We start from the raw sequence: 57671 nt of genomic DNA, 5'->3' as shown, positions 1-57671 counted from the left end.
AGGCGGACCTCGGCCGGATCCGTTTCGACGGCGGCGAGTGCGAGGTCCTCGACGTCCAGCGCCCCGTGCCCGAGCTGGTCATGCACCGGGTGAAGGTGCTGCGCGGCGAGCTGCGGGTCGGCGCGGACGTCGCCGCCGAGGTCGACGCCCAGCGCCGGCGTGCGGTGTCCCGCTCGCACACCGCCACCCATCTCGTGCACACCGCGTTCCGCCGGGCGCTGGGCGAGTCGGCCACGCAGGCCGGGTCGCTGAACTCGCCGGGGCGGCTGCGCTTCGACTTCCACGCGGTCGGCGCGATCCCCGACTCGGTCCTCGCCGACGTCGAGGACGAGGTCAACGAGGTCGCGCTGCGCGATCTCGAGGTCCGCTGGTACATCACCTCACAGCAGGAGGCGCGCAGTCTCGGCGCGATGGCGCTGTTCGGCGAGAAGTACGGCGACGAGGTCCGAGTCGTGGACGTCGGAGACTACGCCCGCGAGCTCTGCGGCGGCACGCACGTGTCCAGTTCGGCGCAGCTCGGCGCGATCAAGCTTCTGTCCGAGTCGTCCATCTCGGCCGGAACGCGCCGGGTCGAGGCGCTGGTCGGGATGGACGCCTTCCGCTTCCTGGCCCGCGAGCACCTGCTCGTCTCCCAGCTGTCCGGTGCGCTGAAGGCCCGTCCCGACGAGCTCGCGGACCGGGTCGCGGACATCGTCGCCCGCCTTCGCGACGCGGAGCGGGAGCTGGAGCGGGTGCGGGCGCAGGCGGTACTGGCCGGTGCGGCCGCCCTCGCGGCCGGCGCCGAGGAGGTCGGCGGGGTCGCCCTCGTCGCCGCCCAGGTGCCGGCGGGAACCCCCGCGGACGACGTGCGCCTGCTGGCCCTGGACGTGCGGGGCCGGCTCGCCGGCCGCCCCGCGGTTGTGGCCGTCGTCGAGGAGGCGGGGGCGTCGATCGTCATCGCGACCGACGACGCCGCCCGCGGGCGGGGGCTGCGGGCCGGCGACCTGGTCCGCCAGTCCTGGGCCGCGCTCGGCGGCAAGGGCGGCGGGAAGCCGGACGTTGCGCAGGGCGGCCGGGGTGACGCCTCGATGATCCCGAAGGTGTTCGCCCGGATCCGCGAGCTGGTCGCCGACCAGAGCGCGTGAGCGACACCGGGGCGCCCGGCCCTGACACGCCCGACCCTGACAGCGGCCGTGACGCCGGCCGCGGGGTCCGGATCGGGGTGGATGTCGGCTCGGTGCGGGTCGGGGTCGCGGCCAGCGATCCGGACGGGCTGCTGGCCGTTCCGGTCACCACGCTGCGCCGGTCCGGGTCCGGTCGTCGTCACACGGACGTCGACGAGCTTGCCGACATCGTCCGGGAGAGGCACGCTGTCGAGGTTGTCGTCGGTCTGCCGCGCCACCTTTCCGGCCGGGAGGGTGATGCGGTCCGCCACGCGCGGGAGTACGCCGAGGTCCTTTCCTCGCGTGTCGCGCCCGTACCGGTCCGTCTCGTCGATGAGCGGCTCACCACGGTCGTCGCTCATCGCAGAATGGCTGAGCGCGGACTGCGGTCGCGGGCCCGCCGTGATCTTGTGGATCAGGAGGCAGCAGTGCAGATCCTCCAGCACCACCTGGACATCCGTCGGGCACGAGGGGGAACCGGCGGCGCCGCCCGGGGCGGTACTCCGCGGCCTCTGGATCCGGCGTGAGCCGGAACGGGGGCGGATTCGACGACCTTTTCGGCTACGACGACGACCGCGACGACCGCCGGGTGGGCGGGCGCGCCGAGCGCCGCCGGGCCGCGGCGTCATCCGGTCCCGGCCGGCGTAGCCAGGACCGCGCCGGCTACGACGATCCCGGCTACGACGAGGCCGCTTACGGCGAGGTCGGGTATGGCGCGAGCAGTCACGCCTCCGACGATCCCGACTCGGACGACTATGGCCCGGCTCCGGCCGGCTACGACGGGGATTCCGCCTACGCCGACGACGGCGGGTACGGCGGCGGCGGGTACGGGGACGACGACGGCGCGGGCCGCCGGGGAGGCCGCGGGCATCCGGAGGCGTCCGGTGGGCGCCGGCCGACGCGGGCGCTGCCGAAGCTGATCGGTGTCCTTGTGGTGGTCGCAGCGCTGCTCGGCGCGGGCATCTTCGGTATCGGCAAGGTCATCGGCCGCGTCGGCGGGGAGCCCGCCGCCGACTACACGGGCATCGGTGAGGGCATCGTCGTCGTCCAGATCCCCGCCGGCGCCACGTCCTCCGACATCGGCTCCGCGCTGGCGAACGCGGATGTCATCGCCAGCGGCCGGGCGTTCGTGAACGTCGCGACCCGGGACAGCCGGGCGCTGTCGATCCAGCCCGGGACCTACCGGCTGCGTTCGAAGATGAGCGCGGCGTCGGCGCTGGACGCTTTGCTCGACGGCGCGTCCTCCGCGCTGTTCCGGTACACCATCAACCCCGGGGACACGGTCCGCAAGGTGCTGCTGGCGTTGTCCGAGCGGACCGGCACTCCGTTGGCGGAGCTCGAGGCGCTGGCCCGGGACCCGAGCTCGCTGGGCCTGCCCGACTACGCCGGAGGCAACCTCGAGGGCTACCTGTTCCCGTCGACGTACGACGTGGCGCCGGACACCGACCCGGTCGACATCCTGAAGGAGGCCGTGGCCCGCTTCAGCGCCTACGCCGACGAGCACGACATCGCGGGCCGCGCCCGGGCACTGGGCCAGGAGCCGGGTGCCATCGTGATCGTGGCCTCCATCATCGAGAAGGAGGTCGCGAACGAGAGCGAGGGGCCCAAGGTGGCCCGGGTCATCTACAACCGGCTCGCGGACGACAGCGGCGCCTTCCGTCGCCTCGACATGGACTCGACCACCCGCTACGCCATGGACGAGTACGAGGGCCCGCTCACGCAGGACCAGTTGCGCAACAACGACCCGTACAACACCCGCGCCGTCCCGGGCCTGCCGCCCGGCGCGATCGCGAGCCCGAGCACGTGGGCGCTGGAGTCGGCGTTGAACCCGGCGGCCGGGCCCTGGTTCTACTTCGTCTCCATGCCGCAGACCCGGGAGACCGTCTTCGCCGCGAACCAGGCGGAGTTCGACGAGGCGATGGCGGAGTACCGCCGCCAGGGAGGATCGGAGTAGGGCGTGGCGATCAGCTCAGGTGACCAGACGGAGCCTGCCGGGCCGGGTGGGGTCGTCCGGCGTGCGGCGGTGCTGGGCGCACCGGTGGGGCACTCCCTCTCACCGGTGCTGCACATGTCCGCCTACGCGCGCCTGGGGTTGGACGACTGGAGCTACACCGCGATCGAGTGTGACGAGGCCGGGCTGCCGGCCATGCTGAACCGGCTGCGGACCGAGCCCGGCTGGGCCGGCGTCTCGCTGACCATGCCGCTCAAGACGGCCGTCGTCGACCTGCTCGACGAGACCGATCCGACGGCGGCGCTGCTCGGCGCCGCGAACACGGTGGTGGTCCGGCCGGGTGGTCGGCTGGCCGGCTTCAACACCGACGTCGACGGCGTCGGATACGCGCTGCAACGGCTGCTGGGCCGCGCCGTGCCCGTCCAGCCACTGGTGCTCGGGGCGGGCGGGACGGCGCGGGCGGCCGTCGCGGCCCTCGCCCGGGCGGGTGCCGGGCGGGTCGCGATCGTCGCCCGCCGCCCAGGCTCGGTCTCCGAGCTGGTGGGGATCGGCGCCCGGCTCGGCGTCTCGGTCACCGCCCTGCCGTGGGGGATCCTCGCCGGTGGGATGCCCGCCGGTCCCGACCTGGTGATCTCCACCACGCCGGCCGGGGCGACGGATGTCCTGGCCCGGCATCCGTGGCCGGTCACCTGCCCGTTGCTGGAACTGCTCTACCACCCCTGGCCGACGGCCCTGGCCGCCGGCGCCTACCGGTCCGGCGCCCGGGTGGTCGGTGGCCTGGAGGTCCTGGTCGGGCAGGCGGTCGGGCAGGTCCACCACTTCACCGGGCGCGCGGTGGACGAGGGCGCGCTGCTCGCCGCGGGGCTGGCGGCACTGTCGTCGCGCCGTAACGGCCGCGTGGAGCTCGTGAGCGACCCAGCCGCGGCGGGGCCGGCGGCGGATCCCGTGGCGACGGGACCCGGCGGATGAGCGCCGGCGGATGAGCCTGGTGACGGCCGCGGTGACTGCCCTGGCCGTCGGCTGTGCGGCGCTGCCGGTCGTGGCGCTGCCCGGGGTCGTCGGTTCCTTCGAACCGGTGGACGACCGGCCGCCCCGGCGGGCGGTGCCCTCAGGTCCCGCCCTGACCGCGATCACCCTGGGCCTGCTCGCGGCCGTGGCCGCGGTGATCTACCCGCATACCGGCCGGCTGCCCGCCTACCTGTACCTGACCGTCGTCGGCGTGCTGCTCGCGGTCGTCGACCTGCGGGTGCACCGGTTGCCCGACCGGATCGTGCTGCCCTCCTACGCCGTGCTGGCCGTCCTGCTCGTGTTGCCCACGGTGGGGGAGGACGCACCGGGCCGCTGGTCGCGGGCGGTGGTCGCCGGAGCGTTGGCCTGGCTGTTGTACGGGGGGCTGCGGCTCCTCCCGGGCGCAGGTCTCGGACGGGGGGACGTGAAGCTCGCCGGGCTGCTCGGCATGGCGGTGGGCTGGCTGGGATGGCCGGCCGTCGCGGTCTGGTTCGTCGCGACGACCACGCTCTCCGGGCTGGTGGCGATGGCACTGCTGCTCCTGCGCCGGGTGTCCCGGCGTGATCCGATCGCCTACGGCCCGTTTCTGCTCACCGGTGCTCTGATCGCGGTGCTGTGCACGGGATGAGCAAGGGATGAGCGAGGGATCACCGGGATGGCCACGCCCGCCGCTGGCCTGCTGTGGGTGGGCCTGGGTCGTTTTGGGCTGACCTGGCCGGTCGATCCGCTTCGGTGCGAGGTCCGGCGGTCGTGCGGGGGCTGCCCGCCGTGAAAGACTGGGCGACATGGTGCGCTGGTTGACGGCGGGGGAGTCGCATGGCCCCGCTCTGGTCGCGACGGTCGAGGGGCTGCCCGCGGGCATCGCGGTGACCCGGGCGGAGATCGGTGCCGAGCTGGCCCGTCGCCGTCTCGGCCATGGCCGTGGCGCGCGGATGAAGTTCGAGCGCGACGAGATCGAGCTGCTCGGTGGAATGCGCCACGGCGTGACCATCGGCGGCCCGGTCAGCATCGTCGTCCGCAACACCGAGTGGCCCAAGTGGGATCGGGTCATGTCACCCGATCCGGTCGACGCCGAGGAGCTGGCGGGGCTCGGCCGCAACGCTCCGCTGACCCGTCCCCGGCCCGGCCACGCCGACCTGGCCGGCATGCAGAAGTACGGCTTCGACGACGCGCGGCCGGTCCTGGAGCGCGCGAGCGCACGGGAGACCGCCGCCCGGGTGGCGCTCGGCACGGTCGCCAAGGCCCTCCTGCGGCAGGCGTACGGCATCGAGATCGTCTCGCATGTCGTCGCGATCGGCGCGGCCGAGGTGCCCCCGGGCACGCCTCCGCCGGTGTCGCTGGCCGCGGTCGACGCCGATCCGGTGCGCTGTGCCGACCCGGCCGCGAGCGCACGCATGATCGCCGAGATCGACGCCGCGCACCGCGACGCGGACACGCTCGGCGGCATCGTCGAGGTGCTCGCCTACGGCTGCCCGCCGGGGCTGGGGAGCTACGTCCACGGCGACCGCCGGCTCGATGCGCGGATCGCGGCCGAGCTCATGGGTATCCAGGCGATCAAGGGCGTCGAGTTCGGCGACGGCTTCCTCACCGCCCGGCGGCGCGGATCGGTCGCGCACGACGAGATCGAGCCCCTCGACGGGCCGGGCATGCGGGTGCGGCGGTCCAGCGACCGCGCCGGCGGGGTCGAGGGCGGCATGACGACCGGTGAGCCGCTGCGCGTCCGCGCCGCGATGAAGCCGATCTCCACCCTGTCGCGGCCGCTCGCGACGATCGACGTCGCCACCGGCGACCCGGCTGTGGCGATCGCCCAGCGGTCCGACGTCTGCGCCGTTCCCGCGGCCGGCGTCGTGGCCGAGGCCATGGTCGCCCTGGTGCTTGCCGGTTCGGCGCTGGAGAAGTTCGGCGGCGATTCGGTCGAGGAGTCCCGGCGCAACTGCGAGGCCTACCTCAAGTCGTTGGCGGTGCGCTGACCATGCGGGCCGGAAACAACGCGCCGCACGCACCGGGCGAGGCGCTGCGCCCGGCGGCCGACTCGTCACGTCCGGCCGAGGCGGGATCTGGCCCGGCCGCTGTGCTGGTCGGCGCGCCCGGCGCGGGCAAGAGCACGGTCGGCATGGCCCTCGCGCAGCGCCTCGGGGTGGCGTTCCGCGACACCGACGCGGACGTCGAGGCGACCCTCGGGATGAGCGTCTCCGACGTCTTCCTCGAACACGGCGAGGAGTACTTCCGCGCGGCTGAGCGCACCGCGGTGCTGGTCGCCCTCGGCGAGCACGAGGGAGTGCTCGCTCTCGGCGGCGGTGCGGTGCTCGACGCCGAGGTGCGCGCGGCCCTGGCCCGGCACTGGGTCGTCTATCTCGATGTCAGCGCGTCCGACGCCGCGCGGCGGGTCGGGCTGGCCCGTGACCGGCCGCTTCTGGTGGAGGGCCCGCGTACGCGGCTCGCCGCCCTGTTGAAGGCCCGCCGCCCGCTCTACGAGGAGGTTGCCGCGATCACGGTCGACGCGGGCGCCCTTGGCGTCGAGGACGTCGTCGCCGAGATCCTGGTCGAACATGCGGGAAGGGTGAGCCGCTGATGTCGGCGACGAAGGTTTCCGACGTGGTCCGGATCCGGGTCGCCCCGGCCGGCGACCGCCCGTACGAGGTTGCGCTGGGTGAGGGCGTGCTCGGCGAGCTGCGGCCCCTGGTGGCGGGGCGGACCCGCGTGGCGGTCATCCATCCGCGGGCGCTGCGCACCACCGCTGCCTCTGTCGTCGCCGAGCTGCGGGGCGACGCCGGCGTCGAGGCCCATGCGATCGAGGTCCCCGACGGCGAGGAGGCCAAGCAGCTGCGGGTCGCGGGCACCTGCTGGGACACGCTCGGCCGGCTCGGCTTCACCCGGGACGACCTGGTCATCGGCCTGGGCGGCGGCACCACCACCGACCTCGCCGGCTACGTCGCCGCCAGCTGGCTGCGAGGCGTCGACGTCATCCAGGTGCCGACAACGCTGCTCGGGATGGTCGATGCCGCCGTCGGTGGCAAGACCGGCATCGACATCGATGCGGGCAAGAACCTGGTCGGTGCGTTCCACCAGCCGCTGGCTGTGCTCTGCGACCTGGCCGTGCTGGGCTCCCTGCCCGCGGTGGAGATCCAGGCCGGTCTCGCCGAGGTCGTGAAGGCCGGGTTCATCGCCGATCCGCGCATCCTTGACCTGCTGGAGGCCGATCCCACCGGGGCGGCGCACCTGCCGGAACTGGTGGAGCGCTCGATCAGGGTCAAGGCGGAGGTCGTCTCCGGTGATCCGCGAGAGGCGGGCCGTCGCGAGATCCTCAACTACGGTCACACGCTGGCCCATGCGATCGAGAAGGTCGAGAAGTTCACCTGGCGGCACGGTGCCGCGGTGTCGGTCGGTCTGGTGTTCGCGGCCGAGCTCTCCCGCCGGGTCGCGGGCCTGGACAACGCCACCGCCGCCCGGCACCGCGACATTCTGCGGGCGATCGGCCTCCCCGTGGAGTACCGCGAGGACCGCTGGCCACAGCTGCTCGACGCCATGCGGGTCGACAAGAAGACGCGCGGGCGGCGCCTGCGTTTCGTCGTCCTGGAGTCGCTGGGGCAGACCCGCGCCTTCGACGGCGCGGAGCCGGACCTGCTGCTCGCCGTGTACGCCGCCGCCGTGGCACCCGGCGGCGGGGTACACACGGCTGGCGCCTGACCCTCCTGCCCTCACCTGCCCGTCACCCGGCGGTGGATGCGGCGGGTCGCTCAGGTGAGGGAGCGGGCCTGCTCGGCGTCGTACTCGGCCACCGATGCGGAGATCATCGCCGTGCTCTGTTCCTCGGCGGGCCCGCTGCCGCGGAAGGCCTCGACCGCCTCCCGCGTCTCCCAGCGTTCGAAGACGTTGATGCGCCCCGGGTCGGTGAGGTCCGGGGAGATGGCGAAGTCGAGGCACCCCGAGGCACCGCGCGCCTGCCGCACGATCTCGGTGCAGCCGGCCAGACAGTGCTCTCGCTGGGCGGGGTCGACGAGGAGCTGCCCGGCTACAATGATCATGATTTCACCCTCCTGGTGGTGAAGGTCGACGACCTGTGAGTGCAGACTCCCCACCGTGCCGGAACTCATCGCTGGCAGGGGCGGCGGTGGGCCCGGGGCACGACCGCCCGGGCTGTCGAGCGGTCGCGGACGGGATCTGTAGACTTTGCCGCGGCCTGAAACGGTGACGAGCGACGGCTGGCGGTCGAGCACGGATCGATCTGCCGGGCGGCGACCGGAACGGAGAGACACGCGCAGTGGCGACAACGAACGACCTGAAGAACGGCATGACGCTCGATATCGACGGGGTGTTGTGGAACGTCGTCGGATTCCAGCACGTCAAGCCGGGCAAGGGCGGGGCGTTCGTCCGGACGACGCTGAAGAACGTGCTGACCGGCAAAGTCGTCGACCGGACCTTCAACGCCGGGATCAAGGTGGACGTCGCGACCGTCGACCGCCGCGAGATGACCTATCTGTACCGGGATGGCGCCGACTTCGTGTTCATGGACAGTGAGTCCTACGACCAGATCCCGGTTCCGCCGGACGTGGTGGGCGGCGTCGCCGACTACATGCTGGAGAACACGATCGCGACCGTGGCGCTGCACGACGACGCGCCGCTCTACGTGGAGCTCCCGGCCAGCGTCGAGCTGACGATCTCCGAGACCGAGCCCGGCGTCCAGGGCGACCGGTCGACCGGCGGGACGAAGCCGGCGACCCTCGAGACGGGTGCCAGCATCCAGGTACCGCTGTTCATCACGACCGGCGAGAAGGTCAAGGTGGACACCCGCGACGGGCGTTATCTCGGTCGGGTGACAAGCTGAGCGCCAGGTCCAAGGCGCGGAAACGCGCTCTTGACATTCTGTATGAGGCGGACATGCGGTCGGTGCGGCCGATGGAGATTCTGGCCGCCCGGCGGGCGCAGTCGGATCCTCCCGTGCCGGACTACGCATCCGACCTGGTCGAGGGTGTGGTCTCGCACCTCGCGGAGATCGACAGCCATATCGCCCGTTTCGCTCAGGGCTGGTCGCTGGACCGGATGCCTCCGGTCGATCGCAACATCCTGCGGATCGCGGTCCTGGAACTGTTCTGGCGTGGTGACGTACCGGATGGCGTCGTGATCGACGAAGCGGTGCGGCTGGCGAAGACCATCTCGACCGACCGTTCACCAGCGTTCGTGAACGGTCTGCTGGCCAGCCTGTTGCAGGAGAAGCCGGCGGTGGGCGGCCCGGCGACCGGGAACGGAAGCGCCCCCGGCCCCGCCGCCGCCGATCCGGCTGACGACGCGGCGGCCGGCAACGATCGGGATTCGGCCGGCGGCGCGGTGCTGCGGGCGGAGACTGCCGAGGGCTGATCGGCGGGGCCCGGACAGGCGGCGTTCTGTAGGCGAGGCCTGCCTGCCTGCCGCGCGGTGTCCCGGTACGTCACCGCGGTGACGTACCGGGGTCCCCCCAGAAGAGCTGTGCTGTGCTGGTACGGCGGTGCTGTGCTGGTGGGGCAGTGGTGCTGCGCACGGAGCTGTCCCGGTGGGCCGGCTGCTCCTGGTGTGTCGGGTGCGGCTGGCCTAGGCGTCCGAGGCGGCGGGCTCGCTGCCCTGCTCGGGCGAGAGCACACCCCAGGACACGAGCTGCTCGGTGAGCTTGCTCGGAGACGTGTCGTAGATCACCGCGAGGGACCGCAGGTCCTCGTAGCGGATCGAGAGCACGCGCCCGTTGTAGTCACCGCGCTGGCTCTGGATCGTGGCCGCGTACCGCGCGAGCGGGCCGCCCTGCTCCTTCGGGACCTGCGCGAGGCGCTCGAGGTCGAGCACGATGCGCGGCGACTGCTCGAGAGGAGCGACGGTCGAGCCTTCGGGAAGGAGCTCGCCGACCGGTACGCCGTAGAACTCGGCCAGCTCGGAGAGCCGCTGGACGGTGACGGCGCGGTCACCCCGCTCGTAGGAGCCCACCACGACGGCCTTCCACCGACCGTGCGACTTCTCCTCGACGCCATGGAGCGAGAGCCCCTGCTGGGTGCGTATCGCGCGCAGCCGAGCACCGAGCGCCTTCGCATAGTCGGACATCGAAGTGCCCACTCCTGTCGTGGTCGATCACTTGGAACCGGGGCTCGTGCCGCCGGCGGTTACCGATAGTAGTGCCCGCCAGGTTGCGACTCGACACCCGGGGGGTCGTGTCGCCTCTTTCTTTGTACCACTTTCTGTAGCCTCCCGGTTGCGCCTGGCATTAGCGCCGTCGGCACTTCCTGGCTGAAGTGCGAACGGGTGCATGCCGTCTAACTACGGTGACGTGTAGTGACGATTAGCGTCCTCGGTGTGCGGAGCATCGTGATTCGAGTCACTCTCAGCGACGGTCCTCCGTGACCGGCAGATGGCGAGGACGAACCCGTCCGTAGGGGGACGACGTCCGCCGGCGCCGCGGCCCTCAGGCCTTCCTGACCCGCTTCGCGGGCCCTGACCTGGCTGGTACCGTCGCGTTGACCGCTCCTTTAAGGACCGTCCCGTGAGGCGGGGAAGGAGGGACACCTCGTGGCTGCGGCCGCGCAAGGCGACCCTGCCCGGAACACGTCCGGGCGACCGACCGGGAAGGCAGCCCGCCCCCGGGGCGGGGCCGGCGCCGACCCGAGTGGCGCACCTGTCGCAACCGGCGCACCCGTCGCAACTGACCGGCCCGGTGACAGCGAGCAGCCGGGCGCCATCCGCACCGTGCTCTCCGCCGCTGACATGAACCGTGTGGTCAGCCGGATGGCCCATCAGGTGCTGGAGAAGACCTCCGGTGGTGACGGAGTGGTGCTGCTCGGCATCCCGACGCGGGGGGTTCCCCTCGCGCACCGGCTTGCCCGCCGGGTCGCCGACGTCGAGGGCGTGAGCCTCCCCGTCGGTTCGCTGGACCCGACGATGTACCGGGACGACCTCCGGCTGCGGGGTGTGCGCCCCCTGGAGGTGACCGAGATCCCCGACTGCGGGGTGGACGGGATGGTCGTCATTCTTGTTGATGACGTTCTCTATTCCGGCCGCACCGTGCGGGCTGCGCTCGACGCACTCTCCGCCTACGGAAGGCCCCGCGCGGTACAGCTTGCCGTCCTCGTCGACCGGGGCCACCGCGAGCTTCCTATCCGCGCCGACTACGTGGGGAAGAACATGCCCACCTCGCGCCGTGAGTCGGTGGCTGTCCGCCTCCGTGAGGTCGACGGCCTGGACGCCGTGTGCATCGTCTCTCCGGACGCGCCGTGACGGCGCCGGCCGGGGCGTATCCGGGTGCCGGGAGGCGGCTGTGAAACGCCATCTGCTCTCGACCGCCGACCTGGAGCTGGCGGACGCGGTGCTGGTGCTCGACACCGCGGACCGGATGGCGCGGATTGCCGATGCCCCGGTCCGCAAGCTGCCGACGCTGCGTGGCCGGACCGTCGTCAATCTGTTCTTCGAGGATTCCACCCGTACTCGCACGTCCTTCGAGGTAGCCGCCAAGAGACTGTCGGCCGATGTGATCAATTTTTCGGCCCGGGGGTCAAGCGTGTCGAAGGGCGAGAGCCTGAAGGACACGGCGCAGACCCTCGAGGCGATGGGCGCCGACGCGGTGGTCTGCCGGCACCCGGCCAGCGGCGCGCCGCACCGCCTCGCCTCCTGGGTACAGGGCAGCGTCGTGAACGCCGGGGACGGCACGCATGAGCACCCCACCCAGGCCCTGCTGGACGCCTTCACGATCCGCCGCCGCCTCGGCCGCCTCGAGGGCCTCGCCGTCACGATCGTCGGGGACGTCCTGCATTCGCGGGTGGCGCGGTCCAACATCTGGCTCCTGACGACCCTGGGCGCGCACGTCACCGTGGTGGCCCCGCCGACCCTCATCCCGCTGGGCATCTCCGGGTGGCCGGTCGAGGTCTCCTACGACCTTGACGCCGTCCTGCCCAAGAGCGACGTCGTCATGATGCTGCGGGTGCAGCGGGAGCGGATGTCCGCGGCCTTCTTCCCCTCCGAGCGGGAGTACAGCCGCCGGTACGGCCTCGACGCCGACCGTGCGGCGCTGATGCCCGACCATGCCCTGGTCATGCACCCGGGTCCGATGGTCCGCGGGATGGAGATCGCGTCCTCTGTGGCCGACTCGCCGCGCTCGACGGTGGTCGAACAGGTGGCCAACGGGATCAGCGTGCGGATGGCGGTCCTCTACCTGCTGCTGGGCGGCAGCGGCACCGAACGGGAGTCCTCATGACATCGGTGATCGTGTTGCGTGACGTCCGCCCGCTGGGCGGTGACCCCCGCGACCTGGTGCTCGCGCAGGGCGTGGTCGCCGCGGTCACACCGCCCGGCGGTGGCGAGCTCACCGGCCTGGTGGCGGACGCCGCCGAGGGCGCGGCCAGCGGCACCCGCCGCGGCCCGCTCGTCATCGACGGCAGGGACCTGATCGCGCTGCCGGGGCTGGTCGACCTGCACACCCATCTGCGGGAACCCGGCCGTGAGGACGCCGAGACCGTCGAGTCGGGCACCCGCGCCGCGGCCCTGGGCGGCTACACCACCGTGTTCGCGATGGCCAACACCGATCCGGTGGCGGACACCGCCGGCGTGGTGGAGCAGGTGTGGCGACTCGGGCAGGACGCCGGCCACTGCGACGTCCGCCCGGTCGGCGCCGTGACCAGGGGGCTCGCCGGCACCCAGCTCGCCGAACTGGGCGCGATGGCCTCCTCCGCCGCGGCTGTGCGGGTCTTCTCCGACGACGGGCACTGCGTGTCGGACGCCCTGCTCATGCGCCGGGCACTGGAGTACGTCAAGGCCTTCGACGGGGTCGTCGCCCAGCACGCGGAGGAGCCGCGGCTCACCGTGGGTGCGCAGATGAACGAGGGGGCGACGGCCGCACGGCTCGGTCTGCCCGGCTGGCCCGCTGTCGCCGAGGAGGCGATCATCGCCCGGGACGCGCTGCTGGCCGGCCATGTCGGGTCGCGCCTGCACATCTGCCACGTGTCGACGGCGGGTTCGGTCGACATCATCCGCTGGGCCAAGGCGAAGGGGTGGCAGGTGACCGCCGAGGTGACCCCGCACCACCTCCTGCTCACCGAGGAACTGGTCGCGTCCTACGACCCGGTGTTCAAGGTCAATCCGCCGCTGCGGACGAAAGCCGACACAGAGGCACTGCGCGCCGGCCTGGCGGACGGCACGATCGACTGTGTGGCCACTGATCACGCCCCGCACGCCTCCGAGGACAAAGAGACCGAATGGGCCGCGGCCCGGCCGGGAATGCTCGGTCTGGAGACCGCGCTGTCCGTCGTGATCCAGACGATGGTCGCCACCAGGCACCTCGACTGGGCCGATGTCGCCGAGCGGATGGCCTTCGCGCCGGCGCGGATCGGCGGTGTCACCGACACCGTTCCCGACCCCGCGGGGTTCGCCCAGGTCGGAGCCCCCGCCACACTGACGCTGCTCGACCCGCAGGCGAGTCGCGTCATCGACCCACACGCGCTGGCCAGCCGGAGCGGCAACACGCCGTACCGCGGCCGCAACCTGCCCGGCCTGATCCGGGCGACGTTCCTGCGGGGCCGCCCCACCGTGCTCGACGGGAAGATCGTATGACCTCCTTGCCCCGATCCGTCCGTCTGCCTACGGTCAGCTCAGGCGCCCCGGCCGCGCCGCTCGCCCTCGCCGGGCCGGTCGTCCTCGCCGCCGGCCGGCCGAGCGGGCCGGTGTTGAACCTGCTGCTCGCCGTCGGTCTGCTGCTGATGGCCGTCGCCGTCATCGGCGCGATGCGGCGTGCCTGGCGCGACCGCGACCAGCAGCAGGAGGACGACCTGCCCGACCTGCCCGAGCCGCCGGAGGAGACGGGGAACGTCCTGGCCGCGCCGCTGCGCGGGCGGTACCTCGGCACGGTGGACGCCGGCCACTGGCGGGAGTGGATCACTGCCCGCGGGCTCTCCGGCAAGGACGGCGACTACATCGCCGTCTACGAGATGGGTGTGCGGGTCGACCGGGACGGGCAGCCGTTCTGGATTCCCCGGGAGGCCGTGCGGGGAGCCCGGCTGGAACGCGGCCACGCCGGCAAGGTCGCAGCACCCAGCCGGCTGATCGTGGTGGCCTGGTCCTTCGAGGGCAGGGAACTGGAGGCAGGCTTCCGCGGCGAGGACCGCGCCCGCCAGCCGAAGGTGGTTCGCTCCGTCCACGACCTCATCGGTCCGATGCCGACCGCGCCGATGTCCGGTGACATCACCTCGCCGCATGCCGTCCCCCGCCCGCGTGCCCGCCTGCGGCCCCGCGTTCCGAGCCCGCCGCGGCCGGCCGCTTCGGCAGGGCGACCGGCTGACGGCGGCGCCGTTCCCTCCGGGGGGCCCGCGACCATGCCGATCCCGGTGAATGGGCGGCAGCCCCGGTGGCGCCGTGGCGACCCGCGTCCGGCGGGCATCCCGGTCGGCAGTCCGCACGGCGGAGCGCCCGCCAGCCCCGCGCCCCGTCCGGACGAGTCGGGCCTCCCGGTGCCGGCGGCTGCCTCGACCCACGAGCTGGAGCAGACCACCGGCATCCGCCGGACGGGCTCCTTCGTGGTGAGCTCGCGCGGTGGGGAAGCCCGGGACACCGGGGCGCACGAGGTGGACCACCGGGGTACCGGAGCGCACGCCCCGGCGCCTTTTGTCACCGGCGCCTACCCGACCGGCGGCCACCCGACCGGCGGCCACCCGACCGGCGGCCACCCGACCGGCGGCCACCCGACCGGCGGCCACCCGACCGGCGGCCACCCGACGGGTGGCTACTCCACGGGCGGCCATCCGGCAGCGGGGCATCCGACCGGCGGCTACCGCACCGGAGCGCTCGACACGACGGCCCACACCACCGGCACCTACACCACCGGCAGCTATGAGACCGGGAACTACGAGACCGGCGCCTTCGACGCCGGCTCGCACGGCACTGGCGCGTACACCACCGGTTCTCACGGCAGCGGCGCCTACACCACTGGCTCGCATGGCACCGGCGCGTACGGCACCGGTGCCTCCAGCACCAACGGTTACGAGAGCGGTTCCCGCCGCACCGGCGGCCACGACACGGGTTCCCACACCACCGGCGCCTACGGTGCGAGCACCCACGCGACCGGGGCCGGGACCGGGCCCACGGGCGGATACGACATCGGCGCCGGTACCGGTGCGCACCGCGCAGGCGCCTACGAGACCGGTGCACACCCCACCGGCGGGTATCCCACCGGTGGCTACGGCACGGGTGCGTACAGCACGGGTGCCCACGACACGGTCGGGCGGGGCGCCACGGTCCACGGCGGCGGGCCGCGGGGTACGGGTGCCTACGATGTGGCCGCGTTTCCGGAGCGGGAGGCCTATCCCGGGACGGCGGAGGCCGGGTACCAGGGTGACCAGCCGACGTCCGGGGCGCACCATCCGTGGCCGGTGGTTCCGGTCGCAGGCCGGTCCCGAGACGAGGATGTGCACACGTTCGCCCTGCCACCCGGTGAGCGCGGGCCGGGTTGGGAGGGGCGCCGATGACGGCACGGCCCGGCCCGGGAGATCAGCGACACGGTGCAGGCCGAGGGCGGCTCCGGGGCAGCGCGATGCGCCCCGTCGGCGGCCACCGACCCGGCGGGCGACACGGCGGGCAGGACAGTGGGGCCGGGCCGATGGCCAGGCCCGGCAGGCGCCTGGCGGACGGCCAGGCGGCAGGGATCATCAGGGCAGGAGTGGGTCGGTGAGCGGCTTGGACAGGCAGCCTGCGCCGCTGGAGCTCGAGCGGCCGGGGCCGGGCGCGGCCCGGCGGGCGGTGCTCATGCTGGAGGACGGCAGGAGCTTCGCGGGTGAGGCGTTCGGGTCGGTCGGCGAGGCCTTCGGCGAGGCTGTCTTCTCGACCGGGATGACCGGTTACCAGGAGACGATCACCGATCCGTCGTACCACCGGCAGATCGTGATCATGACGGCGCCGCACATCGGCAACACCGGTGTGAACGACACCGACTACGAGTCGGAGCGCATCCAGGTGTCCGGCTTCGTGGTCCGTGACCCGAGCCGGATCGCGTCGAACTGGCGGGCCCAGCGCACCCTCGACGAGGAGCTGGAGAACGCCGGCGTCGTCGGCATCAGCGGGCTCGACACCCGTGCGCTCACCCGGCACCTGCGTGAGCGCGGCGCGATGCGGTGCGGGATCAGCAGCGCCGACACGGATCTGGACTCGTTGCTCGAGCGGGTGCAGGCGTCGCCCGGCATGGTCGGCGCCGACCTGGCGCCCGAGGTCAGCACGGCCGAGCCGTATGTCGTCGAGGCGCGGTCCGGGCTGCCCGTCTACCGGGTCGCGGCGCTCGACCTGGGCATCAAGCGGAACACGCCGCTGTCCATGGCGGAGCTCGGCTGCGAGGTGCACGTCCTGCCGGCCCGCAGCACCGCCGCGGACCTGCTGGCCCTCGCACCGGACGGTGTCTTCCTCTCCAACGGGCCGGGTGACCCGGCGAGCGCCGACTACGCGGTGGAGACACTGACCGGTGTGCTCGACGCGGGCGTCCCGGTCTTCGGGATCTGCTTCGGCAACCAGGTGCTCGCCCGCACACTGGGCTTCGAGACCTACAAGCTGACGTACGGGCACCGGGGCATCAACCAGCCGGTCGCCGACACCCGGTCCGGCCGGATCGCGGTGACCAGCCACAACCACGGCTTCGCGGTCCGCGCGCCGCTGACCGGTCTCAGCGAGACGCCCTACGGGCGGGTCGCGGTGAGCCATGTCGCTCTCAACGACGACGTGGTCGAGGGGTTGACCTGCCTGGACGTGCCGGCGTTCAGTGTCCAGTTCCACCCCGAGGCGGCGCCTGGCCCGCACGACGCCCAGGGACTGTTCGACCGGTTCTGTGGCCTGATGGCGGCCAACCGGCAGATGCGGGGGGACGGCTGATGCCCAGGCGCGAGGACCTGCGGTCCGTGCTGGTGATCGGGTCGGGGCCGATCGTCATCGGCCAGGCGTGCGAGTTCGACTACTCCGGTACTCAGGCGTGCCGGGTGCTGCGGGCCGAGGGCCTGCGGGTGATCCTGGTCAACAGCAACCCGGCGACGATCATGACTGATCCGGAGATCGCCGACGCGACCTACGTCGAGCCGATCACGCCCGAGATCGTCACGAAGATCATCGAGCGGGAGCGGCCGGACGCCATCCTGGCGACCATGGGCGGCCAGACCGCGCTGAACACCGCGGTCGCGCTGCATGACGCCGGGGTGCTGGAGCGTTTCGGGGTGCGCCTGATCGGCGCGAACATCGACGCCATCCGCTCCGGCGAGGACCGCCAGGCGTTCAAGGACATCGTCGCCTCGGTGGACGGCGAGACCGCGCGCAGCGCGATCTGCACCACGGTCGAGGCCTGCCTGGCCGCGGCCGAGGAGTTCTCGTACCCGGTCGTCGTCCGGCCGAGCTACACCCTCGGCGGCGCCGGCAGCGGCTTCGCGCATGACGTCGACGAGCTGCGGCGGATGGCGGCGGACGGCCTGACGGCCAGTCCCACCACCGAGGTGCTCGTCGAGGAGTCCGTGCTCGGCTGGAAGGAGTTCGAGCTCGAGCTCATGCGCGACCGTGCCGACAACGTGGTCGTGGTCTGCTCGATCGAGAACATCGACCCGATGGGTGTGCACACCGGCGACTCGGTGACCGTCGCCCCGGCGATGACCCTCACCGACCGCGAATACCAGCGGATGCGCGACATGTCGATCGCGGTCATGCGCGCGGTCGGCGTGGACGCCGGCGGCTGCAACATCCAGTTCGCGGTCGACCCGGCCACCGGGCGCCTCGTCGTGATCGAGATGAACCCGCGGGTCTCCCGGTCCTCCGCGCTGGCGTCCAAGGCGACGGGTTTCCCCATCGCCAAGATCTCGGCGAAGCTGGCGCTGGGCTACACCCTGGACGAGATTCCCAACGACATCACCCGCACCACCCCGGCCGCCTTCGAACCGACCCTCGACTACGTGGTCGTGAAGGTGCCGCGCTTCGCCTTCGAGAAGTTCCCCGGGGCGGACACGACGCTGACCACGACCATGAAGTCCGTCGGCGAGGCGATGGGGATCGGCCGCAGCTTCGCCGAGGCACTGCAGAAGGCACTGCGGTCGATGGAACAGGCCGACCTCGCGTTCACCTTCACCCCGCCGGCGGCCGGCGCCGACGAGCTGCTCGCCGCGGCCCGGGTGCCGCATGACGGGCGGCTGCGCACGGTCCAGCAGGCGCTGCTGGCCGGTGCCGAGCCCGCCGCGGTCACCGCCCAGACCGGCATCGACCCGTGGTTCGTGGACCAGATCGTCTTCCTCAACGAGATCGCCGCCTCGGTGACGCGCAATCCGGAGGGGATCCGCCGCGCCAAGCGGGCCGGGTTCTCCGACGCCCAGCTCGCGGGCATCCTCGGCACGAAGGAGGACGTCGTCCGGTCGTTCCGCCACCGGGCGGGCATCCGTCCCGTCTACAAGACGGTTGACACCTGCGGCGCCGAGTTCGCCTCGGAGACCCCGTACCACTACTCGTCCTATGACACCGAGACCGAGGTCGCGCCCAGCGACCGCCCGCGGGTGATCGTGCTGGGCAGCGGCCCGAACCGGATCGGTCAGGGCATCGAGTTCGACTACGCCTGCTGCCACGCCGTGATGGCGCTCTCCGCCGCCGGCTACGAGGCGGTGATGGTCAACTGCAACCCGGAGACCGTCTCGACCGACTACGACACCGCGGACCGGCTGTACGTCGAGCCGCTGACCGTCGAGGACGTCCTGGAGGTCGTGCATGCCGAGTCGCAGGCCGGGCCGCTCGCCGGGGTGATCGTCTCGCTGGGCGGGCAGACCCCGCTGGGCATCGCCGCCGCGCTCGCCGACGCCGGCGTCCCGGTCGTCGGCACCCCGCCGAAGGCGATCCATCTCGCCGAGGACCGTGGGCAGTTCGGCCAGGTCCTGGAGGCGGCGAACCTGCCCTCGCCTCCGCACGGCGTGGCCACCTCGTACGCGGAGGCCCGGACGGTCGCCGAGCGGATCGGCTATCCGGTGCTGGTGCGGCCGTCCTACGTGCTGGGCGGGCGCGGCATGGAGATCGTCTACGACGACGCGATGCTGCGCGACTACATCGAACGGGCGACCAAGATCTCGCCCGAGCACCCGGTCCTGGTCGACCGCTTCCTCGACGACGCGATCGAGATCGATGTCGATGCCCTGTACGACGGCTCGGAGCTCTACCTCGCCGGCGTGATGGAGCACATCGAGGAGGCCGGCGTGCACTCCGGTGACTCCGCCTGCGCGCTGCCACCGATCACCCTCGGGCGGTCCGAGCTGGACCGGATCCGTGAGTCGACCCGCCTGATCGCCGAGGGCGTGGGCGTGCGCGGTCTGCTCAACGTCCAGTACGCACTGCAGTCGGACGTCCTGTACGTCCTGGAGGCCAACCCGCGGGCCTCGCGCACCGTGCCGTTCGTCTCGAAGGCGACGGCGGTGCCGCTGGCGAAGGCCGCGGCCCGGGTGATGCTCGGCGCCACCGTGCCCGAGCTGCGAGTCGAGGGCCTGCTGCCGGCCTACGGCGACGGCGGGACGCTGCCGCTGGACTCGCACATCTCCGTCAAGGAGGCGGTGCTGCCCTTCGGTCGGTTCCGCGATGCCGGCGGCCGCGGTGTGGACACCGTGCTCGGCCCGGAGATGCGGTCCACCGGTGAGGTGATGGGGATCGACGACGCCTTCGGTACGGCCTACGCCAAGTCGCAATCGGCTGCCTATGCCTCGCTGCCGACGTTCGGACGGGTCTTCGTCTCCGTCGCAAACCGCGACAAGCGCGCGATGATCTTCCCGATCAAGCGCCTGGCGGATCTCGGGTTCGTTGTCTACGCGACAGCCGGGACGGCCGACGTCCTCCGGCGCAACGGGGTCAAGGCTGTGGTCCTGGGCAAGCATCGGGCTCCCAGCGAAAACCTCGTTGACTGCGTTGAAATGATCATGTCTGGTCAGATCGATCTGGTCATCAACACCCCGTGGGGTGTCGGGCCGCGGCTGGACGGCTACGAGATCCGTACCGCCTGCGTCAGTGCCGGGGTGCCCTGCATCACGACGATCCAGGCGGCCGCGGCGTGCGTGCAGGGTATCGAGTCCCTTGTCCGGGGTGAACTCGGGGTGCGGCCGCTGCAGGAGTACCACACGGCACTTCGGTCGGCCTGGGGCTCCCTGCCCGACAGCCCGTCCGGAGCGACGGCGGCAACCACGTCGGAGCGGTGAGGACGGCGGCCCGATGACTGCGTCGACACCCGGCAGGCCGGCTGCCGCGGCAGCCCGGCCCGCCGCTGCCACCACTTCCGGGCCGCTGCCCGGCCCGGCGGAGCGCCTGTGGGTGCCGCCCGCCGGCCGGCCGCCGATCGCTGTCGCGCTGGACGCCCCGGACGGTGCGACCGCGCTGCAGTGGGCACGCGCGGTCGCACCGCACGCCGCCGTCCTGAAGGTTGGGCTGGAGCTGTTCCTCCGCGCGGGTGCCGCGGTGGTGACTGCGCTGCGTGACGAAGGACTGCTCGCGCCGGGTGGTCGTCCGGCCGTCGGAGTGCCGTCGAACCCGACCTTCTCGCTCACTGACGGTGACCGGGAGGGTGGGGTGGCGCCCGAGCTCTTCCTGGATCTCAAGCTCCACGACATCCCGGCGACGGTGGCCGGAGGGATGCGGTCGCTGGCCGTCCTCGGGCCCCGTTTCGTGACGGTGCACGCCGCGGGCGGCGCGGCGATGGTGCGTGCCGCCGTCGACGCGGCGCCCGAGGTTCACGTCACCGCGGTCACCGTTCTGACCTCTCTCGACGACCGTGCGCTCGCCGCGACCGGGCTGTCCGGCCCGCCGTCGGACGCCGTCCGCAGGCTTGCCGTGCTCGCTGTGGAGGCTGGCGCGAGGGCGATCGTCTGCAGCCCGAAAGAGGTCTCCCTGGTCCGCGCGGAGCTCGGCGAAACTGTGACTCTCATCACACCTGGAGTACGTCCAGAGGGTGCGGAGCGGGCCGATCAGGCCCGAGTCGCCACCCCGGAACGGGCACTCCTGGACGGTTCGGATCTTCTCGTCATCGGTCGCCCGATCACCTCCGCGGTCGATCCGGCCGTGGCCGCCGCCACACTCGCCACCAGGGTTACTCCACTCCGGTAGGCCGTTGACCTGCGAAAACGCCAGTAGGTGCAGGTCCGGGGCACTCTTGGTGTCCGCGGGCCGGTACGGTGGGGCCGCCAAGGACCGAATGCGTCCGGCGCATGCGACGCAGGTCATTCATCCAGTCAAAGGCTGTGTCTTGTGGGGACAATGCTTCGTGACCCCGTGATGCGGCTCGGCTGGACCGAGGAGCCTCTTCCTCGCTAGTTTGCGCGGCGCGATCACCACATTGAGGAGGCGTACCCGTGACCCTGCCGCCCCTGACGCCCGAGCAGAGGGCCGCCGCCCTCGAGAAAGCTGCGCTGGCTCGTAAGCAGCGCGCCGAACTCAAGGAGCGGTTGAAGAAGGGGGAGATCAGTCTTGCCGCCGTTCTCGAGCTGGCGGATGGCGATGAGGTCGTCGGCAAGATGAAGGTTTCCGCGGTTCTGGAGTCGCTTCCCGGAGTGGGCCGTGTTCGGGCCCAGAAGATCCGGGAGCGACTTGGTATCAGCCCGACCCGCCGTCTGCGCGGGCTCGGGGCCAAGCAGCGTGCCGCACTCCTGGAGGAGTTCGGTGCCGGAGCCTGAGTGAGGCGGGAGCGTTACGTGACGCATAGCCGTTGCCGGGATCACCGGTAACGGCCCGTGACGGGAGTCGCCTGAAGGTGTTGATGCCGCGAGGCGTCGACACGTTCCGGTGCCGTAGCCGTTCATTGCGTCGCCGAATCGCTTCGGTCACTCAATCGCCGGTCGGATGCGACAAGTTCACATCGAATGCTGGGACCAAAGTCCCGGACATCCCGATGGCGAACCGCATCCGTTTGGTGCGCGGTCGGGCGTCCTCCGTCGGACGGCCGACCGGGATCTCATTGGGGTCCCGCATACCACCCAGGTGAGTGCGGGAACCCGTAGTTAGATGGCATCTTGATGACGATCCTCCGTTGACTGACGGCGGGACCGGCACGGATGCCGCGGCGCGCGGGACCGGCCGCGGTCGGGGGGCAGGCGCGCCCACGGCCGGACCTGCGTGGCTCCGCTGACGGGCTCTAAGGTGTCGCAATGGGACTGACCGTGTTGTCGGGGCCGTCCGGCGTCGGAAAGGGAACGATCGTCGCGGCCGTCCGTCGGCTCCACCCCGAGGTCTGGGTGTCTGTCAGCGTGACCACGCGGGCGCCGCGCCCGGGCGAGACCGACGGCGTCGAGTACCACTTCGTCGATGCCGAGGAGTTCGCCCACATGGTCAAGGTGGGCGACTTCGTCGAGCACGCGATGTTCGCCGGGCACGCCTACGGCACGCCCCGGGGGCCGCTGGAGGAACGGGTCGCAGCAGGCTCGCCCTGCCTGCTGGAGATCGAGCTGCAGGGCGCGCGCCAGGTCCGTTCGTCCATGCCGCAGGCCAGATTCGTCTTCCTGGCCCCGCCCACGTGGGACGAGCTTGTGCGCCGTCTCACCGGGCGGGGCACCGAGAGCGACGAGGTGATCCGTCGTCGCCTCGACCGCGCGCGGATCGAGCTGGCCGCCGAGACGGAGTTCGACGAGGTCATCGTCAACGACGATGTGACGGCCGCCGCGGCGAGGTTGGTACGCTTGATGACTGCGTGACCAGCAGGGCCCGGCCCGTGCCATCGGTACGGGCTGTTCATGGCGCGGCCGGCGCCGCGCCACCGCCCCACCCCGGAAGGACACCGTGTCCGGTACCGTCGCCCAGCCTGAGGGCATCACCAACCCGCCGATCGACGAGCTGCTCGAGGCCACCGACTCCAAGTACAGCCTCGTGATCTACGCAGCGAAGCGGGCGCGCCAGATCAACGCCTACTACTCCCAGCTGGGCGAGGGCCTCCTGGAGTACGTCGGCCCGCTGGTCGAGACGACGAGCGCCCAGGAGAAGCCGCTGTCGATCGCGCTCCGCGAGATCAACTCCGGTCTCCTCACCCACGAGACCATCACCGATCCGCTGCCCCCGGTCTCCTGAGCCGGCCGGCCCGCGGGTGTTTCGCGTGACGCGTGATGCCGGGGCTGCCGGGGCGCGGGCGGTTGCCCTCGATGGGTGACGACGTGAGCGGCCCGGGCCCGGCAGCACCACGGCCCGCAGCATCAGCACCCACAGCACCAGCACTCACAGCACCACGGCCGGCAGCGTCACCGGTGGCGCAGGGGCCACCGTCGGCCGAGCCCGCCCGTCGGCCCCGGGTCGTCCTCGGGGTGTCGGGGGGCATCGCCTCGTACAAGGCCGTCGAGGTCCTGCGGCAGCTCACCGAGACCGGCCACCAGGTCCGGGTCGTGCCGACCGCGGCTGCACTGCGGTTCGTCGGCGAGGTGACCTGGGCGGCACTGTCGGGTCAGCCGGTGGCCACCGACCTGTTCACCGACGCGGAGGATGTGGCCCACGTCCGGGTCGGCCGGGAGGCCGACCTCGTCCTGGTCGTGCCGGCCACCGCGGACCTGATGGCCCGGGCCGCTGCCGGCCGCGCCGACGATCTGCTCACCGGCACCCTGCTCACCGCCACCTGCCCGGTGGTCTTCGCGCCGGCCATGCACACCGAGATGTGGCTGCACCCGGCGACCCGGGCGAACGTCGCGCTGCTGCGGGAGCGGGGCGCGATCGTCGTGGAGCCGGCCGTCGGCCGGCTCACCGGCGCCGACTCCGGCCCGGGCCGGCTGCCCGAACCCGTCGAGATCGCGGCGGTCGCACGGGCGGTGCTGGCCCGGGGGAGCGATGGAGTACGGCCGGATCTCACCGGCCGGCAGGTGTTGGTCACCGCGGGCGGTACCCGCGAGTACCTCGACCCGGTCCGCTTTCTGGGTAACGCGTCCAGCGGGCGGCAGGGCTACGCGCTGGCTCGAGCCGCCGTGGCCCGCGGGGCCGCGGTCACCCTCGTCGCGGCCAACGTCGCGCTCCCGGACGTCGCCGGCGCGGCCGTCCTGCGGGTGGGTTCCGCCGCCCAGCTCCGGGCCGCCGTGCACGAGCGGGCTCCCGCCGCCGACGTGGTGATCATGGCGGCGGCGGTGGCGGACTTCCGGCCGGAGACGGAACATCAGTACAAGATCAAAAAAGAGTCCGGTGCCCCGGAGAGCATTCCGCTGACCAGGAATCCCGATGTTCTCGCCGAGCTCGTCGGAAGCCGTCGGCCCGGCCAGGTGCTGGTGGGCTTCGCCGCCGAGACCGGCGGCCCCGACGCCGGGGTGCTGGACCTGGCCCGGGCGAAGCTGGCCCGCAAGCCGGTGGATCTGCTGGTGGTCAACCAGGTGGGTGCCGGGCTCGGGTTCGAGGTGGAGCAGAACAGCGCGGTGCTCCTCGACCGGGCGGGTGACTCCACCGAGATTCCGCTGACGAGCAAGGATCTCCTCGCGCATCAGGTACTCGACCGGGTGGCCGGCCTCCTCGCGGCGTCCGGCCGAATGCGTGGTCCGGGCGGTGCATCGCCCACTGAGTGAGGCTCGGTAAACTGCGTCGGTATCAGTCCTGATCTCCCAGGGGGTAGTCCAGTGGCGACGCGCCTTTTCACGTCCGAGTCCGTCACGGAGGGGCACCCGGACAAGATCGCTGACCAGATCAGCGATTCCATTCTCGATGCGATGCTCAAGGACGACCCGAAGAGCCGGGTCGCCGTGGAGACACTGATCACGACCGGTCAGGTACACGTCGCCGGTGAGGTGACCACCAAGACCTACGTCGACATCGCCTCGGTGGTCCGGGAGCGGGTCCTGGAGATCGGCTACGACTCGTCGAAGAAGGGCTTCGACGGCGCCTCCTGCGGCGTGAGCGTCTCCATCGGCGCTCAGTCGCCCGACATCGCCCAGGGTGTCGACACGGCGCACGAGGCCCGCGTCGAGGGCACCGAGGACGACCTCGACCGCCAGGGCGCCGGTGACCAGGGCCTGATGTTCGGTTTCGCCTGTGACGAGACCCCCGAACTGATGCCGCTGCCGATCGCGCTGGCGCACCGCCTCGCCCGCCGGCTCTCCGCCGTCCGCAAGGACGGGCAGGTCGGCTACCTGCGGCCGGACGGCAAGACCCAGGTCACCATCGAGTACGACGACGGCAAGCCGGTCCGGCTCGACACCGTCGTGGTCTCCTCGCAGCACGCGGCCGACATCGACCTCGACACGCTGCTTGCGCCCGACGTGGCCGAGTACGTCGTCGAGCCCGAGCTGGCCCTGCTCGAGATCTCCACCGAGGGTCGCCGCCTGCTGGTGAACCCGACCGGCCGGTTCGAGATCGGCGGCCCGATGGGTGACGCCGGCCTCACCGGGCGCAAGATCATCGTCGACACGTACGGCGGCTACGCCCGGCACGGCGGCGGCGCCTTCTCCGGCAAGGACCCGTCCAAGGTCGACCGCTCGGCGGCCTACGCGATGCGCTGGGTCGCGAAGAACGTCGTGGCTGCTGGCCTGGCCAGCCGGTGTGAGGTGCAGGTCGCCTACGCGATCGGGAAGGCGCACCCGGTGGGCCTCTTCGTGGAGACCTTCGGGACGGGCACGGTGCCCGACGCCCAGATCCAGGACGCCGTGACCCAGGTCTTCGACCTCCGCCCGGCCGCGATCGTGCGCGACCTCGACCTGCTGCGCCCGATCTACGCGCAGACCGCGGCGTACGGTCACTTCGGCCGTCCCGAGCTCGACTTCACCTGGGAGTCCACCTCCCGCGCGGATTCCCTCGCGGCGGCTGTCCGGGGCTGAGCCCGGCGGCGCCTGCCGCACATCCCCGGGGCCAGCCGTCGAGCCAGCCCCGGGGGGGAGTGACACACCAGCGGTCGCACTGTCGTCCCGGACAGCACACGAGACGCCTCGCATCCTGTCCGGGATGGCAGTGCGACCGCTGTCGTTGTGACGTCGGATGGAGCCGGCCGGCGATGCTCCGTGGCCGTTCGGTGATCCGCTGCGGGGCGGGGCGCCACCGTGCGGCGGAACGGACGGCGGCGGCTGGTACGAATGCGGCATGGACGACGGGAGCACGGTGATCCCGGGCCTCGACGACGACAGCGTCGGCATCGGCGCCGGAAGCAGCGGAACCGGAAGCAGCGGAACCGGAAGCAGCGGAACCGGCGAGGCCGCGAAGCCCGGGCGCGGTGGGCGCACGCGGGCGGCCGGCACCCGCCGACCAGGCGCCGTGGTCATGGCGGACGAGCTTCCGGTCGCCCGGGTCGTGATCGACACCCCTCTCGTCCATCTCGACCGGCTGTTCGACTACCTGGTGCCGGCCGGCATGGCCGCCGATGTCGTCGCCGGCTCGCGGGTCCGGGTCCGGTTCGCCGGTCGCCTGGTGGACGGCATCGTGCTGGAACGGGCCGTGAGTTCGGATCATGACGGGCGCCTCGCTCCGCTGGCACGGGCGGTGTCCGGCGAGTCGGTCCTCTCCGAGCCGGTCGCGCGGCTGGCCCGCGCCGTGGCCGACCGTTATGCCGGAACCATGGCCGACGTGCTGCGCCTGGCGATCCCGCCGCGCCACGCCCGCGCCGAGGCGGCGCCGCCGGGCAGGGGCGGAGACGCCGAGCCCACTGCGCGGTCCGGGCCCGGGGGCGGGCCCCCCACCGAGGAGGGCGAGCCCGGCCAGCCGGACCGGGCTGACGGGGGTGACCCGGCCGATCAGAGCGCCGGGGTCTGGTCGACCTGCGCTGACGGGCCCGCCTTCCTGACCGCGCTCGCCGGGGGCGGGGCGCCTCGTGCGGTCTGGTGGGCGCCCCCCGGCCCGTCCTGGCCAGCGATGATCGCTCGCGCCGTCGCGGCGGCGAGGGCGTCGGGCCGAGGCGCGCTCGTGGTGGTGCCCGACCACCGGGATGTGGACCGGGTCGGCGCGGCCCTGACGTCCGTCCCGGCCGGCCGGGTGACGCCGCCCCTGCTTCTGCGGGCCGATCTCGGCCCCGAGGAGCGGTACCGGCGGTTCCTCGCTGTCCGCCGCGGTCAGGCCCCGGTGGTGGTGGGCACGCGGGCGGCCGTCTTCGCCCCCGTCGAGAGGCTCGGGCTCGTGGTGGTGTGGGACGACGGTGACGATCTGCACGCGGAGCCGAGGGCGCCCTACCCGCACACCCGCGACGTCGCGGTCCTGCGGGCCCAGGCGGAGCGCTGCGCCGTCCTGATCGGTGGGTTCTCGCCGTCGGTGGAGGCGGAGGCGCTCGCCCGGGTCGGGTGGGCCGGCCGTCTCGCCCCCACCCGGGAGGCTGTGCGTGGGCTCGCGCCGCGGGTGGAGCCGGTCGGTTCCGACTTCGAGGCATCGATCGATCCGGCCGCCAGAGCGGCACGGCTGCCCTCGCTCGCGGTCCGCGCCGCGCGGGCCGCCCTGGCGGCCGGTGAGCCGGTGCTGGTCCAGGTGCCCCGGCGGGGTTACCACCCGTCGATCGCCTGCGCCCGGTGCCGTCGTCCGGCGCGTTGCCGTGCCTGCTCCGGGCCGCTCGGTCGCACCTCGGCCGCGGCGGCGCTGGCCTGCCGTTGGTGCGGCCGACCGGTGCCCCGCCCGGTGGACGGCCCCGGTCGGGGCGGGGGCGAGACGACCGGCTGGCACTGCGCCACCTGCGGCGGCAACCAGCTGCGGGCGTCCGTGACCGGTGATCGCCGGACGGCCGAGGAGCTGGGCCGGGCCTTCCCCGGAGTGCCCGTGCGGACCTCCGGGCGGGACGCCGTGCTGGCCACGGTCCCCGCCGAGCCCGCGCTCGTCATCTCGACGCCTGGTGCCGAGCCGGTCGCCGACGGAGGGTACGGGGCAGTGCTGCTTCTCGACGGATGGGCGCTGCTGGGTCGACCCGACCTGCGGGCTGGCGAGGAGACCCTGCGCCGCTGGCTGGCCGCGGCCGCGCTCGCCCGGCCCGGGCCGGCCGGCGGGCGGGTGGTGGTGGCGGCCGACATCGGGCTCGGGCCGGTCCAGGCTCTGGTCCGTTGGGATCCCGCGCTGTTCGTCGGGCGGGAGGCGGACGAGCGGGCCGAGCTCGGCTTCCCGCCCGCCAGCCGGGTTGCGGCCGTGGAGGGAACCCCTGCGGCGCTCGACGACCTGCTCGCGGTCGTGACCCTGCCCGCGGGGGCCGAGGTGCTCGGCCCGGTGCCGGCCCCCGCCCGCCCGTCCGTCCGCGAGCGGGTGCCCGCCGGTGAGGGGGCGGCGGGCGGTGAGGGGGCGGCGGGCGGCCGCACGCGGGCGGCGCGGAGCAGTTCGGGAGCCGGGATCGGTGCGGAGGAGCAGGAACCGGAGCGTCTGATCATCCGGGTCCGGCGGCAGCAGGGCGCCGAGCTGGCCCACGCACTGCGTGCTGCGCGGGGCGCGCTGGATGCCCGCCGCGCCGGCCGGGTACGGGTTCAGCTCGACCCGCTGGCGATCGGCTGATCCGGCAGCCGTGCTGGCAGGGTTCCGCATCGCGCGCCGCGCCGTAGCATGGGCGCATCCGATCTCGCCGGGCCCGTGTAGGGCAGGTGACGACATTCTGGGAGTGGCCGTGTCTGTCCGTGACATCCGCCTCTTGGGGGATCCGGTGCTGCGCACGGTCGCCGACCCGGTGGCGACCTTCGACCGGGAGCTGCGCCGCCTCGTCGACGACCTCGCTGACACCATGCGCGAAGCGGGTGGTGTCGGGCTGGCCGCACCCCAGCTCGGGGTTTCCCTGCGTGTCTTCACCTACCTGGACGACTCCGACGAGGTGGGCCACCTGATCAATCCGGTGCTGGGGCCGTTCAGCGAGGACATGATGGACGGAGAGGAGGGATGTCTGTCCCTCCCCGGTCTGGCGTTCGAGCTGCGCCGCCCGGAGCGGGTGCTGGCTGTCGGCCAGAACGCCCACGGTGACCCGGTCACAGTGGAGGGCAGTGGCATCCTGTCCCGGTGCCTGCAACACGAGACCGATCACCTCGACGGGATCCTCTTCATCGATCGCCTCGACAAGGAGACGAAGCGGGCGGCGATGAAGGCGATCCGCGAGGCGGAGTGGGCGAACGAGCCGAAGCCGACGGTGAAGGTCTCGCCGCACCCTCTGTTCGGCCGAGGGCGCTGAGCCGGAACAACAAGATCGTCGCTCTGGCTCTCCTGGCGGCGATGGCGGGTGGTTCGGTGGTGGGCACGGCTGTCGGCTCCACACTCGGGTCGGCCGCCAGTTCGATGATCGTGATGATGGTCGGAACGATCGGATCGGCAGCGGCGGATCCGGGCCGGGACCGGCGCTGAGGAGCTGCTGCATTCATGCGTCTTGTCTTCGCGGGTACTCCGGAGGTCGCCCTCCCGAGCCTGCGCGCCCTGCTGGACAACCCACGCCACCAGGTGGCGGCGGTGGTGACCCGGCCCGACCGGCCCGCGGGCCGGGGCCGGCACGTCCGTGCGTCGCCGGTCCGTGAGCTGGCCGCCGAGCAGGGCATCGAGGTGCTGGCGCCCGCACGCGCCGGTGATCCCGACTTTCTGGGCCGTCTCGGCGAGATCGCGCCGGACTGCTGCCCGGTCGTCGCGTTCGGCGCGCTGCTGCCCCCGTCGGCCCTCGACATCCCGAAGCACGGCTGGGTGAACCTGCACTTCTCGCTGCTGCCCGCGTACCGGGGAGCGGCGCCGGTACAGCGGGCGGTGCTCGCCGGGGATGACATCACCGGCGCGAGCGTGTTCCAGATCGAACCGTCTCTCGACTCCGGCCCGGTCTACGGGGTCCTCACCGAGCAGGTCCGCCCCACTGACACCTCGGGCGATCTGCTCGACCGGCTGGCGGTCGCCGGCGCGCGGCTGCTGGTGGCGGTGCTGGACGGCATCGAGGACGGCACCGTCGAGGCCCGCCCGCAGCTGTCCGACGGCGTCACGCTGGCGCCGAAGCTCAGCGTGGACGAGGTCCGCGTCGACTGGTCCGCACCGGCGCCGGCGGTCGACCGGCTGATCCGCGCGGCCACCCCCGCACCTGGCGCGTGGACGACGTTGCGCGGCCGGAGGGTGAAGCTCGGCCCCGTGCGGGTCGGGGTCAGCCCGGCCAATCCAGCCAGCCCGGCCAATCCGGCCAATCCGGCGGACTCTGCCGGGGTGCCGCTGCCGCCTGGGCGGATAACGGTGCCCGAGCGTGGCGTCGTCGCCGTGGGAACGGGCACCGGGCCGGTGGTCCTCGGTGAGGTCCGGCCGGAGGGCCGGGGCCCGATGGCCGCCGCGGACTGGATCCGCGGCCTGCGCCCGGCCGCGGACGAGGCGTTCGCGTGAGCGTGGCGACCCCCCGCCGTGGCGGGGCCGCGGACCCGGCCCGGTTGCTCGCCTGGGAGGTGCTGCGCGCGGTCGACGAGCGCGGTGCCTACGCGAACCTGATGCTGCCCGCGCTGATGGCGGGCCGGCGACTCTCGTCCCGCGACCGCGGGCTGGCGACGGAGCTGACCTACGGCTCGCTCCGGGCTATGGGCACCCTGGACGGTGTGCTCGGCACGGTGACCAGCCGACCGGTCGACACGGTGGATCCCCCGGTCCGGGACGCGCTGCGTCTCGGCACCTACCAGCTGCTGTCGACGCGGGTGCCCGCCCGCGCGGCCGTCGCGTCCACCGTCGACCTGGTCCGGGCCACCTGCGGCGAGCGTCCCGTGCGGTTCGCGAACGCGGTGCTCCGGCGGGTGGCGGCGCGCGTCGAGGAGACGGCGGGGGACATTGCCGTGCTCCTGTCCGCCCCCGATGTGAATGTCGACCCGGCCGGCCATCTCACGGTGGTCACCGCGCATCCACGCTGGATCGTCGACGTGGTGCTCGACGCGCTCGGCGGCGACACGGCGGCCGCGCGGGCGGCGCTGGTGGCGAACGACACCAGGCCGACCGTCCACCTGGTCGCCCGGCCGGGCCGGATCAGCGCCGACGAACTCGTCGAGCAGGCGGCGGCGGTCGGCCTGCGGGCGCGCCGCAGTGTGTTCTCCCCGTATGCCGTCTATCTGGACGGCGGCGATCCCGGCACGCTGCCGGCGGTCCGGGCGGGCGAGGCGGCCGTGCAGGACGAGGGCAGCCAGCTGGTCGCCCTGGCACTCGCGGCAGTCCCGACCGTCGGCCGGCCCACCGGGCTGACGGTGGACCTGTGTGCCGGCCCCGGTGGCAAGGCCGCCCTGCTCGCGGGGGCCCTCGCCGCCGACCAGCCGTCGCCGTCGCTGTCGCAATCCGGGCAGCCGCCGCGAGCGGAGCGGCGCCCCTGGCTGCTCGCGCTCGAGCCGCGGGCGGCCCGGGCCGGCCTGGTCGAGGCATCGCTGGCCGGGTTTCCCGACGCGTGGACGGTGCGGGCGGACGGCCGGCTCCCTCCGGTCCGGCCCGGCACGGCCGACCGGGTGCTGGTGGATGTGCCCTGTTCCGGTCTCGGTGCGCTGCGCCGCCGGCCCGAGGCCCGGTGGCGACGCACACCGGCCGACGTCGCGGCCCTGGTGCCGCTGCAGCGCCAGCTGCTCGTCGCCGCCCTGGACCTCGTGCGGCCGGGCGGCGTGGTCGCCTATGTGACCTGTTCGCCGCATCCTGAGGAGACGACCGAGGTGGTGACGGCCGTGGTACGCCAGCGGGCGGACATCGCGATCCTCGACGCCCGACGTTCGGACGCCCTTGCCGGCGCCCTCGCCGGGACATCCGCCGAAGGCCCGTTCGTCCAGCTGTGGCCGCACCTGCACGGGACGGACGCGATGTTCCTCGCACTGCTGCGGCGCCGGAGCGACTGAACCGGCCGCGGGCCCGGCGGCAGCAGCAGTGGTCGCCGGGCTGCCGGGCCGGGTTCCGGCTCACCGCGTCGCCACGGCGCGCGGCGCTCCTGGATACGCTCGCGACGTGGCACTCGCGCAGATCTATCCCAGCATGCTCGCCGCCGATTTCGGGCGGATCGCGGACGCGGCCCGTGCCGTCGACGGGCACGCGGACTGGCTGCATGTCGATGTCATGGACTACCACTTCGTGCCCAACCTGGCGTTCTCCCCGGACACGGTGGACGCGCTGCGCGCGGTCACCGAAACCCCGCTCGACTGCCACCTGATGATCGACGATCCGGACCGGTGGGCACCGGGCTTCGCCGAGCGCGGCGCGGCGAACGTGACAATCCACGCCGAGGCCGTCGATGACATCGCCCGCACCACCGACGCGATCCGGGCCGCCGGCGCGCGCACCGGCCTGGCGGTGAAGCCGGCGACGCCGGTCGAGCACTACCTCGACGATCTGCACCGCTTCGACCTGCTGCTGCTCATGACCATCGAGCCGGGCTTCGGCGGCCAGAGCTTCATGGACGAGGTCCTGCCGAAGATCGCCGCGGCCCGCCGGCTGATCGACGAACGCGGGCTGGACCTGTGGCTCCAGATCGACGGCGGGGTCAACAGGGAGACCATCGAGCGGTCCGCCGAGGCCGGGGTGGACGTCTTCGTGGCGGGAACCGCGGTGTTCGGTCTGGACGACCCGGCGGCGGCGGTCGAGTCGCTGCGTGCGCTGGCGGTGGCCGCCGCACCGCGGCTGACCGGCGGAGCCGCATGGACCCAGCAGGCGTCCCCGAGGCCCTGACCCAGGCGGGTCCGGGCCGGAGAATGACGAGGATTACGGTCGCCGGCCCGAGCGTCCGCAGCGTCCGTATGCCACACTTGAACGCGTACTGACAAATGCACGCGCGCTCCGGGGTCGGTGAAACTCCGAGCCGGCGGTGACAGTCCGCGACCCGTCCACCCTCGTGGTGGCCGGTGGACCTGGTGGAATTCCGGGACCGACGGTGAAAGTCCGGATGGGAGGACGCGCGCGGGGCACCGCCGTGTCGACCGTGCGACTGGGCCGTCCCGGCGTGGGTTGGCGCCAGCGTGCCAACTCGGACCCGCGTGATTCTTCTGTGTCCTGGACGTGCTGCCGGGACCGGAAGGTGCGGGATCGGATGTTCACCGGCATCGTCGAAGAACTCGGCGTGGTGACCGCGATCGAACCGCGGCAGGACGCGGCGTCGCTGACCGTCGAGTGTCGAGGTGTCCTCGACGACGTGACGTACGGAGCCTCCGTCGCGGTCAACGGGGTGTGTCTCACCGTGACCTCCTTCGCTCGTCCCCCTGACAGCCCCGGAGACGCGCCGGCGGCTCCGCCGGCTGCGGCGGGAATGTTCACCGCCGACGTGATGCTCGAAACGCTGAACAGGTCCTCCCTCGGCGACCTTGCCGTGGGTGACCGGGTGAACCTCGAGCGCCCCGTCCGCCTCTCCGACCGCCTCGGCGGGCATCTGGTCCAGGGCCACGTCGACGGGGTCGGCGTCGTCCTGGAAAGGGCGCCCGCCGAGCACTGGGAGGTGGTTCGGATCGCGCTGCCACCGCGGCTGGACCGCTATCTCGTCGAGAAGGGCTCCGTGACGGTCGACGGCGTCAGCCTGACTGTCGTGGACGTCCGGCCGGCGGCCGGCGCCGAGCCCGCAAGCTTCACCGTCAGCCTCATTCCGACCACCCTGGCCGACACCACGCTGGGGAGCCGCGCGGTCGGCGACAAGGTCAACATCGAGGTGGACGTCCTGGCCAAGTACGTCGAGAAGCTCCACGCGGATCTGAACGGATCACATTGATGACCACATACCTGGCCGGCGACTCCGCGGCCACCTCGCAGCCGACCGCCACCTCCGTGACGGCGACCGCTCACGCTCCGCAGGCCCGCCGGCCGGAGGAGGACCCGACCCTGCAGCCCGCCGATGGCGGGCGGACACCGTTCGCCACGATCGAGGAGGCCATCGCCCAGATCGCGGCCGGCCGCCCGATCGTCGTCGTCGACGACGAGGACCGCGAGAACGAGGGCGACCTGATCTTCGCGGCCGAGGCCGCGACGCCGGAGCTGCTCACGTTCATGATCCGGCACACGGCCGGTGTCGTCTGCGTCCCGCTCGACCCCGCCGAGGTCGACCGGCTCGAGCTCGACCAGATGGTGCCGCAGAACACCGACCGGATGCGCACCGCGTTCACCGTCTCGGTGGATGCCCGGACCGGCGTCTCCACCGGCATCTCCGCGGCCGACCGGGCGCGCACGATCCGGCTGCTGGCCGACCCGGCCACCGAGCCCGGTGACCTCACCCGTCCCGGCCACGTCTTCCCGCTGCGCGCGCGGGAGGGCGGAGTCCTGCGCCGGCCCGGCCACACCGAGGCCGCGGTGGACATCGCCCGGCTGGCCGGTCTGCGCCCGGTGGGGGCGATCTGCGAGATCGTCAACGAGGACGGCACGATGGCCCGCCTGCCGGAGCTGACGGTCTTCGCCCAGGAGCACGACCTGGCACTCATCTCGATCGCCGACCTCGTCGCCTACCGCCGCCGGACGGAGCCACGCATCGAGCGGATGGCGGAGGCCCAGATCCCGACCCGGCACGGCGTGTTCCGCGCGGTGGGGTACCGGGACACCTTCGACGGTGTCGAGCACATCGCCCTGGTCCGGGGTGAGGTCGGCGACGGCGAGGACGTCCTGGTGCGGGTGCACAGCGAGTGCCTCACCGGGGATGTCTTCGGTTCCCGGCGCTGCGACTGCGGCAACCAGCTCGACGCGGCGCTGCGCGCGGTCGCGGCCGAGGACCGCGGTGTCGTGCTGTACGTGCGGGGCCACGAGGGACGCGGCATCGGCCTGCTGGACAAGCTGCGCGCCTACCAGCTGCAGGACGCCGGCCACGACACCGTCGACGCGAACCTCGCCCTCGGACTGCCAGCCGACGCCCGGGACTACGTCACCGGCGCCCAGATCCTGCTGGACCTCGGTGTCCACGGGCTGCGGCTGCTCTCCAACAACCCGACCAAGCGGGCCGGGCTGGAGCTGTACGGCCTGCGTGTGGTGGGGCTGGTCGGCCTGCCGGTGGCGCACACGCCGGAGAACCTGCGCTACCTGACCACCAAGCGCGACCGGATGGGCCACGACCTGCCGGGTCTTCCGCTGGCCGTCGGGGGAGATCCGCACGGGAACGGCGCCCTTGAGGCTCGGCCCTGGTCCGTGACCGGTGCCGGTGCCGGTGCCGGCAGGGCGGATCGTGCGGACCGCGCCGACGACCGGGCCTGCGAGGAGGCCCGATGAGCGGGGCGGGCGCGCCGGCGGAGGAGCTTCCCGACGCCGGTGGCCTCACCCTGGCGATCGTCGCCACCCGGTGGCACGCGGAGATCACCGACTCGCTGCTCGGAGGCGCGCTGCGTGCGGCCAAGGACGCCGGGGTGCCGCACGCGCCCACCGTGGTCCGGGTGTCGGGTGCCATCGAGCTGCCGGTGGTGGCCGCCGCGCTGGCGTCCCGCCACGACGCGGTGGTCGCGCTCGGCGCGGTGATCCGCGGTGGCACGCCGCACTTCGACTACGTCTGCAGGTTCGTGACCGACGGCCTGGCGAGGGTCACTCTCGACTCCGGTGTGCCGATCGGTTTCGGGCTGCTGACCTGCGACACGGTGGAGCAGGCCAGGGACCGGGCCGGTCTGCCCGGTTCGGCGGAGGACAAGGGGCGCGAGGCCACCCTGGCCGCTCTGGACACAGCCGTCGTCCTGCGCGGCCTCGCCGCGCGCACCACGGCCGGCTTCGCCTGACCAGGTTCTGTCCGACCGCGACCGCCAGGCCGGCAGTCCGGATGTGGCCCACCGGTGGGCCGGGTGTGGCTGTAACACCGTGGTCACAGTTCTGCCGGCCTGGCGTACTTGTGACGCCGTACCATCCGCGAGAGTGTGGTTTCGAACCGTATCGGTGACCTCGCGCGGTGCGGGGTCCGCGCAGGTGGGCGCCGGTCGGGGCGTACGGTGGCCGCACGGTGGTCGCGGTGGTGGGTCGAGGGGGGCCCACCGAGCCCGCGTCACCTCATGCGAGGTTCCGGTGCGACAGGCCGGCCGGCGGTGGACGGGGGGATCCACCGGCGTGCCGATCTTTCGACGGTCGACACATGGGGTGGGCACATGCAGGTGACGGGCCACGGATCTGAACGTGACGGGGCCGCCGGGGTGTCCTCCCGCGGCTCCGGCTCCGGCTCCGAACGGTCCGATCCCGGGGCCGCGGCCTGGGAGCGCTACGACGCGGAATCCGGATCGGGGCCGGGGGAGCCGGACACGGGCGACGGCCCCGGTCCGGAAGCCGACGCCGAGGGCGATGCCCGCCCGGTCTCGCTGCTGGGGATGCGGATGAGTCAGGAGACCCAGCCCGGTCGCGCCACGGTCAGCCGCCGCCAGGCCCGCAGCCGCCCCCGCGCACAGCGGCCCGAACCCGCGACCCGCGGGGATTCGCCACCGGGCCCGCCGGCCGTGCGCCGCAACACCGCCCCCGTCTCTGCTCCCGGCCCCGCCCGCGCCCCAGTGCCCGGCGTCCCGCCCGTTCCACCGCCTTCAGCGCCCTCCTCGGCGCCTGCCGGGCCGGCGCGCCCGCCAGCGCCGCCGCCTGCTTCCCGGCGACCCGCTGCGCCGGTCTCGCCCGCGCCCGTCGCTCCGGCGCCCGTCGCTCCGGCACCTGCCGCGCCTGCCCGGCCGCAGGTGGCGGACGTGCCGCCTGGCGCCTCCGGGCCGGACCCGCGCCGGGGCGGTGGGTGGGTACCCGACGTTCCGGCGCCGAACCCGAACCCGAACGCGGCACCGGCCCTGGGCCCAGGGCCAGGACCGGACCCGGCCTCGGCTTCCGGCTGGGAGCACAGCGTCTCGTTCGGGTCGCTGCCAACCCACCCATCGCCCGCGGCTCGACCGCCAGCGTTGCCCGCGGGCGCCCCGACCACGGGCTATGCGGCCGTCCCGACAGGTTCGACCTCCCCGACTCCGACCGTGCCGACCGTGCCGGCGGGGCCGGCGGGGCCGGCCGAGCTGGTCGGGCCGGTCACGGCTCCCGGGCCGTCGGCTGTGGCGGTGCCCGGCCGGCTGCCGGTGCCCGCTCCGGCGGCGCTCCCCGTCGCCCGCAGTGACGTGGCGCCCGCCCGCCGCGTGCTGGTGGGAGGCTTCGGCGGGGGTGGCGGCCGCACGACGGTGGCCGCGGGCCTCGGCCTGGCGCTGGTGGCGCGCGGTCAGGCGCGGGTCGCCGCCGTCGACGCCTGCCCGGACCAGTACGGGATGCTGACCCAGCGGGTCGGACTGCGGGCGCGGGGGAGCGGGGTCCGTGAGCTGGTGACCGCCCGGCCACCGGTGGAGTCGCTGACCGATGTGCGGCGCTATCTGAGCGCCGACGGTCCTGGCGGGCTGGAGGTGCTCGGCGGGGTGCACGACCTCGCCGCTCCGGGCCTGACCGGGGAGGAGCTGGCGGCGGCGCTCGGCCTGCTCGCCCGCTGGTTCCGAGTCGTGATCGCGGACGGCCCGCCCGGGTGGAGCCAGCCGGTACCCGCAACCCTGCTCGCCCGCAGTGACCTGGTCGTTCTGGCGAGCCGTGCCGGGGAGGCCGACCTGGCGGCGGCGGACCACGCCCTCACCGCGCTGGCCGCGGCCGGGCGCGCCGACCTGCAGGCCTCCGCGGTGCTGGCGGTGGTGGAGACCTACCCGACCCGGCTCACCCGGACAGCCCGGCAGCGGCTGGACGATGTTGCCGCGCGGGTCCGCCATACGGTGACCGTCCCGTTCGACCCCGGGCTCACCGACGGCCGAGCCCTTGACTGGCAGCGTCTTCGCCGTCGAACCCGCGCGGCCTTCGAGGAACTGGCGGTCGCGGTGGATCCCCCCGACGGGTGACGGACGTCGTGCGAGGCCCTGACCGGAAGGCACTACAGTCGATGCGATGTCTCCTGACCTGCTGACGCCACCCGGGCAGGGTGATGACGGCCGCGCCGACTCCGCTCTGCTGGCGGCGCTGCGCTCGGGTGACCGATCGGCGCTCACCGCGGCGCTGCCGGGTGCGCGGGTTTTCGTCGGCGTCGAGGCGCGGTCGTTGGCGACCGATGTGGTGACCGGCGCGGACAAGCAGAGCGACATGGTTCTGGTAACCCTGCGTACACCATCCGGCTCCGGGGCGCTGCCTGTCTTCAGTGCGGTGGATGTGATGGCCGCCTGGCGCCCGTCCGTGCGCCCGGTCGCGGTGACGTTGCCGGACGCGTGCGCGGAAGCCGTCCGGATGGGCCTGGCGGCGGTGGTGATCGACCTGGGTGGGCCAGCTCCGGTCACGCTGGATGTCCGCCCGACCGCCGGGGAGGGCTCCGGGGGTGCCGGCTACCGGATCCCGCGGCCGTTCGGGCGTGGCGAGGGGATGTGGATCTCCTCCTCCGCGACGGACAGTGTCGGAGCCGCCCGTGGCCGAGGTGCGACCGGGGCGGTGGCGATGGCCGGAGCGGACGGCCTGGACGAGGTGGTCGTCGCGGACGACACGGGTGGTGGCCTGCTCCGTCCCCGCCCCGTGCCGCTGGGTGCCCGCGGGCGGCGGCGGATCCGGGCGGCGCTGGCCGGCCTGCCGGCGGCCACAGAGGTCTGGCCGGCGGAACTCGCGCCGCCGGCCGGGCGGGAACAGGCGGCACGCCCGGTGCTCGCCGTGGCGGTGAGCGGCACGGCCGCAGGTGCCGCGAGCAGTGCCGCGGCGGGCGCGGTGGACGGCGCGGTGGGCGGGGTCGACACGATGGACGGCGTCGACGAGGCGACCGCGGAGATCGTGCGGCGGTTGCGTCTGGTGATCGAGGCGCCCGTCGTTCGCGGGGCGGTAGCCGGGGCCGATGACGGTCAGGGTTCCGAGGAGATGGCGGCCGCGGTGCTCGTCGTCGACCCCACCGAGGTGCCGGCGGTACGGGCGCATCTGGGGCGGGGTGTCCGGCCGCCGCGACGCTTCGCACTGCGGCGGCCGGGGCCGCGGTAGTAGTCGCGTGTGGTCTCTGGCGGTGGGGGTGTGCCCGGCGTCGCGACTGTTCATGGGCTTGTCGCGGGTGCAGTCCCGGTGCGTCTGCCCGCCGGGCAGGCGGGTGAACGCCGGCCGTGGCACCGCGCCGGGCCGGGCCGACGTGCCGCCTGGCGCGGGCCCGACCGGCGCTGTTGATCGTCCCTTCCACGGAGCTCTGCTACGCTGGGCTGCAGACCACCTGGTGGCAGGTCGTAACGGCGTTCTCGGGTACGGTATGTCCCTTTCGGGGCATCGGGCCCGAGCGGCGTTCGGGCCGGTCACCAGGTCAAAGCGGGGGTTCGCCCTCCACCCGTTACCGCCGTCGGAGTAGATCCGGCCGGTCGCCAGCCCAGGCGGTTGGCGTGCGGTAGCCGGGTCGCCGGTCGGCCGAGCCGTTCCCACGGCATGTCGGCCGGGAGTCTGGGATGTCCCGGGCTTGGTGCTCCGCTGCGGTGAGGTCGTGCCCGCGCGTCGAGCCACGGAGGAAAGCACATCAGCACAGAGTCACGTATCAATGACCGGATCCGCGTCCCGGAGGTTCGCCTCGTCGGTGCGGAGGGTGAGCAGATCGGCATCGTCTCCATCGGCGAGGCCATGCGCTTGGCGCAGGAGGCTGACCTCGACCTCGTCGAGGTGGCGCCGACCGCCCGTCCGCCGGTCTGCAAGTTGATGGACTTTGGCAAGTTCAAGTACGAGTCCGACCAGAAGCGTCGCGAGGCTCGCAAGAACCAGGTCCAGACGGTCATCAAGGAGATGAAACTCCGACCGAAGATCGATCCGCACGACTACGAGACCAAGAAGGGTCACGTCGTGCGCTTCCTCAAGGCCGGCGACAAGGTCAAGATCACCATCATGTTCCGTGGCCGTGAGCAGTCACGGCCCGAGCTCGGCATCCGGTTGCTGCAGCGGCTGTCGACCGACGTCGCCGATCTCGGCTATGTCGAGGCCCAGCCCAAGCAGGACGGGCGGAACATGACAATGGTCATGGCCCCGCACAAGGGGGCCAAGCCGCAACGGCTGCCGGAGCCTGCCCAGGTCTAGGCCACGGCGCCGGACACGTCGAACGACGTGTCCGGCGGCACAGGTACCCAGCGGTACGGGTACCTGGAACAGGCGCGCCCAGGCGCGCACCCGCACTCACCACAGGGACACGATCATGCCCAAGATGAAGAGCCACACCGGGACCGGGAAGCGGTTCCGCGTCACCGGGACCGGCAAGGTGATGCGCAGGCGCGCCAACCGTGCCCACCTGCTCGAGCACAAGTCGAGCCGGCGCACCCGGCGGCTGTACGACGAGGTCGTGGTGAGCTCCGCGGACGATCGGCGCATCAAGCGCCTGCTGTCCCGCTGACAGCTCCGGCCCGGCAGCCGTCCTGGGCGGTGCGCGGGCCGGAGGCTAACGAACGAAGGAGACAGGTGCCCTCATGGCACGCGTGAAGCGGGCGGTCAACGCCCAGAAGAAGCGCCGCGAGGTCCTCGAGGCCGCCAGCGGCTACCGGGGTCAGCGGTCCCGGCTGTACCGCAAGGCCAAGGAGCAGATGCTCCATTCGATGACCTACTCCTACCGGGACCGTCGCGCGCGCAAGGGCGACTTCCGGCAGCTGTGGATCACTCGGATCAATGCCGCCGCCCGGGCGAACGGCATGACCTACAACCGGTTCGTCCAGGGCCTGCGCCTGGCCGGGGTCGAGGTCGACCGCAAGATCCTCGCCGATCTCGCCGTCAACGACGCGGCCGCCTTCGCGGCTCTCGTCGAGGTCGCGCGCGCCGCGCTGCCGGCGGCGGCCGAGACCTCGGCGGCCTGAGAGTCTCTGGCGCCGGCCGGTGACGTCACGCCGTCCGCAGGGCCACTCCGCGGGCCGGCCGGCATCCGCTGCCGGCCGGCGCCCCGGCGGCACGGGTGTCCGGCCCGCGGCAGCCTCTCCCGGACAGCCGGATGGCATCCGCTCCGCCCGGGTCGCCGCCGCCCGCCGGCTACGGCGCGTGGCGGCACGCCGCGACGAGGGCCTGTTCCTCGTCGAGGGCGCCCAGGCGGTCACCGCGGCACTGGTCGCCGGCGCCCTGGTGGAACTGTTCGTCGGTGAGTCGGCGGCCGTGCGGCACGCGGAGCTGATCGCCGGGACGGATGTCCCGGTCCGTCTCGTGACGGACGCGGCGGCGGCGGCGTTGTCGGAGACGGTGACGCCGCAGGGGCTGGTCGGTGTCGCCGAGCTTCCCGGGCACCGGCTCGCCGATCTGGGCAGGCCCCGGCTGGTCGCGATCTGCGAGGGTGCGAACGACCCGGGGAACGCCGGCACGGTGATCCGCTCGGCGGACGCGGCCGGTGCCGACGCCGTGGTCTTCGTCGGAGACAGTGTCGACCCGTTCGGCGGCAAGTGCGTCCGGGCCTCGGCCGGCAGCATCTTCCATCTGCCGGTGGTGGTGGCCGAGGACGCGCTCGCGGCCGTGGCGGCGGTGCGCGAGGCCGGGTGCCGGGTCCTCGCCACGTCCGGCCGTGCGGCCCGCGATCTCGACGACCTGGCGTCCGAGGGCATTCTCGCGGTGCCGACGGCCTGGATCTTCGGTAACGAGGCCCGGGGCCTCACGGCGCGGACGGTGGCGTCCGCGGACACGGCGGTGCGGGTGCCGGTGTACGGTCAGGCCGAGTCACTGAATCTTGCGGTTGCGTCGGCACTGTGCCTGTATGCGTCAGCGCGGGCGCAGCGGGTTGTGGGGTCCGCGACGTCCGGTGTCAGGGGAGGTGGGGCGCATTGACGCGCATCGTCGCGTCCACACCTGGGCACGCTGTCCCCGGGCATCCGGTACCGGAGCCCGTGGCGGCCCCGGGCCACTCGGTGACTCCGGAGCACGAGGCGACTCAGGGGCACGGCGGCCCGGGGAGCGAGCGCCCTGCCGGGCAGGACGGCGTCACCGTGCACCACGGCACACCTGACCACCACGGCACACCTGACCACGACGGCATACCTGAGAACGACGGCGCGACCGGGGCGCACGGCGCACCCGGAACCGGTGAGTCCGAGACCACGGAGGAGTCGGTGGACGTGCTTTCTCCGGCCACCCTCGACCTGCTGCCCGACCCGGTCGTCGTCACCGACGCCACCGGCACCGTGGAGATGTTCAATCTCGCCGCGTCGAAGGTGACGGGGCTGGCCGCCGGGCAGGCGGTGGGGCGGCACGTCACCGAGGTCATGCCTCTGCTCGACGAGCGGGGCAACGACTGGTGGGAGTGCTCACGGCCGAGTCGCGAGCTGCCGCGGGTGACCGGGCAGCCCGAGCGCCGGCTGACCTACGCCGGTCCCGTCGCCGATCACGACTTCAACGTCACCGCCCGTTTCACCCGGGCCGAGGGCGTTCTCGTCCGGGTCGCGGTCTGCCTGCGGGACACGGTGAGCAGGGAGCGGATCGAACGCAACCGGGCGGATCTCATCGCCACGGTCGCCCATGAGCTTCGCTCACCGCTGACCAGCGTGAAGGGGTTCACCGCCACGCTGCTCGCCCGGTGGGACCGGTTCACCGACGAGCAGAAGAAGCTCATGCTCAACACCGTCAACACCGACGCGGACCGGGTCACCCGGCTGCTCACCGAACTGTTGGACGTCTCCCGCATCGACGCCGGCCGGGTGCAGATCCGCAAGCAGATCGTCGACATGCGGGCGGCCGTCCGGCGTGTCGTCGAGGGAAAGATCGCAGCCGGCTCGGCCGCGGCGGAGCGGTTCGACGTCCGCATGGAGGGCGAGCTGCCCGAGATGTGGGTCGATCCCGACAAGATCGATCAGGTCCTCCACAACCTCATCGACAACGCGCTGCGCCACGGCGCGGGTACTGTGACCGTCGTGCTGAGCGGGACGCCGACAGGCGCCGAGGTGACGGTCACCGACGAGGGCGAGGGAGTTCCGGAGGCCAACGCCATCCGGGTGTTCGCCAAGTTCTGGCGCGGCGCGAGCCGCGGCAACGGCACGGGTCTCGGCCTCTACATCGCCAAGGCGCTCATCGAGTCGCACGGCGGCACGATTTCGGTCGGAAGAGCACCGCACGGCGGCGCGGAGTTCCGATTTTTCCTGCCCGCCGGTGGGCCCGTGTTCGGCTGAGACCACGTCTGGCTGCGGCCACGTGCGGCTGAGACCACGCGACGCATCACCGGCGGGCGCCCCGGGAGAACCGACCCAACCGTTCGGGCGGGCCATGCCGGCCCGCCCGCCCACCGATGAGGATGATCATCGTGCCCGCCCCCAACGAGACCGCTGATCCCGTGGATCTCGGTGCCCTGGAACCGGACCGGCTGGATCGTGACGTGGCCGCGGCGCTTGCCGCGATCGCCGCGGCGGACAGCCTGGACGCGCTGGCCGCGGTGCGCACCGCGAACGTGGACGGCCAGTCCGCGCCGCTGGCGCTTGCCCGCCGCGAGCTGGGCTCGCTCCCGCGCGAGCACCGCGCGCAGGCCGGTCGGGCGCACAACGCCGCGACCGGCACGGTTCGTGCCGCCTACGAGGCCCGGCTCGCGGAGCTCACCGAGCGTCGTGACGCCGAGATCCTCATCGCCGAGCGGGTGGACGTCACCCTGCCCGTGGACCGGCGCCGCCGCGGCGCGCGACACCCGCTGACGCTGCTCTCCGACCGGCTCACCGACGTCTTCGTGGCCATGGGCTACGAGGTCGCCGAAGGCCCTGAGGTCGAGCACGACTGGTTCAACTTCGAGGCGCTCAACATGGCGCCGGACCATCCCGCCCGCAGCGAGCACGACACGCTGTACGTCGCGCCGGAGGGGTCGGGTCGGCTGCTGCGCACGCACACCTCGCCGGTCCAGATCCGCTCGTTGCTGGCACGTCCGCTGCCGGTGTACGTGGTCTGCCCCGGGCGTACCTACCGCAACGACACGATCGACGCGACGCACTCCCCGGTGTTCGGGCAGCTCGAGTGCCTGGCCGTCGACGAGGGCATCACCATGGCCGACCTGCGCGGCACCCTGGAGGTGTTCGCCCGGGCGCTCTTCGGCTCGGGCCTGTCGACCCGGCTGCGGCCGTCGTTCTTCCCCTTCACCGAGCCGTCCGCGGAGCTCGACGTCCAGTGCTTCGCCTGCCATGGCGACGCCGGCCGCCAGCCCTGCCGGGTCTGCTCCGACGAGGGCTGGATCGAGGCCGGCGGCTGCGGCATGGTCGACCCGAACGTGCTGCGGGCCTGCGGGGTCGACCCCGACCGCTACAGCGGCTTCGCCTTCGGGATGGGCCTGGAACGTGCCGCGATGACCAGGCATGACGTGCGGGAGATCCGGGACTTCGTCGACGGCGACGTCCGGTTCGGCCTGCCGTTCGGAAGCGAGGGCTGACCCGGTGCGCATCGTGATGTCATGGCTGCGTGAGGTCGTGGGGCCGCTGCCGCCGGCGAAGGCCGTCGCCGAGGCGCTGATCCGGGCCGGTTTCGAGGTCGAGGGCCTGGAGACCGTCGGCTCCGATCTGGCGGGCGTGGTGGTCGGTGAGGTCGTGGCCATCGAGATCGTCACGACGAAGAAGAAGGACGTCCGCTGGTGCCAGGTCCGGGTCGCCGAGCTCGACGACCCCGCGGCCGGCGGCGCGGCGGCGGTGCCCGGGGTCCGCGGAGTCATCTGCGGCGCGTTCAACTTCGAGGTCGGCGACAGGGTGCCGGTGGCACTGCCCGGCGCCGTGCTGCCCGGTGGGTTCGAGATCACTGCACGCAGGACGTACGGTCACCTCAGCGAGGGGATGATCTGCTCGGCGCGCGAGCTCGGGCTGGGCGACGACCACGGCGGCATCCTCGTGCTGCCGCCGGACACCCCGATCGGGGCGGACGTCAACGAGCTGCTGGATGTCGGTGACGAGGTCCTCGACATCGCCGTCACCCCGGACCGCGGCTACGGCCTGTCCGTGCGGGGCATCGCCCGCGAGGCGGCGACCGCCTTCGGGCTGCCCTTCGACGACCCCGGCCGGGGGGACACCCCGCCGGCCGGCGCCGGCTACCCGGTACGGGTGGAGGACACCGCCGCCTGCGACCGGTACGTCGCGCGGACCGTCAGCGGCGTCGACCCGGCTGCCCGGACGCCACTGAGCTGGGGCCGCCGCCTCTCGCTGGCCGGGATGCGCCCGATCTCCGTACCGGTCGACGTGACCAACATCGTGATGGTGGGCCTCGGCCAGCCGCTGCACGCCTTCGACCGCGCCAAGCTGTCCGGCACCATCGTCGTGCGGCGAGCCCGGGCGGGGGAGCGCCTGGTCACCCTCGACGGGGTGGACCGTGTTCTCGACCCCGAGGACCTGGTCATCGCCGACGACTCCGGCCCGGTCGCGCTGGCCGGGGTGATGGGCGGCGCCGCGACGGAGATCTCCGCGGCGACCACCGACATCGTGCTGGAGTCGGCCCACTTCGACCCGATCACGGTCGCCCGGACCGCACGTCGGCACCGGCTGAGCTCCGAGGCGTCCCGGCGCTTCGAGCGGGGGGTCGATCCGGCGCTCGCGCCGGTCGCCGCCCAGCGGGCCGTCGATCTGCTGGTCGAACTGGCGCGGGCCGCTGCCGAGCCCGGGGCCACCGACATCGATCACCGGCCGCCGGCGGTGACGGTCCTGTTCCCGCTGGGCGAGCCCGAGCGGCTCGCGGGACGTCCCTACCCGGTGGAGGTGATCCGGCGTCGGCTCGCCGACGTGGGCGCCTCCGTCGTCGACGCGCCCGGCCTCGCCGACTCGTCGGATCCGGAGCCGTCCGGCCCCGCCGGCGCGTCGAGGCATCCCGGTGCGCCGGGGGCGGTGCTGGTCACGGTGCCGTCCTGGCGGCCGGACCTGGCGCGTCCCGCGGATCTCGTCGAGGAGGTGGTGCGGCTGGAGGGGTACGACACGATCCCGGTGACCCTGCCGCTGCTGCCGGCTGGGCGGGGTCTGACGGAGCCGCAGCGGATGCGGCGCGCGGTCGGGCGGGCACTCGCCGCCGACGGCTACGTCGAGGTGCTGACGCTGCCGTTCGTCGCCGAGGATGCCGCCGACCTGCTGAGCCTGCCCGCGGGTGACGAGCGTCGGGCCGCCGTCCAGGTCGCCAACCCGATCGCTCAGGACGCCTCGTACCTGCGCACCACCCTGCTGTCGGGGCTGATCGCGGCGGCCGGTCGCAACCTCGGGCGCGGCCAGGCGGATCTGGCCCTGTTCGAATGCGGGCTGGTCTTCCGCGAACTGGCGACCGTCCCGGCCGCGGCGGTGACCCCGCCGGTCGACCGCCGCCCCAGCGAGGCGGAGATCCACGCGCTGGATGGTGCGCTGCCCGTCCAGCCGCGGCAGGTCGCAACGGTCCTGACCGGCCGGCGTGAACCAGCCGGCTGGTGGGGGCCGGGCCGCGCGGCCGACTGGAGTGACGCCCTGGCCGGCGCGCACAGCGTCGCGGCCGCGCTCGGCGTGGAGCTCACCGTCGGGGCCGGGAGCGCGATGCCCTGGCATCCGGGCCGCTGCGCCGAGCTGTCGATCGACGGCCGGGTCGTCGGGCACGCGGGGGAGCTGCACCCGCGCGTCCTCGGCGCCACCGGGCTGCCACCCCGGTCGTGCGCCATGGAACTCGACCTCGACGCGCTTGTCGCCGCCGCGCTGGAACGGCCGGCGGTGACCGCTCCGGCGATCTCCACCTTCCCGCCCGCTGATCGCGATGTCGCCCTGGTGACCGGAACCGACGTGCCCGTCGCCGCGGTGACCGGGGCACTGCGGGCCGGTGCCGGGGAGCTGCTGGAGTCGCTGTCGCTCTTCGACGTCTACGAGGGCGACCAGGTCGGGCCCGAACGCCGTTCGCTCGCCTTCGGGCTCCGCCTCCGTGCCGCGGACCGCACGCTGACGGCTGCGGAGGCCAACGAGGTCCGGGACGCGGCGGTGGCCGAGGCCGCCAGCCGCACGGGAGCGGTGCTGCGCGGCTGAGAGTGAGTCGCGGCCCGGCACGGCCGGCGGCGCGGGGCGGAGGAGATCGGGGTGGGTGCCTGCAGAGGCGCCCACCCCGACCCGTTTCCGCTCCGGGACGACGTTGTCCTGGAGTGGTGTTTATCTGAGTCTGCCCGGTGCGTCCCGCCCTGTCATTTACTTTGGAGTAACAAGTCGGTAACGGTCGGCGCTTCCGCCGGCGTGCGCACGACGGCTGGCCGGCATCCGGCCGGTCGGTCATCCGGCATCCGGCGCGGGCTGGCCGACCTCCGATCGTCGTGGCGCGATCGCCCGTGGCCGCTCTCGGTGTTTCCCGGGTTCGCGACCAGGGGCTTGAATCTTCATAGGGGTCTGTGTATAAATTCTCAGTCATGGGTGTGACTGCGGCGGTGGCGGGCGCTAGCGGGTACGGCGGCGGGGAGCTGCTCCGGCTGCTGCTCGGCCATCCCGGTATCGAGATCGGTGATCTGGCGGCGAACACGTCCGCCGGGGTGGCGGTGACGGATGTCCATCCCCACCTTCCCGATCTTGAGGGGCGCGTCTTCGTCGATACGGAGGCGCTGGCCCAGACCAGCGCCGACATCGTGTTCCTCGCACTCCCGCACGGGCAGTCGGCCGCGGTCGCGGCGACGCTGCCGGCCGGGATTCGGGTCGTCGACCTCGGTGCTGATCACCGCCTGCACGACCCGCGGGCCTGGCAGCGGGCCTACGGCGGCGAGCACGCCGGCACCTGGACCTACGGGATGCCGGAGCTACCCGGGGCTCGGGAGGAGATCCGGGTCAGCAACCGGGTCGCCGCACCCGGCTGCTACCCGACAGCGGTCAGCCTCGCGCTTGTGCCGCTCGTCGCGGCCGGTGCCGTCGACCCGTCCGACCTCGTGGTCGTCGCCGCGAGCGGAACGTCCGGAGCGGGCCGGTCGGCGAAGACCAACCTCCTCGGCAGCGAGGTCATGGGCGACCTGACCGCGTACAAGGTCGGTAGCCACCAGCACCGACCCGAGATCGTCCAGACGCTCAACCGGTACGCGGGCTCCCCGGTCTCGATGTCCTTCACGCCGGTGCTGGCGCCGATGCCACGCGGCATCCTGGCCACCTGCACCGCCCGACCGTCCGCCGAGATCGTGTCCGGCGACGACCTGGGGACCGGGCTCGGTGCGGACGCCGAGACGATCACCGGCATCCTGCGAGCCTTCTACGACGGCGAGCCGTTCGTGCGGGTACTGCCCGCCGGCCGCTGGCCGCGCACCTCGTCGACCCTGGGCAGCAACTGTGTGCACCTGCAGGCGACGGTGGACGCCGAGGCCGGCCGGGTCGTCGTCGTGGCCGCCATCGACAACCTCACGAAGGGGGCCGCCGGCCAGGCGGTCCAGTGCGCCAACCTCATGCTCGGCCAGCCGGAGACCACCGGTCTCAGCGCCCAGGGCATGGCGCCGTGACAGCCGTGGCCGTGGGCACCGCCTCACTGCCCTCGCCCGTCAGGGCCGCCGGGCCGGCGGCGCACGGGGAAGGAGACCAGGAATGAGCGTCACCGCCGCCCAGGGCTTTCGGGCTGCCGGCGTCGCAGCCGGGCTGAAGCCGTCCGGGCGCCCGGACGTCGCGCTCGTCGTCAACGACGGTCCCGATGCTGCCGCCGCGGGAGTGTTCACCCGTAACCGGGTCCAGGCGGCGCCCGTGCTGTGGACCCGCCAGGTGCTGACCGACGGGCGCCTGCGGGCGGTCGTGCTCAACTCCGGCGGCGCGAACGCCTGCACCGGTCCGGCCGGCTTCGCCGACACCCACGCCACCGCCGAGCATGTCGCCGCGGCCCTGGGCGTCGGTGCGGGTGAGGTCGCGGTCTGTTCGACCGGTCTGATCGGCGTCCGTCTGCCGATGGACCAGCTGCTCCCCGGGGTCACCCGGGCTGCGGGCGAGCTGTCCGCCACGGGTGGGGGCCTCGCAGCCGAGGCGATCCGCACCACGGACACCGTGTCCAAACAGGCCGTCCGGACCAGCTCAGGGGGCGGGGTCGTCACGGTCGGCGGCATGGGCAAGGGTGCGGCGATGCTGGCGCCGTCCCTGGCGACGATGCTCGTGGTCGTCACCACCGACGCCGTCGCCGACGCGGCGACGCTCGACCGGGTCCTCCGCGAGGCCTGCCGGACGACGTTCGAGCGCGTCGACTCCGACGGCTGCCTGTCGACGAACGACACGGTGCTGCTGCTCGCCTCGGGCGCATCCGGGCAGAGCCTGCCGGAGGCCGAGCTGACCGGGCTGGTCACCGCCGTCTGCGACGACCTGGCCGGCCAGATGCTCGGCGACGCGGAGGGCTCCACCAAGACCATCTCGATCACGGTGACCGGAGCGGCCTCCGAGCCGGATGCGCTCGAGGTAGGGCGTGCGATCGCGCGGAACAACCTGCTCAAGTGCGCGCTCTACGGCAAGGACCCGAACTGGGGCCGGGTCCTCGCGGCGATCGGCACCACGGCCGCCGCCTTCGAACCCGACCAGCTGGACGTCAGCATGAACGGCATCCAGGTGTGCCGGGCGGGCGCCCCGGGCGACTCCCGGGACCTGGTCGACCTCTCCGGCCGGGAGATCAGCATCGTCGCGGACCTGCACGCGGGTGACGCCGAGCTGACGGTCCGGACGAACGACCTCACGGATGGTTACGTCTACGAGAACTCGGCGTACTCGACGTGAGCGCCGACCTGAACGCGGACCTCTCTGCCGGAGCGGCTTCCCCGGCGACCGGGACCGTCCCGATGACTCGTGGTGCGGCGGCGCGGGCCCGCCGGCACGCCGCCCTGACCAAGACGACCGTGCTGATCGAGGCGCTTCCCTGGCTGTCCCGCTTCCACGGCGCGACCATGGTGATCAAGTACGGCGGGAACGCGATGACCCGCCCGGAGCTGCGGGAGGCCTTCGCGGCGGACATCGTCTTCCTGCGCTACGCCGGGATCCGGGTCGTGGTCGTGCACGGCGGCGGCCCTCAGATCACCGCACATCTCGAGCGGCTGGGCGTCGCCTCGACCTTCGTCGGCGGTCTCCGCGTGACCACGCCGGAGACCATGGACGTGGTCCGGATGGTGCTCGTCGGCCAGGTCAACCGGGACGTTGTCGGGTTGATCAACAACCACGGCCCGTTCGCTGTCGGCCTGTCGGGTGAGGACGCGAACCTGTTCACCGCCCGCCGCCGGCCCGCGCTGGTCAACGGCGAGGAGGTGGACGTCGGCCTCGTCGGCGACGTGGTCAGGGTTCAGCCGGAGACCGTGAACGCCCTGCTCGACTCGGGCAAGGTGCCGGTCGTCGCCTCGGTGGCACGCGGTCTGGACGGCGGCGTCTACAACGTCAACGCGGACACCGCGGCCGCGGTGCTGGCCCTGGCGCTGGGCGCGACGAAGCTTGTCGTGCTCACCGACGTCGAGGGTCTCTACGCGGACTGGCCGGCGAGCGACGAAGTGATCAGCGAGCTGACCGTCGGCGAGCTGGAGCGGCTCCTGCCGTCCCTCTCATCAGGCATGATCCCGAAAATGGAGGCCTGCCTGCGCGCCGTTGCGGGCGGCGTGCCGCAGGCCCACGTGCTCGACGGGCGGGTCCCCCACGCGGTGCTGCTGGAGGTCTTCACCGACGAGGGCATCGGCACCCTGATCCGACCCGACCGGCCGGCCGGGCAGCCGTCAGGCGCCGGCGACCCGGGAGCGGCGGACATCATCGGAGGAGAAACGTGAACGCCGACCTGCTCGACCGTCGCGACGCCGTCGTCATGGCGACCTACGGCCGCCCGTCGATCGCGCTGACCCGTGGGGCCGGCGCCCATGTGTGGGACGCCGACGGTCGGGAGTACGTCGACCTGATCGCGGGCGTCGCGGTGAGCGTTCTCGGCCACTGTCACCCGGCGGTGCGGGCCGCGGTCGTCGCCCAGCTCGACACCCTGGGCCACACGTCGAACCTGTACGTGAACACCCCCCAGGTCCTGTTGGCCGAGCGGCTGATCGAGCTGCTCGGCGTCGACGGGCGGGCCTTCTTCTGCAACTCGGGCGCCGAGGCGAACGAGACCGCCATCAAGATCAGCCGTCGGACCGGCCGGTCCGAGATCATCGCGGCCGAGGGTGCCTTTCACGGCCGGACCATGGGTGCCCTGTCGATCACCGGCCAGGCCGGGAAGCGGGCCCCCTTCGAGCCGCTGCTGCCCGGCGTGCGCTTCGTGCCGTACGGGGATGCGCAGGCTTTGGCCGCGGCGGTCAGCGAGCGCACCGCGGCGGTCTTCCTGGAGCCCACGTTGGGTGAGGCCGGCGTGGTCCCACCCCCGGCCGGATATCTCGCCGCGGCCCGTGCCGCCTGTGACGCGCATGGAGCGTTGCTGGTGTTCGACGAGGTCCAGAGCGGCATCGGGCGTACCGGCGCCTGGTTCGCGCACCAGACCGCCGGTGTCGTGCCGGATGTGATCACCCTTGCCAAGGGGCTGGGCGGCGGGCTGCCGATCGGTGTCTGCATCGGCATCGGGCCGGCCGGTCACCTGCTACGCCCCGGCGACCACGGCAGCACCTTCGGGGGCGGCCCGGTCGTGTGCGCCGCCGCCCTCGCCGTTCTGGACACGATCGCCGCCGAGGGCCTGCTCGACCACGCGGTCGCGCTGGGCGGGACGCTGCGGGACGGGATCCTCACCGCCGGTGCTCCCGGCGTCACCGGGGTCCGCGGCTCCGGGCTGTGGCTCGCGATCGAGCTGGGCGGCCCGTACGCCGGCGAGCTGGAGGCTGCTGCACGCGAGGCGGGCTTCCTGGTGAACGCGGTCTCCGCGGACTCGGTCCGGCTCGCGCCGCCCCTGGTGCTCACCACCGCGGACGTCGACGCCTTCGTCTCGGCACTGCCGGGTCTCACCGCGCAGGTCCTGGCAGCTCGGGCCGGCGACGAAGACGGTGGTAAGCAGGGCAGAAGCTCTAAGGTCAGCGCATGACGGCTCGACACTTCCTGCTCGACACGGACCTGACCTCGTCCGAGCAGGCCGCCCTGCTCGACCTCGCCGACCAGCTCAAGGCGACGCGCCGCCAGCGTGGGTCGGGCCCGCGCCCCCTCGATGGCCGGTCGGTGGCACTGATCTTCGAGAAGCCGTCCACCCGGACCAGGCTTTCGTTCGACGTGGCGGTCGCCGAACTCGGCGGCCACCCGATCGTGATCGACTCCGCCTCGACCCAGCTGGGGCGCGGGGAGACGATCGAGGACACGGCCGCGGTGCTGAGCCGCTATGTCGACGCCATCGTGATCCGGACCTTCGAGCAGAGTCGAGTCGAGCGGATGGCGGCCGCGGCCACCGTTCCGGTCGTCAACGCACTGTCCGACCACGCGCATCCCTGCCAGGCGCTGGCCGATCTGCAGACCATCCGTGAACTGCGCGGCCGGCTCGCCGGTCTGACCCTCGCCTACCTCGGCGACGGCAACAACGTCGCGCACTCGCTGATGCTCGCGGGTGCCCTCGCCGGGATGCGCATCCATGTCGCCTCGCCGCCCGGCTACGAGCCGATCGGCCAGGTGGTTCGGCAGGCGAACGAGATCGGCGCGGTCACCGGCGGCGAGGCGCTGGTGATGCACAACGCGCACGAGGCCGCCGCCGACGCCGACGTGCTCTACACCGACGTCTGGGCCTCGATGGGTCAGGACGGCGAGTCCGAGACCCGGGCACTGGTCTTCCAGCCGTACCGCCTCGACGAGAAGGCCGTCGAGGCGGCCCGGCCGGACGCGATCGTCATGCACTGCCTCCCCGCCCACCGCGACGTCGAGATCTCCGCCGGCGTGCTCGACGGCCCCCGCTCGGTGGTCTTCGACCAGGCGGAGAACCGGCTCCACGCCCAGAAGGCGCTGCTGTCGTTCCTGCTCGGCGAGTCCGCGGCAGGTGTCGGTTCCCGATGACCATCCGCGCGGCCGCCCCGCTGACGAAACACGCCCGGCAGGCGCGTCTCGCGGCGCTGATCGCAGCCGGGTCGGTACGTTCACAGGCGGAGCTGGCGCGTCTGCTCTCCGCCGAGGGCGTGCAGGTCACCCAGGCCACCCTGTCCCGGGATCTGGAGGACATCGGCGCCACCAAGGTTCGTGGGCCCGAAGGCGTGCTCATCTACACGGTGGACGTCAACCTGGCACCGGCGGAGACCGTGCGCATACCACTGGCCAGGCTCTGCGAGGAGCTCCTGGTCTCGGCGGAGGCCAACGGTGACCTCGTCGTGCTGCGCACCCCGCCGGGGGCCGCCCAGCTGTTCGCCTCCGCCCTCGACCGCGCCGCCCTGCCGGAGGTGATGGGGACGATCGCCGGCGACGACACGATCCTGGTCGTCTGCCGGGCGGTGCACGGTCCGCACGGCCCGTCGGTGGGCCCGCAGTTCGCCGGACGGCTGCTGTCGCTGGCCGACGGCCGGGCCCGGGACACGGCGGCCGCCGCACCGGCCACGCTGCCCGCGTCGGTGGGCCGGTGGCGTCTCGGCGGCACCTCGCCCCCGGCGGGAGACGACGAAACCACGGTGGCAGACAGGGGCGAGGCCGGAGATGGGACCGCGGACGAGTACTGAGCGCCCGAGGGTCGATCCAGGCGGGTCCGGCCACGGGGGCACGAGGCCGGTCACGGGGAGCCGGCGACGAGGGCTGGCCATGAGTGCCAGGCATGAGGCACCGAGCCCGAACACGGGCATGAACCACATGCGCGTATGAACTGCGTGGACTAAGGAGAGACCCTGTGACCGAACGCGTCGTGCTTGCCTACTCGGGCGGCCTCGACACGTCCGTGGCCATCGGCTGGATCGGAGCCGAGACGGGCGCCGAGGTGATCGCCCTGGCCGTCGACGTTGGCCAGGGCGGAGAGGACCTGGAGGCGATCCGCCAACGGGCATTCACCTGCGGCGCCGTCGAATCCATCGTCGTCGACGCCCGGGAGGAGTACGCGGCCGACTTCGTCGCGCCGGCCATCCGGTCGAACGCGCTGTACATGGACCGCTACCCGCTCATTTCCTCACTGTCCCGGCCGATCATCGTGAAGCATCTCGTCGAGGCTGCCCGGCAGCACGGCGCGGATGCGATCGCCCACGGCTGCACCGGCAAGGGCAACGACCAGGTCCGCTTCGAGGTCGGCGTGATGGCGCTGGCCCCCGGCCTGCGCGTGCTCGCCCCGGTGCGGGACTCCGGGATGACCCGGGACAAGGCGATCGCCTTCGCGGAGGAGCGCGGCCTGCCGATCGACGTCTCCAAGAAGTCGCCCTACTCGATCGACCAGAACCTGTGGGGCCGCACCGCCGAGTGCGGCATCCTCGAGGACCCGTGGGCGCAGCCGCCGGAGGACGTGTTCGTCTACACCGCGGACCCGACGGTCGCGCGCCCCGCGGACGAGGTCACGATCTCGTTCACCGACGGCCTGCCGACCGGCCTCGACGGGCGCCCGCTGTCCCTCGTCGAGCTCGTCGCCGAGCTCAACCGGCGGGGCGGGGCTCAGGGCGTCGGCCGGATCGACATGATCGAGGACCGGCTGGTCGGGATCAAGAGCCGCGAGATCTACGAGTGCCCGGCCGCGATCACGCTGCTGACCGCGCACCGGGACCTGGAGGACCTCACGCTGGAGCGGGACATCGCCCGCTTCAAGCGCGGCGTCGACCAGCGCTGGGCCGAGATCGTCTACGACGGCCTGTGGTACTCCCCGTTGCGGGCGGCCCTGGACGCGTTCGAGGAATCGTCCAGCGTCGGTGTCACCGGCGACGTGCGTATCCGCCTCGCCGGCGGGGTCGCACAGGTGGTCGGGCGTCGTAGCCCTGGCAGCCTCTACGACCACGCACTGGCCACCTACGACGCGGGCGACCAGTTCGACCAGAGTGACGCCCGCGGGTTCATCGAGCTGTGGGGGCTGCCCACGAAGGTCTGGGCGGCCAGAGAGCAGCGGCTGCAGCCATGACGTCGACCGGGTCGGTGGCGGCGGAGGACCGTCCGCCGTCCGACAAGGAGCAGGTACAGATGGATTCCAGGCAGGCCCAGGACGAGGCGGGTCAGCAGCAGGGCGGCACCGGCGCGACCGCGGCGCCGGGCGGAGCCGGGGCCGCGGAGCCGGACCGTGAGCGGGACGAGCTCGACTCCGGCCTCGGGTCCGCCAGCGCTGACGGGGCGCCGCCGTTGCGGCTGTGGGGTGGCCGGTTCGCCGGTGGCCCGGCCGAGGCGCTGGCCCGGCTGTCCGTCAGCGTGCAGTTCGACTGGCGGCTGGCCCCGTACGACCTGCTCGCCTCGCGTTCCCACGCCGGGGTGCTGCACCGAGCCGGGCTGCTCGACGCGGGCGAGCTCACCGCCATGCTCGGCGCGCTCGACGACCTGTCGGAGGCGGTCACCCAGGGCCGCTTCCGGCCGACCATCGAGGACGAGGACGTCCACACCGCCCTCGAACGGGGCCTGCTGGAACGGCTCGGCGCGCTCGGCGGCAAGCTGCGCGCCGGGCGGAGCCGTAACGACCAGGTCGCCACCGACCTGCGGCTGTACCTGCGCGACCACGCGCGGCAGGTCGCGGCGCGGCTCACCGAGCTGTCGACCGCGCTTGTCGTCCTGGCGGAGCAGCACGTCGACACCCCGGCACCGGGCATGACGCACCTGCAGCACGCCCAGCCGATCTCGTTTGCCCACCAGCTCCTGGCCCACGTGCACGCCTTCGCCCGGGATACCGAGCGGCTGCGGGACTGGGACCGGCGGGCGTCGGTGAGCGCGCTGGGCGCCGGTGCACTTGCCGGCTCGTCGCTGCCGCTCGACCCGGCCGGGGTGGCCGCTGAGCTCGGCTTCGACCGGGCGTTCGCGAACTCCCTGGACGCGGTCTCGGACCGCGACTTCGCGGCCGAGTTCCTCTTCGTGGCCGCCCTGGCGGGAGTGCACCTGTCCCGTCTCGGCGAGGAGATCGTCCTGTGGACGACCCGGGAGTTCGGCTGGGTCGAGCTCGACGACGCCTTCGCCACCGGCAGCTCGATCATGCCGCAGAAGAAGAACCCGGACATCGCGGAACTGGCCAGGGGCAAGTCGGGGCGGCTCATCGGGGCGCTCACCGGGTTGCTGACGACGCTCAAGGGCCTGCCGCTGGCGTACGACCGTGATCTGCAGGAGGACAAGGAGCCGGTCTTCGACGCCGTCGACACCCTCCTGGTCGTGCTGCCGGCGATGACCGGGATGGTCGCGACGATGCGGGTCCGCCGGGATCGGCTGGAGGCAGCCGCGCCTGACGGCTTCGCCCTCGCCACCGACGTCGCCGAGTACCTGGTCCGCAACGGGGTGGCGTTCCGGGAGGCGCACGAGGCGGTCGGCCAGCTGGTCGCCTGGTGCGTGGCGCACGAGGCGGACCTCGACGAGGTGTCCGACGACGACCTCGCGGTGATCAGCCCGCTGCTCACGCCGGACGTGCGGACCGTGCTCTCGGTGCGGGGCGCGCTGGAGGCCCGTTCCGCGCCGGGCGGGACGGCCCCGGAACGGGTCCGTGAGCAGATCCAGGCGCTGGGGCCGGTGCTGGACCGGGACCGGACATGGGCGGGGAGCTGAGCACCTCCCCTCAGGACCATCCTCGGGGGCCGCATGCCGACGGCGGCGGCCCCGCCGGGCCCGGCACCCACGGCGGACCACTGTCCGCCGCCCCGCCTCCGGGCGGGCTGCTGGACCGACACTTCTACGACCGGCCCGTGCTGGCCGTCGCCCGTGATCTTCTCGGGGCGACGGTTCGGCACGGGCCGGTCGCGTTGCGGGTGACCGAGGTCGAGGCCTACGGCGGGACTGACGACCCGGCCTCGCATGCGCGCCGCGGCCCGACGCCGCGCAGCCGCGTGATGTTCGGCCCGCCGGGACATGCCTACGTCTACTTCGTGTACGGCATGCACTGGTGTTTCAACGTCGTGTGCGGCCCGGAGGGCACGGCTGCGGCGGTTCTGATCCGGGCGGGGAGTGTCTGCCCGTCCCGGCTGGAGCGGGACATCACCGGCCGCGATGCGCCGGCCCGGTCGGGGTCCGCTGGCCGCGTGGACCTGCCGGGTGCGGCCGGCCCCGGGGCTCCCAGGATCGAGCCGAAGGTGGACGGCCCGCCGCCGTCCGGCCCCGGGCTGCGCCGGTGGGCCAGTGGTCCGGGCCGCTTCGCGCGGGCTCTCGGCGTCGACGGCGGGTACACCGGCGCGGATCTGACAGGCCCAGGGCCGCTCTCCATCCACCAGGGCACGCCGATCGACGACGCTGCGGTCGGGCAGGGACCACGGGTGGGTATCCGCGTCGGGACCGACCTTCCCTACCGCCTGTGGCTGCTGGGCGAGGCCTCGGTCAGCAGAGCCCGGCTCGTCCGCCCGCGGTAGCACCGACCCAGCCCTGAACATCGCGGCGAGGGGCGATGCGCGGCCGCCCGGACGGTGGCCGGCGATCTGGACCTCGATGGGACCCGCGGGCTCCGCGGCCTGGCGGTGGGGTGGGAGCCGACCGTCGATGGGGAGGGCCCGGAGCACCGCTCGGCCTTGCCTGGCCACTTCAGGCGACGGGCCGTTGGCCTGCGCGGACGCCGACTACAGACCCGCTCATCTGTTCGAGCGCAGAACCTCAAGCCTCCCATACCAGACAGCCCCGTCAAGCTCTCTCTGCGTTGCTGTGACATAGGTCACACTATCTAGGACCCGATTGATTTGACTGCCCCCGACATCCACCCGTAATGTTCTGTCTGTCAGCGAGACACGGCAGACACCGAACAGGGTGGCTCCACTCGGGACACGGGCCTAGCCGGAAGGTGAGGCCCACCGGGCCGGATCGCCCCCCCCTCAGGGGAGGATCGCGATGAACCGGACCGATCGAAGCAAATCGCCTGGATACGGCGTCTCGCGGCGCGGTTCCAGAACGCATCTGCTCCTTGAGAACTCAACAGCGTACCGAATAGTCAGTGCCATATTTTTTAACCCCCGTCCATGGCCAGGGCTTGTGTGTTCTGGTGATGGTAGGGAAATTCCTTTGGCAATGATAGACGAT

Annotated in this window: 50 protein-coding genes and 1 riboswitch (1 of these 51 running past the window's edge); of the genes, 48 read left to right on the top strand and 2 right to left on the bottom strand. The window is 73.0% G+C overall.

Annotated elements, in window-relative coordinates; translation table 11 throughout:
• The 8 genes from alaS to aroB form a co-directional block, all read left to right on the top strand.
• Positions 1–1124: the end of an alanine--tRNA ligase gene (gene alaS, locus AB1460_RS15110; protein ID WP_368961905.1), read on the top strand. The gene continues 1519 nt to the left of window position 1, outside the view; only the last 1124 of its 2643 coding nucleotides appear in the window; the start codon falls outside the window, past its left edge; the stop codon is at positions 1122–1124.
• Positions 1121–1669 (top strand): Holliday junction resolvase RuvX, encoded by a 549-nt coding sequence (ruvX, locus tag AB1460_RS15105; RefSeq protein ID WP_368961903.1) that lies wholly within the window; start codon positions 1121–1123, stop codon positions 1667–1669. The genes alaS and ruvX overlap by 4 nt, the downstream gene beginning before the upstream one ends.
• Positions 1666–3096 (top strand): endolytic transglycosylase MltG, encoded by a 1431-nt coding sequence (mltG, locus tag AB1460_RS15100; protein ID WP_368961901.1) that lies wholly within the window; start codon positions 1666–1668, stop codon positions 3094–3096. The genes ruvX and mltG overlap by 4 nt, the downstream gene beginning before the upstream one ends.
• Positions 3097–3099: 3 nt before the next feature.
• Positions 3100–4062: a shikimate dehydrogenase gene (locus tag AB1460_RS15095; RefSeq protein WP_368961900.1), complete on the top strand. Its 963-nt coding sequence runs from the start codon at positions 3100–3102 to the stop codon at positions 4060–4062.
• 10 nt (positions 4063–4072) lie between these two features.
• Positions 4073–4729 carry a prepilin peptidase gene (locus AB1460_RS15090; protein ID WP_368961899.1) on the top strand — a complete coding sequence of 219 codons (657 nt, stop codon included), beginning with the start codon at positions 4073–4075 and terminating at the stop codon, positions 4727–4729.
• A gap of 157 nt (positions 4730–4886) precedes the next feature.
• Positions 4887–6071 (top strand): chorismate synthase, encoded by a 1185-nt coding sequence (gene aroC, locus AB1460_RS15085; protein ID WP_368961898.1) that lies wholly within the window; start codon positions 4887–4889, stop codon positions 6069–6071.
• Positions 6072–6073: 2 nt separating this feature from the next.
• Entirely contained in the window at positions 6074–6673 is a 600-nt protein-coding gene (locus AB1460_RS15080; protein WP_368961897.1) for a shikimate kinase, read from the top strand.
• Positions 6673–7788, top strand: coding sequence for a 3-dehydroquinate synthase (aroB, locus tag AB1460_RS15075; protein ID WP_368961895.1), 1116 nt, complete (start codon positions 6673–6675; stop codon positions 7786–7788). Before AB1460_RS15080 ends, aroB begins: the two co-directional genes overlap by 1 nt.
• Before the next feature lie 50 nt (positions 7789–7838).
• Here the strand turns inward: aroB and AB1460_RS15070 are convergent, their stop codons facing one another.
• Positions 7839–8126, bottom strand: coding sequence for a putative quinol monooxygenase (locus AB1460_RS15070; protein WP_368961893.1), 288 nt, complete (start codon positions 8124–8126; stop codon positions 7839–7841).
• A 236-nt stretch (positions 8127–8362) separates the two neighbouring features.
• Here AB1460_RS15070 and efp point away from each other — a divergent pair, with 236 nt between their 5' ends.
• Positions 8363–8926 (top strand): elongation factor P, encoded by a 564-nt coding sequence (efp, locus tag AB1460_RS15065; protein WP_368961891.1) that lies wholly within the window; start codon positions 8363–8365, stop codon positions 8924–8926.
• On the top strand, positions 8923–9456 hold the full coding sequence (gene nusB, locus AB1460_RS15060) for a transcription antitermination factor NusB (protein ID WP_368961917.1): 534 nt from the start codon (positions 8923–8925) through the stop codon (positions 9454–9456). Before efp ends, nusB begins: the two co-directional genes overlap by 4 nt.
• A gap of 210 nt (positions 9457–9666) precedes the next feature.
• On the opposite strand, the gene AB1460_RS15055 is transcribed toward nusB, so the two are convergent.
• Complete coding sequence (locus AB1460_RS15055; protein ID WP_006540108.1) at positions 9667–10164, bottom strand: transcriptional regulator; 498 nt, start codon at positions 10162–10164, stop codon at positions 9667–9669.
• A gap of 462 nt (positions 10165–10626) precedes the next feature.
• Here AB1460_RS15055 and pyrR point away from each other — a divergent pair, with 462 nt between their 5' ends.
• From pyrR to AB1460_RS14865, 38 genes are all read left to right on the top strand, one after another.
• Entirely contained in the window at positions 10627–11331 is a 705-nt protein-coding gene (gene pyrR / locus AB1460_RS15050; RefSeq protein ID WP_368961889.1) for a bifunctional pyr operon transcriptional regulator/uracil phosphoribosyltransferase PyrR, read from the top strand.
• Positions 11332–11371: 40 nt separating this feature from the next.
• The gene (locus tag AB1460_RS15045) at positions 11372–12304 is read left to right on the top strand and encodes an aspartate carbamoyltransferase catalytic subunit (RefSeq protein ID WP_018635588.1); all 933 of its coding nucleotides are present in this window, start codon (positions 11372–11374) and stop codon (positions 12302–12304) included.
• Positions 12301–13656 carry a dihydroorotase gene (locus AB1460_RS15040; RefSeq protein WP_368961888.1) on the top strand — a complete coding sequence of 452 codons (1356 nt, stop codon included), beginning with the start codon at positions 12301–12303 and terminating at the stop codon, positions 13654–13656. The genes AB1460_RS15045 and AB1460_RS15040 overlap by 4 nt, the downstream gene beginning before the upstream one ends.
• Positions 13653–15563: a hypothetical protein gene (locus tag AB1460_RS15035; RefSeq protein WP_368961887.1), complete on the top strand. Its 1911-nt coding sequence runs from the start codon at positions 13653–13655 to the stop codon at positions 15561–15563. The genes AB1460_RS15040 and AB1460_RS15035 overlap by 4 nt, the downstream gene beginning before the upstream one ends.
• A 199-nt stretch (positions 15564–15762) precedes the next feature.
• Positions 15763–16950 carry a glutamine-hydrolyzing carbamoyl-phosphate synthase small subunit gene (carA, locus tag AB1460_RS15030; protein WP_368961885.1) on the top strand — a complete coding sequence of 396 codons (1188 nt, stop codon included), beginning with the start codon at positions 15763–15765 and terminating at the stop codon, positions 16948–16950.
• Positions 16950–20273 carry a carbamoyl-phosphate synthase large subunit gene (gene carB, locus AB1460_RS15025; protein ID WP_368961884.1) on the top strand — a complete coding sequence of 1108 codons (3324 nt, stop codon included), beginning with the start codon at positions 16950–16952 and terminating at the stop codon, positions 20271–20273. Before carA ends, carB begins: the two co-directional genes overlap by 1 nt.
• 13 nt (positions 20274–20286) lie before the next feature.
• The gene (pyrF, locus tag AB1460_RS15020) at positions 20287–21174 is read left to right on the top strand and encodes an orotidine-5'-phosphate decarboxylase (RefSeq protein WP_368961883.1); all 888 of its coding nucleotides are present in this window, start codon (positions 20287–20289) and stop codon (positions 21172–21174) included.
• Positions 21175–21419: 245 nt separating this feature from the next.
• Positions 21420–21740: an integration host factor, actinobacterial type gene (gene mihF / locus AB1460_RS15015; RefSeq protein ID WP_006540116.1), complete on the top strand. Its 321-nt coding sequence runs from the start codon at positions 21420–21422 to the stop codon at positions 21738–21740.
• A gap of 471 nt (positions 21741–22211) precedes the next feature.
• Complete coding sequence (gene gmk / locus AB1460_RS15010; RefSeq protein ID WP_368961881.1) at positions 22212–22754, top strand: guanylate kinase; 543 nt, start codon at positions 22212–22214, stop codon at positions 22752–22754.
• Between the two features lie 85 nt (positions 22755–22839).
• Positions 22840–23124 carry a DNA-directed RNA polymerase subunit omega gene (gene rpoZ, locus AB1460_RS15005; RefSeq protein WP_018503033.1) on the top strand — a complete coding sequence of 95 codons (285 nt, stop codon included), beginning with the start codon at positions 22840–22842 and terminating at the stop codon, positions 23122–23124.
• Between the two features lie 173 nt (positions 23125–23297).
• Positions 23298–24587 (top strand): bifunctional phosphopantothenoylcysteine decarboxylase/phosphopantothenate--cysteine ligase CoaBC, encoded by a 1290-nt coding sequence (gene coaBC / locus AB1460_RS15000; RefSeq protein ID WP_368961880.1) that lies wholly within the window; start codon positions 23298–23300, stop codon positions 24585–24587.
• A 51-nt stretch (positions 24588–24638) separates the two neighbouring features.
• Positions 24639–25832: a methionine adenosyltransferase gene (metK, locus tag AB1460_RS14995; RefSeq protein ID WP_368961879.1), complete on the top strand. Its 1194-nt coding sequence runs from the start codon at positions 24639–24641 to the stop codon at positions 25830–25832.
• Positions 25833–26091: 259 nt separating this feature from the next.
• A complete protein-coding gene (locus tag AB1460_RS14990) occupies positions 26092–28461 on the top strand; it encodes a primosomal protein N' (protein WP_420497272.1) in 2370 nt (789 codons plus the stop codon).
• 109 nt (positions 28462–28570) lie between these two features.
• Positions 28571–29122, top strand: a complete 552-nt coding sequence (gene def / locus AB1460_RS14985; protein WP_071083293.1) for a peptide deformylase — start codon at positions 28571–28573, stop codon at positions 29120–29122.
• Between the two features lie 185 nt (positions 29123–29307).
• Complete coding sequence (fmt, locus tag AB1460_RS14980) at positions 29308–30291, top strand: methionyl-tRNA formyltransferase (RefSeq protein WP_368961878.1); 984 nt, start codon at positions 29308–29310, stop codon at positions 30289–30291.
• The gene (locus AB1460_RS14975; RefSeq protein WP_368961877.1) at positions 30288–31760 is read left to right on the top strand and encodes an RsmB/NOP family class I SAM-dependent RNA methyltransferase; all 1473 of its coding nucleotides are present in this window, start codon (positions 30288–30290) and stop codon (positions 31758–31760) included. The genes fmt and AB1460_RS14975 overlap by 4 nt, the downstream gene beginning before the upstream one ends.
• Positions 31761–31866: 106 nt before the next feature.
• On the top strand, positions 31867–32583 hold the full coding sequence (rpe, locus tag AB1460_RS14970) for a ribulose-phosphate 3-epimerase (RefSeq protein WP_368961875.1): 717 nt from the start codon (positions 31867–31869) through the stop codon (positions 32581–32583).
• A gap of 99 nt (positions 32584–32682) precedes the next feature.
• Positions 32683–32813: riboswitch (FMN riboswitch) on the top strand.
• Positions 32814–32941: 128 nt separating this feature from the next.
• Complete coding sequence (locus AB1460_RS14965) at positions 32942–33610, top strand: riboflavin synthase (RefSeq protein WP_368961874.1); 669 nt, start codon at positions 32942–32944, stop codon at positions 33608–33610.
• On the top strand, positions 33610–35088 hold the full coding sequence (locus AB1460_RS14960) for a bifunctional 3,4-dihydroxy-2-butanone-4-phosphate synthase/GTP cyclohydrolase II (protein WP_368961873.1): 1479 nt from the start codon (positions 33610–33612) through the stop codon (positions 35086–35088). The genes AB1460_RS14965 and AB1460_RS14960 overlap by 1 nt, the downstream gene beginning before the upstream one ends.
• Entirely contained in the window at positions 35085–35582 is a 498-nt protein-coding gene (gene ribH / locus AB1460_RS14955; protein WP_368961872.1) for a 6,7-dimethyl-8-ribityllumazine synthase, read from the top strand. The genes AB1460_RS14960 and ribH overlap by 4 nt, the downstream gene beginning before the upstream one ends.
• A 1209-nt stretch (positions 35583–36791) precedes the next feature.
• Positions 36792–37682: a MinD/ParA family ATP-binding protein gene (locus AB1460_RS14950; RefSeq protein ID WP_368961870.1), complete on the top strand. Its 891-nt coding sequence runs from the start codon at positions 36792–36794 to the stop codon at positions 37680–37682.
• Positions 37683–37728: 46 nt separating this feature from the next.
• Positions 37729–38790, top strand: coding sequence for an SseB family protein (locus AB1460_RS14945; protein WP_368961868.1), 1062 nt, complete (start codon positions 37729–37731; stop codon positions 38788–38790).
• A gap of 513 nt (positions 38791–39303) precedes the next feature.
• Positions 39304–39852, top strand: a complete 549-nt coding sequence (infC, locus tag AB1460_RS14940; RefSeq protein ID WP_084131774.1) for a translation initiation factor IF-3 — start codon at positions 39304–39306, stop codon at positions 39850–39852.
• 115 nt (positions 39853–39967) lie between these two features.
• Positions 39968–40162, top strand: a complete 195-nt coding sequence (gene rpmI / locus AB1460_RS14935; RefSeq protein WP_026310729.1) for a 50S ribosomal protein L35 — start codon at positions 39968–39970, stop codon at positions 40160–40162.
• A gap of 73 nt (positions 40163–40235) precedes the next feature.
• Entirely contained in the window at positions 40236–40616 is a 381-nt protein-coding gene (gene rplT / locus AB1460_RS14930; RefSeq protein ID WP_018635610.1) for a 50S ribosomal protein L20, read from the top strand.
• Positions 40617–40635: 19 nt separating this feature from the next.
• Positions 40636–41565, top strand: a complete 930-nt coding sequence (locus AB1460_RS14925) for a TrmH family RNA methyltransferase (protein WP_368961866.1) — start codon at positions 40636–40638, stop codon at positions 41563–41565.
• Positions 41562–42899 carry an ATP-binding protein gene (locus AB1460_RS14920; RefSeq protein ID WP_420497271.1) on the top strand — a complete coding sequence of 446 codons (1338 nt, stop codon included), beginning with the start codon at positions 41562–41564 and terminating at the stop codon, positions 42897–42899. The genes AB1460_RS14925 and AB1460_RS14920 overlap by 4 nt, the downstream gene beginning before the upstream one ends.
• Before the next feature lie 122 nt (positions 42900–43021).
• Entirely contained in the window at positions 43022–44134 is a 1113-nt protein-coding gene (gene pheS / locus AB1460_RS14915) for a phenylalanine--tRNA ligase subunit alpha (RefSeq protein WP_420497270.1), read from the top strand.
• Between the two features lie 16 nt (positions 44135–44150).
• Entirely contained in the window at positions 44151–46709 is a 2559-nt protein-coding gene (locus tag AB1460_RS14910) for a phenylalanine--tRNA ligase subunit beta (protein ID WP_420497273.1), read from the top strand.
• A 371-nt stretch (positions 46710–47080) separates the two neighbouring features.
• Positions 47081–48145, top strand: a complete 1065-nt coding sequence (gene argC / locus AB1460_RS14905) for an N-acetyl-gamma-glutamyl-phosphate reductase (protein ID WP_368961862.1) — start codon at positions 47081–47083, stop codon at positions 48143–48145.
• Between the two features lie 82 nt (positions 48146–48227).
• Positions 48228–49388, top strand: a complete 1161-nt coding sequence (gene argJ / locus AB1460_RS14900; RefSeq protein WP_368961861.1) for a bifunctional glutamate N-acetyltransferase/amino-acid acetyltransferase ArgJ — start codon at positions 48228–48230, stop codon at positions 49386–49388.
• Positions 49389–49450: 62 nt separating this feature from the next.
• On the top strand, positions 49451–50416 hold the full coding sequence (argB, locus tag AB1460_RS14895; protein ID WP_368961859.1) for an acetylglutamate kinase: 966 nt from the start codon (positions 49451–49453) through the stop codon (positions 50414–50416).
• Positions 50413–51642, top strand: coding sequence for an acetylornithine transaminase (locus tag AB1460_RS14890; protein WP_368961858.1), 1230 nt, complete (start codon positions 50413–50415; stop codon positions 51640–51642). Before argB ends, AB1460_RS14890 begins: the two co-directional genes overlap by 4 nt.
• The gene (gene argF, locus AB1460_RS14885) at positions 51639–52592 is read left to right on the top strand and encodes an ornithine carbamoyltransferase (RefSeq protein WP_368961857.1); all 954 of its coding nucleotides are present in this window, start codon (positions 51639–51641) and stop codon (positions 52590–52592) included. Before AB1460_RS14890 ends, argF begins: the two co-directional genes overlap by 4 nt.
• On the top strand, positions 52589–53242 hold the full coding sequence (gene argR, locus AB1460_RS14880; protein WP_368961855.1) for an arginine repressor: 654 nt from the start codon (positions 52589–52591) through the stop codon (positions 53240–53242). The genes argF and argR overlap by 4 nt, the downstream gene beginning before the upstream one ends.
• Before the next feature lie 164 nt (positions 53243–53406).
• Entirely contained in the window at positions 53407–54609 is a 1203-nt protein-coding gene (locus AB1460_RS14875; protein WP_368961854.1) for an argininosuccinate synthase, read from the top strand.
• Positions 54606–56219, top strand: coding sequence for an argininosuccinate lyase (argH, locus tag AB1460_RS14870; RefSeq protein ID WP_368961853.1), 1614 nt, complete (start codon positions 54606–54608; stop codon positions 56217–56219). Before AB1460_RS14875 ends, argH begins: the two co-directional genes overlap by 4 nt.
• Positions 56204–57013 (top strand): DNA-3-methyladenine glycosylase, encoded by an 810-nt coding sequence (locus AB1460_RS14865; RefSeq protein ID WP_368961851.1) that lies wholly within the window; start codon positions 56204–56206, stop codon positions 57011–57013. The genes argH and AB1460_RS14865 overlap by 16 nt, the downstream gene beginning before the upstream one ends.
• The last annotated feature ends 658 nt before the right edge of the window (positions 57014–57671 follow it).

The sequence above is a fragment of the Parafrankia sp. FMc2 genome, assembly GCF_041008525.1.
Lineage (GTDB): Bacteria > Actinomycetota > Actinomycetes > Frankiales > Frankiaceae > Parafrankia.
Note: the sequence above shows the minus strand (reverse complement) of the source record. Positions and strands in the feature narration are given on the sequence as shown.

Excerpts from the sequence above, each read along its gene's own strand:
- argR (WP_368961855.1), top strand. The coding sequence starts at position 52,589 with ATGACCATCCGCGCGGCCGCCCCGCTGACGAAACACGCCCGGCAGGCG.
- rpmI (WP_026310729.1), top strand. The coding sequence starts at position 39,968 with ATGCCCAAGATGAAGAGCCACACCGGGACCGGGAAGCGGTTCCGCGTC.
- rplT (WP_018635610.1), top strand. The coding sequence starts at position 40,236 with ATGGCACGCGTGAAGCGGGCGGTCAACGCCCAGAAGAAGCGCCGCGAG.
- pheS (WP_420497270.1), top strand. The coding sequence starts at position 43,022 with ATGATCATCGTGCCCGCCCCCAACGAGACCGCTGATCCCGTGGATCTC.
- argC (WP_368961862.1), top strand. The coding sequence starts at position 47,081 with ATGGGTGTGACTGCGGCGGTGGCGGGCGCTAGCGGGTACGGCGGCGGG.
- AB1460_RS14965 (WP_368961874.1), top strand. The coding sequence starts at position 32,942 with ATGTTCACCGGCATCGTCGAAGAACTCGGCGTGGTGACCGCGATCGAA.
- argH (WP_368961853.1), top strand. The coding sequence starts at position 54,606 with ATGACGTCGACCGGGTCGGTGGCGGCGGAGGACCGTCCGCCGTCCGAC.
- AB1460_RS15090 (WP_368961899.1), top strand. The coding sequence starts at position 4,073 with ATGAGCCTGGTGACGGCCGCGGTGACTGCCCTGGCCGTCGGCTGTGCG.
- AB1460_RS14990 (WP_420497272.1), top strand. The coding sequence starts at position 26,092 with ATGGACGACGGGAGCACGGTGATCCCGGGCCTCGACGACGACAGCGTC.
- AB1460_RS15040 (WP_368961888.1), top strand. The coding sequence starts at position 12,301 with ATGACATCGGTGATCGTGTTGCGTGACGTCCGCCCGCTGGGCGGTGAC.
- AB1460_RS14865 (WP_368961851.1), top strand. The coding sequence starts at position 56,204 with ATGGGCGGGGAGCTGAGCACCTCCCCTCAGGACCATCCTCGGGGGCCG.
- ribH (WP_368961872.1), top strand. The coding sequence starts at position 35,085 with ATGAGCGGGGCGGGCGCGCCGGCGGAGGAGCTTCCCGACGCCGGTGGC.
- AB1460_RS15070 (WP_368961893.1), bottom strand. The coding sequence starts at position 8,126 with ATGATCATTGTAGCCGGGCAGCTCCTCGTCGACCCCGCCCAGCGAGAG.
- AB1460_RS15035 (WP_368961887.1), top strand. The coding sequence starts at position 13,653 with ATGACCTCCTTGCCCCGATCCGTCCGTCTGCCTACGGTCAGCTCAGGC.
- AB1460_RS15055 (WP_006540108.1), bottom strand. The coding sequence starts at position 10,164 with ATGTCCGACTATGCGAAGGCGCTCGGTGCTCGGCTGCGCGCGATACGC.
- gmk (WP_368961881.1), top strand. The coding sequence starts at position 22,212 with ATGGGACTGACCGTGTTGTCGGGGCCGTCCGGCGTCGGAAAGGGAACG.
- AB1460_RS14910 (WP_420497273.1), top strand. The coding sequence starts at position 44,151 with ATGTCATGGCTGCGTGAGGTCGTGGGGCCGCTGCCGCCGGCGAAGGCC.
- AB1460_RS14945 (WP_368961868.1), top strand. The coding sequence starts at position 37,729 with ATGTCTCCTGACCTGCTGACGCCACCCGGGCAGGGTGATGACGGCCGC.
- argF (WP_368961857.1), top strand. The coding sequence starts at position 51,639 with ATGACGGCTCGACACTTCCTGCTCGACACGGACCTGACCTCGTCCGAG.
- carB (WP_368961884.1), top strand. The coding sequence starts at position 16,950 with ATGCCCAGGCGCGAGGACCTGCGGTCCGTGCTGGTGATCGGGTCGGGG.
- aroC (WP_368961898.1), top strand. The coding sequence starts at position 4,887 with ATGGTGCGCTGGTTGACGGCGGGGGAGTCGCATGGCCCCGCTCTGGTC.
- argB (WP_368961859.1), top strand. The coding sequence starts at position 49,451 with ATGACTCGTGGTGCGGCGGCGCGGGCCCGCCGGCACGCCGCCCTGACC.
- pyrF (WP_368961883.1), top strand. The coding sequence starts at position 20,287 with ATGACTGCGTCGACACCCGGCAGGCCGGCTGCCGCGGCAGCCCGGCCC.
- fmt (WP_368961878.1), top strand. The coding sequence starts at position 29,308 with ATGCGTCTTGTCTTCGCGGGTACTCCGGAGGTCGCCCTCCCGAGCCTG.
- AB1460_RS15080 (WP_368961897.1), top strand. The coding sequence starts at position 6,074 with ATGCGGGCCGGAAACAACGCGCCGCACGCACCGGGCGAGGCGCTGCGC.
- argJ (WP_368961861.1), top strand. The coding sequence starts at position 48,228 with ATGAGCGTCACCGCCGCCCAGGGCTTTCGGGCTGCCGGCGTCGCAGCC.
- AB1460_RS14960 (WP_368961873.1), top strand. The coding sequence starts at position 33,610 with ATGACCACATACCTGGCCGGCGACTCCGCGGCCACCTCGCAGCCGACC.
- aroB (WP_368961895.1), top strand. The coding sequence starts at position 6,673 with ATGTCGGCGACGAAGGTTTCCGACGTGGTCCGGATCCGGGTCGCCCCG.